Annotated in this window: 46 protein-coding genes and 1 pseudogene; 33 read left to right on the top strand and 14 right to left on the bottom strand. The window is 40.6% G+C overall.

Annotated elements, in window-relative coordinates:
* The 3 genes and pseudogenes from FXV91_RS17045 to FXV91_RS17035 form a co-directional block, all read right to left on the bottom strand.
* Positions 1–852, bottom strand: a pseudogene (locus FXV91_RS17045) (IS66 family transposase); the annotation flags it as partial.
* A gap of 1,584 nt (positions 853–2,436) precedes the next feature.
* On the bottom strand, positions 2,437–3,240 hold the full coding sequence (locus FXV91_RS17040) for a 2-amino-3,7-dideoxy-D-threo-hept-6-ulosonate synthase (RefSeq protein WP_229391878.1): 804 nt from the start codon (positions 3,238–3,240) through the stop codon (positions 2,437–2,439).
* A gap of 97 nt (positions 3,241–3,337) precedes the next feature.
* A complete protein-coding gene (locus FXV91_RS17035; RefSeq protein ID WP_229391877.1) occupies positions 3,338–3,853 on the bottom strand; it encodes a deoxyuridine 5'-triphosphate nucleotidohydrolase in 516 nt (171 codons plus the stop codon).
* Positions 3,854–4,741: 888 nt separating this feature from the next.
* Between FXV91_RS17035 and FXV91_RS17030 the strand changes: the two genes are divergently transcribed.
* The 3 genes from FXV91_RS17030 (at position 4,742) to FXV91_RS17020 (ending at position 9,111) form a co-directional block, all read left to right on the top strand.
* On the top strand, positions 4,742–6,868 hold the full coding sequence (locus tag FXV91_RS17030; protein ID WP_229391876.1) for a DUF2341 domain-containing protein: 2,127 nt from the start codon (positions 4,742–4,744) through the stop codon (positions 6,866–6,868).
* Between the two features lie 659 nt (positions 6,869–7,527).
* Positions 7,528–8,292, top strand: a complete 765-nt coding sequence (locus FXV91_RS17025) for a hypothetical protein (RefSeq protein ID WP_229391875.1) — start codon at positions 7,528–7,530, stop codon at positions 8,290–8,292.
* Positions 8,293–8,487: 195 nt separating this feature from the next.
* Positions 8,488–9,111: a flavodoxin family protein gene (locus FXV91_RS17020; protein WP_229391874.1), complete on the top strand. Its 624-nt coding sequence runs from the start codon at positions 8,488–8,490 to the stop codon at positions 9,109–9,111.
* 50 nt (positions 9,112–9,161) lie between these two features.
* Here the strand turns inward: FXV91_RS17020 and FXV91_RS17015 are convergent, their stop codons facing one another.
* Complete coding sequence (locus FXV91_RS17015) at positions 9,162–9,683, bottom strand: N-acetyltransferase (RefSeq protein WP_229391873.1); 522 nt, start codon at positions 9,681–9,683, stop codon at positions 9,162–9,164.
* Positions 9,684–9,783: 100 nt separating this feature from the next.
* Between FXV91_RS17015 and FXV91_RS17010 the strand changes: the two genes are divergently transcribed.
* Positions 9,784–10,758 (top strand): TIGR03885 family FMN-dependent LLM class oxidoreductase, encoded by a 975-nt coding sequence (locus FXV91_RS17010; protein WP_229391872.1) that lies wholly within the window; start codon positions 9,784–9,786, stop codon positions 10,756–10,758.
* A 360-nt stretch (positions 10,759–11,118) separates the two neighbouring features.
* Positions 11,119–13,188, top strand: a complete 2,070-nt coding sequence (locus tag FXV91_RS17005; protein ID WP_229391871.1) for a glycogen debranching N-terminal domain-containing protein — start codon at positions 11,119–11,121, stop codon at positions 13,186–13,188.
* A 148-nt stretch (positions 13,189–13,336) separates the two neighbouring features.
* On the opposite strand, the gene FXV91_RS17000 is transcribed toward FXV91_RS17005, so the two are convergent.
* Positions 13,337–13,504 (bottom strand): hypothetical protein, encoded by a 168-nt coding sequence (locus FXV91_RS17000; RefSeq protein ID WP_229391870.1) that lies wholly within the window; start codon positions 13,502–13,504, stop codon positions 13,337–13,339.
* A 249-nt stretch (positions 13,505–13,753) separates the two neighbouring features.
* Here FXV91_RS17000 and FXV91_RS16995 point away from each other — a divergent pair, with 249 nt between their 5' ends.
* Positions 13,754–14,965 carry an ABC transporter permease gene (locus FXV91_RS16995; RefSeq protein ID WP_229391869.1) on the top strand — a complete coding sequence of 404 codons (1,212 nt, stop codon included), beginning with the start codon at positions 13,754–13,756 and terminating at the stop codon, positions 14,963–14,965.
* Positions 14,966–15,003: 38 nt separating this feature from the next.
* Here FXV91_RS16995 and FXV91_RS16990 read toward each other — a convergent pair whose 3' ends face one another.
* Complete coding sequence (locus tag FXV91_RS16990; RefSeq protein ID WP_229391868.1) at positions 15,004–15,450, bottom strand: hypothetical protein; 447 nt, start codon at positions 15,448–15,450, stop codon at positions 15,004–15,006.
* 200 nt (positions 15,451–15,650) lie between these two features.
* Between FXV91_RS16990 and msrB the strand changes: the two genes are divergently transcribed.
* Both msrB and FXV91_RS16980 read left to right on the top strand, forming a co-directional pair.
* Positions 15,651–16,073: a peptide-methionine (R)-S-oxide reductase MsrB gene (gene msrB / locus FXV91_RS16985; RefSeq protein WP_229391883.1), complete on the top strand. Its 423-nt coding sequence runs from the start codon at positions 15,651–15,653 to the stop codon at positions 16,071–16,073.
* Between the two features lie 535 nt (positions 16,074–16,608).
* A complete protein-coding gene (locus FXV91_RS16980) occupies positions 16,609–17,268 on the top strand; it encodes an HAD family phosphatase (RefSeq protein ID WP_229391867.1) in 660 nt (219 codons plus the stop codon).
* Between the two features lie 105 nt (positions 17,269–17,373).
* Here FXV91_RS16980 and FXV91_RS16975 read toward each other — a convergent pair whose 3' ends face one another.
* Entirely contained in the window at positions 17,374–18,513 is a 1,140-nt protein-coding gene (locus FXV91_RS16975; protein ID WP_229391866.1) for a glycosyltransferase, read from the bottom strand.
* Between the two features lie 367 nt (positions 18,514–18,880).
* Here FXV91_RS16975 and FXV91_RS16970 point away from each other — a divergent pair, with 367 nt between their 5' ends.
* Complete coding sequence (locus FXV91_RS16970) at positions 18,881–19,669, top strand: DUF429 domain-containing protein (protein ID WP_229391865.1); 789 nt, start codon at positions 18,881–18,883, stop codon at positions 19,667–19,669.
* Positions 19,670–19,745: 76 nt separating this feature from the next.
* Here the strand turns inward: FXV91_RS16970 and mtaB are convergent, their stop codons facing one another.
* Together mtaB and mtaC are read right to left on the bottom strand one after the other, a co-directional pair.
* Positions 19,746–21,131 carry a methanol--corrinoid protein co-methyltransferase MtaB gene (gene mtaB / locus FXV91_RS16965; protein ID WP_229391864.1) on the bottom strand — a complete coding sequence of 462 codons (1,386 nt, stop codon included), beginning with the start codon at positions 21,129–21,131 and terminating at the stop codon, positions 19,746–19,748.
* Positions 21,132–21,141: 10 nt separating this feature from the next.
* Positions 21,142–21,918 carry a methanol--corrinoid protein MtaC gene (gene mtaC / locus FXV91_RS16960; RefSeq protein ID WP_229391863.1) on the bottom strand — a complete coding sequence of 259 codons (777 nt, stop codon included), beginning with the start codon at positions 21,916–21,918 and terminating at the stop codon, positions 21,142–21,144.
* Between the two features lie 901 nt (positions 21,919–22,819).
* On the opposite strand from mtaC, the gene FXV91_RS16955 reads away from it, so the two are divergent.
* The 3 genes from FXV91_RS16955 (at position 22,820) to FXV91_RS16945 (ending at position 25,473) form a co-directional block, all read left to right on the top strand.
* Positions 22,820–23,674, top strand: a complete 855-nt coding sequence (locus tag FXV91_RS16955) for a winged helix-turn-helix domain-containing protein (RefSeq protein ID WP_229391862.1) — start codon at positions 22,820–22,822, stop codon at positions 23,672–23,674.
* 291 nt (positions 23,675–23,965) lie between these two features.
* Positions 23,966–24,757 (top strand): winged helix-turn-helix domain-containing protein, encoded by a 792-nt coding sequence (locus tag FXV91_RS16950; RefSeq protein ID WP_229391861.1) that lies wholly within the window; start codon positions 23,966–23,968, stop codon positions 24,755–24,757.
* 239 nt (positions 24,758–24,996) lie between these two features.
* On the top strand, positions 24,997–25,473 hold the full coding sequence (locus FXV91_RS16945) for a DNA-deoxyinosine glycosylase (RefSeq protein WP_229391860.1): 477 nt from the start codon (positions 24,997–24,999) through the stop codon (positions 25,471–25,473).
* Positions 25,474–25,568: 95 nt separating this feature from the next.
* Here FXV91_RS16945 and FXV91_RS16940 read toward each other — a convergent pair whose 3' ends face one another.
* From FXV91_RS16940 to FXV91_RS16925, 4 genes are all read right to left on the bottom strand, one after another.
* Complete coding sequence (locus tag FXV91_RS16940) at positions 25,569–25,748, bottom strand: 4Fe-4S binding protein (RefSeq protein WP_229391859.1); 180 nt, start codon at positions 25,746–25,748, stop codon at positions 25,569–25,571.
* 259 nt (positions 25,749–26,007) lie between these two features.
* Positions 26,008–27,966: an SWIM zinc finger domain-containing protein gene (locus FXV91_RS16935; protein WP_229391858.1), complete on the bottom strand. Its 1,959-nt coding sequence runs from the start codon at positions 27,964–27,966 to the stop codon at positions 26,008–26,010.
* Positions 27,967–28,003: 37 nt separating this feature from the next.
* Positions 28,004–29,524 carry an FAD-dependent oxidoreductase gene (locus FXV91_RS16930; RefSeq protein ID WP_229391857.1) on the bottom strand — a complete coding sequence of 507 codons (1,521 nt, stop codon included), beginning with the start codon at positions 29,522–29,524 and terminating at the stop codon, positions 28,004–28,006.
* A 123-nt stretch (positions 29,525–29,647) separates the two neighbouring features.
* Positions 29,648–31,192: an FAD-dependent oxidoreductase gene (locus FXV91_RS16925; RefSeq protein ID WP_229391856.1), complete on the bottom strand. Its 1,545-nt coding sequence runs from the start codon at positions 31,190–31,192 to the stop codon at positions 29,648–29,650.
* Between the two features lie 388 nt (positions 31,193–31,580).
* Here FXV91_RS16925 and FXV91_RS16920 point away from each other — a divergent pair, with 388 nt between their 5' ends.
* Positions 31,581–32,765, top strand: a complete 1,185-nt coding sequence (locus FXV91_RS16920; protein WP_229391855.1) for an AAA family ATPase — start codon at positions 31,581–31,583, stop codon at positions 32,763–32,765.
* A gap of 636 nt (positions 32,766–33,401) precedes the next feature.
* On the top strand, positions 33,402–35,417 hold the full coding sequence (locus tag FXV91_RS16915; protein ID WP_229391854.1) for a PAS domain S-box protein: 2,016 nt from the start codon (positions 33,402–33,404) through the stop codon (positions 35,415–35,417).
* A gap of 178 nt (positions 35,418–35,595) precedes the next feature.
* Here the strand turns inward: FXV91_RS16915 and FXV91_RS16910 are convergent, their stop codons facing one another.
* The gene (locus FXV91_RS16910) at positions 35,596–36,066 is read right to left on the bottom strand and encodes a hypothetical protein (RefSeq protein WP_229391853.1); all 471 of its coding nucleotides are present in this window, start codon (positions 36,064–36,066) and stop codon (positions 35,596–35,598) included.
* 702 nt (positions 36,067–36,768) lie between these two features.
* On the opposite strand from FXV91_RS16910, the gene FXV91_RS16905 reads away from it, so the two are divergent.
* From FXV91_RS16905 to FXV91_RS16815, 19 genes are all read left to right on the top strand, one after another.
* Positions 36,769–38,766 (top strand): methyl-accepting chemotaxis protein, encoded by a 1,998-nt coding sequence (locus FXV91_RS16905; protein ID WP_229391852.1) that lies wholly within the window; start codon positions 36,769–36,771, stop codon positions 38,764–38,766.
* 88 nt (positions 38,767–38,854) lie between these two features.
* The gene (locus FXV91_RS16900) at positions 38,855–39,334 is read left to right on the top strand and encodes a chemotaxis protein CheW (RefSeq protein ID WP_229391851.1); all 480 of its coding nucleotides are present in this window, start codon (positions 38,855–38,857) and stop codon (positions 39,332–39,334) included.
* On the top strand, positions 39,331–40,131 hold the full coding sequence (locus FXV91_RS16895) for a CheF family chemotaxis protein (RefSeq protein WP_229391850.1): 801 nt from the start codon (positions 39,331–39,333) through the stop codon (positions 40,129–40,131). Before FXV91_RS16900 ends, FXV91_RS16895 begins: the two co-directional genes overlap by 4 nt.
* Before the next feature lie 17 nt (positions 40,132–40,148).
* Positions 40,149–40,511: a response regulator gene (locus FXV91_RS16890; protein ID WP_229391849.1), complete on the top strand. Its 363-nt coding sequence runs from the start codon at positions 40,149–40,151 to the stop codon at positions 40,509–40,511.
* A 13-nt stretch (positions 40,512–40,524) separates the two neighbouring features.
* Entirely contained in the window at positions 40,525–41,577 is a 1,053-nt protein-coding gene (locus tag FXV91_RS16885) for a chemotaxis response regulator protein-glutamate methylesterase (protein WP_229391848.1), read from the top strand.
* Entirely contained in the window at positions 41,567–44,341 is a 2,775-nt protein-coding gene (locus tag FXV91_RS16880) for a chemotaxis protein CheA (protein WP_229391847.1), read from the top strand. The genes FXV91_RS16885 and FXV91_RS16880 overlap by 11 nt, the downstream gene beginning before the upstream one ends.
* The gene (locus tag FXV91_RS16875) at positions 44,334–44,936 is read left to right on the top strand and encodes a chemotaxis protein CheC (protein ID WP_229391846.1); all 603 of its coding nucleotides are present in this window, start codon (positions 44,334–44,336) and stop codon (positions 44,934–44,936) included. Before FXV91_RS16880 ends, FXV91_RS16875 begins: the two co-directional genes overlap by 8 nt.
* The gene (locus FXV91_RS16870; protein WP_229391845.1) at positions 44,933–45,595 is read left to right on the top strand and encodes a chemotaxis protein CheD; all 663 of its coding nucleotides are present in this window, start codon (positions 44,933–44,935) and stop codon (positions 45,593–45,595) included. The genes FXV91_RS16875 and FXV91_RS16870 overlap by 4 nt, the downstream gene beginning before the upstream one ends.
* Complete coding sequence (locus tag FXV91_RS16865; protein WP_229391844.1) at positions 45,586–46,398, top strand: protein-glutamate O-methyltransferase CheR; 813 nt, start codon at positions 45,586–45,588, stop codon at positions 46,396–46,398. Before FXV91_RS16870 ends, FXV91_RS16865 begins: the two co-directional genes overlap by 10 nt.
* An 873-nt stretch (positions 46,399–47,271) precedes the next feature.
* The gene (locus FXV91_RS16860) at positions 47,272–47,931 is read left to right on the top strand and encodes an archaellin/type IV pilin N-terminal domain-containing protein (RefSeq protein WP_229391843.1); all 660 of its coding nucleotides are present in this window, start codon (positions 47,272–47,274) and stop codon (positions 47,929–47,931) included.
* A gap of 11 nt (positions 47,932–47,942) precedes the next feature.
* The gene (locus tag FXV91_RS16855) at positions 47,943–48,542 is read left to right on the top strand and encodes an archaellin/type IV pilin N-terminal domain-containing protein (protein WP_229391842.1); all 600 of its coding nucleotides are present in this window, start codon (positions 47,943–47,945) and stop codon (positions 48,540–48,542) included.
* A 75-nt stretch (positions 48,543–48,617) separates the two neighbouring features.
* Complete coding sequence (locus tag FXV91_RS16850) at positions 48,618–49,319, top strand: hypothetical protein (RefSeq protein WP_229391841.1); 702 nt, start codon at positions 48,618–48,620, stop codon at positions 49,317–49,319.
* On the top strand, positions 49,301–49,780 hold the full coding sequence (locus tag FXV91_RS16845; RefSeq protein ID WP_229391840.1) for a flagellin: 480 nt from the start codon (positions 49,301–49,303) through the stop codon (positions 49,778–49,780). The genes FXV91_RS16850 and FXV91_RS16845 overlap by 19 nt, the downstream gene beginning before the upstream one ends.
* A 4-nt stretch (positions 49,781–49,784) precedes the next feature.
* The gene (locus FXV91_RS16840; RefSeq protein ID WP_229391839.1) at positions 49,785–50,258 is read left to right on the top strand and encodes a flagellar protein FlaF; all 474 of its coding nucleotides are present in this window, start codon (positions 49,785–49,787) and stop codon (positions 50,256–50,258) included.
* Between the two features lies 1 nt (position 50,259).
* Complete coding sequence (locus FXV91_RS16835) at positions 50,260–50,976, top strand: ATPase domain-containing protein (protein ID WP_229391838.1); 717 nt, start codon at positions 50,260–50,262, stop codon at positions 50,974–50,976.
* 36 nt (positions 50,977–51,012) lie between these two features.
* On the top strand, positions 51,013–52,857 hold the full coding sequence (locus FXV91_RS16830; protein WP_229391837.1) for a type II/IV secretion system ATPase subunit: 1,845 nt from the start codon (positions 51,013–51,015) through the stop codon (positions 52,855–52,857).
* 12 nt (positions 52,858–52,869) lie between these two features.
* Positions 52,870–54,495, top strand: a complete 1,626-nt coding sequence (flaJ, locus tag FXV91_RS16825; protein ID WP_229391836.1) for an archaellar assembly protein FlaJ — start codon at positions 52,870–52,872, stop codon at positions 54,493–54,495.
* 2 nt (positions 54,496–54,497) lie between these two features.
* A complete protein-coding gene (locus FXV91_RS16820) occupies positions 54,498–55,466 on the top strand; it encodes a hypothetical protein (RefSeq protein ID WP_229391835.1) in 969 nt (322 codons plus the stop codon).
* A 175-nt stretch (positions 55,467–55,641) separates the two neighbouring features.
* Positions 55,642–55,821 carry a hypothetical protein gene (locus FXV91_RS16815; protein WP_229391834.1) on the top strand — a complete coding sequence of 60 codons (180 nt, stop codon included), beginning with the start codon at positions 55,642–55,644 and terminating at the stop codon, positions 55,819–55,821.
* The last annotated feature ends 136 nt before the right edge of the window (positions 55,822–55,957 follow it).

The raw sequence follows: 55,957 nt of genomic DNA, 5'->3' as shown, positions 1-55,957 counted from the left end.
AACTGCTACTCCCTTAAACTCCAGAAGAATTCCCATAGCATTTATTGCCTCTGCTCCTCTTTTTGAGTGAGGAAAATAACATGTGTATTTATCATTAGAAGCTACATGAAGCCAGTGCCTTTTTCCTTCGATCTTCATACCAGTTTCATCAAAATGGACAACAGGAGAAATCATTAATTTCTCCCGAATAACGCTTTCRAATTCCTCTAWATTCTGAAAACATTCTCTTTCTGCTCGAATTATCGTAGCAGGACAGATTTTTATTCCCATAATATCCTCAAAAAATTCAGAAATCCTTTCATAGGGGATAAAATGGTGATTTTTACAGTAAATAGCTGAAGCTAAAATATTTGGACCATACTGAACTGGATATTTTACTGATTCAGGAAAAACAGCTTTATTTATTCTTCCACAGTAAGGACAGGTCTTAATCTGACTTTTGTGTTCTGTAACAATTAGATTTACAGGAGGAATATCAAAGATCTGTCTTTTCTCATGGGCTTCAACTTCAACATTCTCAAGAGTATGGCCACATTCTTTGCAGCAACTCAAAGAATGTTCTATTACCTACTCAGGATCATCAACCATATCAAGAGTTGTCCCTGGGTGACCATCTTGACCTCCAGGTTTCTTCCCGCTCTTTTTACGGAGACTCTTAGGATTAGGTTTCTCCTTGACAAAAAAATCAGTAGAAGGAGGACGACTGCTGTTACGACTATTTTGGTTTAAACGAGACTCTAAGGCTATCAACCTTTCAGTAAGTTCTTTAATTTGAGTTTCAAGACTCACAATGTAAGCAATAACTTCAGGGTTTGAAGCACACAAAGCAAGAATCTCTTCACGTGTAAGCATGATAACGAAACAAAATAGAATTCAATTTATATCCAATTTTTCCTCGAAAAGAGGAAAAATTGTAGCCTTTAAAAGGCTGCCTGAATAGTTACGAAATTTTTTACTATTAATATTTCTTTTTAATTTATATCTTTTTATTTTTCCCTATATATTTTTAATCATTTTCTTGATTTTATCTCTATGAAATTGAACCCTATTTTCTCTTTTTTTGTATTGATTTACGGCATCGAAGTTCTTCCTCACAGCTGTATTTATAGGATATTCATGCTTTGTGCTAGCCTATTTTATTTTATTTTTTTTATTTATTTTATTTATTTTACTTTTTTACCGTAGCTTTGTACATTCCTTATTTAGTCAATTTTATTGCTTTGCCCAGTTAGCTATCCTTTATTTACCCGCTTTATCTTATCCGGCTCTTTGCTATCCGGTATTAATTTCATTGTCCTGCTCATGCTTTTCAAATGGATTTGAAATTTATCTCTTCTCAATCCTCTCCATAGATGTCAATCTAATATTTTTGCTCTTGCTGGTACAAATCCACAAACACTTTTATTTCCACTGGAATCTATATGTAAACAGAGTTTTCTTTGACTGGTATATACAGGAATATATCTTCAATCTGCAATCTTTCAATGGATTGGGACTTTATTCTGAAAAGAAGTTAAGACTTTTAGGGGACGATCATCTACCTATTTTGATTAAGAGCCTATCCGAAAAGTGGTTACCTGCTATAACTTTTACAATATGCAATATGCAAAACCGGAACGGATACTCTGACATTATAGACCTATTGTGACTTTTCAACATGCATTACTGACTTTTCGGATAGGCTCTAAGGCACAAGTATGGTCAATAAGTTCTCAATTCTATTTAAGAGTCTATCTAATATAATCTCGTATATGCATTTAGTACTGTAATTCTAAAGTATGTTCGCAATCCTGGCTTTTGAATAGACTCATAGATCAATGAATTTCCCGCTAAACAAGATATTTGTTTTGATATCAATGCATTAGCATGATCCCGAAAATGCCTCCAATATAGTTCCATTTATTATTACTCAAGATTGTGATATTAAAGGAATAGAAAAATAAAGGAATAGAAAAATAAAGGAATAGAAAATTAAAGGAATAGAAGAATAAAGGAATAGAAGAATAAAGGAATAGAAAAGTAAAGGAATAGAAAAGCAAAGGAAAAGATAAGCAAAAAAGCATTGGAAACTACTATCAGGTTAGGGACACCTGAATGTATTCTGAACTTAAAATTAAAATTCTGCTTAAGTATTATTTTTTTCTAAAACTTAGTTGAAGTCAGACGTCAACCCCTAAGTTTTGTTCTTCATGTTTCTAAAGGATTATTTCTTCTAAAAATGGCTCCTTCACCATTTCCAATGGAAAAGGTGATGGGAAATTTCCTGAAAAGTAAATTTCCCGCTCTGTCAGTCTGAAACTGAAGCCTTAATTAAGTCCATTATTTTTTTAAGTTATTATTTAGCCTTTAACTTACTTAGCTTATTCACCTAACTTATTTGCTTAACTTATTCACTTAACTTATTCACTTAACTTACTCTCTTTAAGTTTCCGGGTTTCAGGCATTTTTACCCAGTTTTGTCACCTCTTCGGCAGTCATACCTTCGTGGACGATTTTTGCAATTCTCCGCACAAGACCTGTAGGGTCTTCTGCCTGGAATACGTTTCTTCCTATCGCAACACCACGACCGCCTGATTCAAGGGAACCTTCAATCATTTCCAGCAGTTCTTTTTCCGAGCCCATCTTGGGGCCGCCTGCGATAATTACAGGTACAGGACATCCATTGACAACTTCTTTGAAAGTTTCCGGACTTCCTGTATAGTTTGTTTTGACAATATCTGCCCCGAGCTCAGCTCCGATCCTTGCTGCATGCTTTACTACGTCTACATCGTATTCGGAACGGACCTTCTTTCCGCGCGGATACATCATTGCAAGGAGAGGAATTCCCCATTCATCGCATTTTCCTGCAACATATCCAAGCCCCTGCAGCATCTCAAATTCATCTTCAGCTCCTATGTTAATGTGAACAGATACAGCGTCAGCTCCTACTTTTATGGCTTCTTCCACAGTAGTTACAAGAACTTTATGGTTAGGATCAAGGGCAAGCGATGTTGAGGCTGAAAGGTGGATTATCAGGCCCACATCATGCCCGTATCCTCTATGTCCGTGTTTGGCAAGCCCCATATGCCCCAGTACGGCATTTGCTCCGCCCTCGGCAACTCTATTTACAGCGTCCTGAAGGTTTGTAAGCCCTGAGATGGGACCTGCACCTACTCCATGGTCCATGGGGATAATAATGGCATTACCTGTATTTCTGTTGAAAATACGCTCCATCCTAACGGATTTTCCTATAGTACTCATAGGCTGTGATATACAGATCAGGTAATATATACTTTATCTATATATTTTCAAAAGATACCTCTCTCCGGACTTCAAAATACATTCTTTTTTCCATAATTCACTTTGTATTTTCGTTCTGGTAGATTCCGGAATATCCTTTTTCTACTTCGCTGTTAAGGGTATAGAAAAGGAGCTGCATAATTCTGGCGTTTTTCTTCAACCTGAAACCCGCTGAATTATAGACTACAAGCATAGATTCGCTGCGCCCACTATAACCAGCATCCCATACTGCAGTCTCAAGGGTTGCCCCACAGCGAATAAGACTTGATCTGGGCTTTGCAATTGCAGCCAGGTTCCTGGGAATATTTACAATTTCATTAAATATTACTTTATAAATCCCCTGGGGAAGGTGAACCCAGCCGTCGCTCCCGAACTCAAGAAGCTCTGCATCGGGAACCTTTCTTTCTGAGTTGTCAAAGTCGACAGCTCCAACACCTTCTATTGTTTTTATCTCTTTCAGGGTAAGCTCAAGCCCGTTTGGCTGGATCTGGGTTTCGATATCAACTGCGTTTTCAAGCAAAGGAGGGTTTGCCCGTATAAGTTTTCTCAGTTCATTGCTGGATAAAAGAGTCATTGGAAACTGTAATTGTAAAGAGTCTTTATTACAGTTTCGGACTCTCTATTTTCTCTACGTATACTTTTTATTTTTCTGTTTTTTAAAATAGCAATTTACTTACTTCTATAGCAATTTTCTCATTTCTTCAACAATTTTCTTATTTCTTTAAAATTTTCTTATTTCTTTAACAATTTTCTTATTTCTTTAACAATTTTCTTATTTCTTTAACAATTTTCTTATTTCTTTAACAATTTTCTCCTCACTTTAACAATTTTTCTCACTTTTACAGTAATTTCTCATTACCACGTCTGCATTTTACTGGTGTACCAGCAATATTTTTTCAACTGAGAAATTGATTAGATTTTTTTGAACTTGAGCTCTTTTCTCTTTTCCTTCATTTTTATCCAAGTTGCTATTATATTATAATTATTATTTTGAACATGTACTTATGAAAAGCTTTATTGTTTGTGGGTTAATAAGTAGGTAAAGTGAACTGTCCGCTAAATCTAAAGATTTGCGGTTTCCTGCTTCACAGATTACCCTCGGCATCTCTACAGGCTTGAAATCGGGCAGTCTCTGCCCTACTATGTCTCCGTTTTCATCTCGATTCGGCTTTACGTGGTTTCGAGCAAGAAAAAAACATATTCACGGCCCGTGATCCTGAGGGTTGATATACACTTTACTGGCTTTCTGGTTTTGAAAACCAGCAACTAATAGAGTATTGAATCGAATGTATGTGATAATTACTATTAGCAAAAAATTAGGAGAAAGTTATCATTAATACCTCTGGGCTAAAGACCCACAGGTTTCACACTTTTTCCTCTAAATTATATCTATAATTTTGATAATGTCTGAATAGTATTTTTTATCGTCTTTGATAAAAGAGCTTAAAAGAGGCTGCTAAAAATGAAAAAGAGACTGCTCACGTATGGGATTGTTTCTATTTTTTTCCTGGTTTTGATCACAGGCTTTGCTCTGGCTACAGCGAATGATCTAGGGGCTCTATCTACAATAAATGATACGGGAACCTATTCCCAGAAGATAGTAATTACTGAAAATTCCGGAAAAAATCTGACCGGCTATCAGGTTCCTATCAACCTGAATTATTCTAACTTTAATTTTTCACAGGCGAAAACAGATGGATCTGATCTTCGTTTCTTTTCCGGAGGAAAAATACTCAGTTATTGGATTGAGACCTGGGATGCAGAAGCTGAAGAAGCTCTCATCTGGGTCAGGATTCCTTTCCTGTCTGCAAACGGAAATAGTACGCTTCTTATGAAGTACGGAAATCCGGCGGCTACGGCAGTGAGTAATGGAGGCAAGACCTTCGAATTTTTCGATGATTTTGAGGGAGATAAACTCCAGGGGCTTGTATGGAACTCCGAAAGCGCAGGTGGAGGTCTCGTTGAAGTCAAAAGCGGCATATGTAAAGTGTCAGCTCCTAAGGTTCATGCTTATGATTCTTCTCTGATCTACAGCAAAGATAGTTTTGACATTAATTCCATGTTCGTTGTCAAAAGAATGAAAGTTACCACAGGAACAGATGAGAGAGGTCCTCTGCTTAGGCAGGGTTTTATAGATCAGATAAGCAGCAGGAAAAATGAAATTAAGCACGAGACCGAATTTGCTAATGAGAGCCGTGTGCGCTGGGAGACATCTTACAGGAAGGAAAGGCATAATTCCTTTGACCTGACCAATGTCCGCGTTTCTGAAGGGGAATGGTATACGTCGGGAGTTGCCTGGTACGAAGAAAACGATACGCGTAAGGTGTCCTGGTTTAAGAATGGAATTCGGGATACAAAGATGGATTACGCTTCAAATGATTATATTACAACCCTCCCGATGCATGTTTACCTTTATGCAGCCTCTTATTCCGACGCCTCGAAGAACACAGGCTATATGGCTGTAGACTATGCTTTTGTCCGCAAATTTGTTGAATCCGAGCCAACTGTCAAGTTCATGTCGGATCAGATTAAAACTGAAATCTCTACAGAAAATTCCACTTCCGACTCTGATTCTATTTCCGATTCTGATTCCACTTCCGACTCTGAAGTCATCTCCGACTCTGAAGCCACTCCTGAGATTGAAACTCCTATCCCTGAGGTTTCAGTTACAGAGGAAACCCCTGAAATACCAGTACAGATACAGGAAAACCAGAGTGGAAATGAGACTAAAGCCCCGGAAATTCTGTTTCCCAGGTACAGTGTCAATGTTTCCGGAGTTAAGCTCTCTTCTCCATACAGATTCGATTTTCCTGTACTGGTAAAAGATCTTGAATCTTCAAGAATCGACACTATCTTCCTGAGCATGAATGGTGAAGATGTCTGGCAGTATGAACGCTTTGTAAAAATGGCTCATCAGGAAGGAATGACAGTGCATGCAGTACTTTTTGAAGATCTCAACTGCACAGCAGAAGGGGCTATGAACACCTCCCGTTCTTCCTTGAACGCTATCATTGACTATAATGAAAAGTCACTTGCACCTTTTGATGGAATCAATATCTACGTGACAGCTTCTAATGATTCCTACTCCGAAAATGATTGCATGGACTATGTAACCCTTTTTGTGTCTGCCCGGGAAAAAGCCGGAGATAAATTGTCCATTTCGGCAAGTCTTCCACCCGGATATGCTGCATCAAATATTGAAAAAATTGCCCCTTCAGTAGACTTCTTTATTATCAGGGCTTATGACCGTGAAACTAAAAACCTTAACTCTGGATCGGTTATTGTTGACGCTGTTGCACTCGAGATGGGTGAAATAAGAGGTGTAAACTCAAAAGGAATTATAGAAATTTCCGTAGAAGAAGGTTTCGAAGACAAATATTCAATACAGGATCTCTTTGCTACCATGGCAGAATATTATGCTGAAGACTCAGCTTTTGTGGGAGTTTCAATTTCCAATTATGATACCTACAAAGACCTGCCTGTGAAAGCTGAGCCCAAAGAACAGAAAGCATTACCAGGATTTGAAACACTTTCCGTACTGTTTGTAGGGCTTGGAGCATTTGCTTTTCTTAAGGCGAAGAAAAAGTGAAACAAAATCAGGAGATCGAAACCTGGTAAAAAATGATGTAAAAATAAAGAATAAAGCGAAAAAAGAGTAAGAGAAACAAGCGTAAAGAAATCTGTCCCCTTTTTTCCCTTTTTCTTTTTTCCTTTTTCTTCTTCCCTTTTTCTTCTTCCCTTTTTTTAGATTTTTTCCTTTATACCTTTTTATATTAACCAGTATTTACGTCATTTAGATTCTTTCATTGCGCGACGTGTTTGATCATTTCAAATTTAAAACTGATGTACTGTTGCTAAAACAGGTATTTTAAAATTTTGATATTAAGACAGGGCTTTAAATATTCTGGATTAATCCGGTTGATATTGACTTGAGACTGAGCTGATTATTATTCAATAATTAATATTTTTCAATATATTGATATATATAATATCTAATAATATTATATTTCAATAATTCTTGCCTTCTTACACTGCTGGGCAGGAAATATTTTCAAATCAAGTATTTGTTGGGTTTGTAGGTGGGAACATCCTGCCAAACAAAAGGGGACAAAAAATACCTGTAAACAAAACCATTTCTTAATAGAAAACTGCGGCTGTTGTAGCTGTTGTCTGGACAGGGCAGGAATCCGATCTGGATAGTGGTTTTGTAAGTTTCACATTAACCTAAATGGAGTAGGGGGAATAGTTTTGACTAAGTATCGAAAGTTCGGAGTGCTTATTTTAAGCCTGATGATACTGTCTGTGTTTGCAGCGGTAAGTGTGACTGCTTTATCTGAAGAAAATGATTCGATTGGAGACGTGCCCGACCTGCCGCTCATACTGCATGGCGGGCTGGACGTAAACGGAGAGCCTGTTTCTGAAGGCTCTGAGATTCTTGCATATTATGAAGGAGAGCTAATCGCAAAAAGCACCGTAGGAGAAGATGGTAAATATAACTTGAACCTGAATCTCACTCCTGAGAATTATTCTAATATTGAGAACATGGAGCTTTATATCAACGGCGATCAAGCCAGTTTTGAGATCCCTGCTTCTCAGATGGAGACAATTGGGGACAAAATGCCTGGCTCGATTGCTGAAGTTGACATAGCATCCTCTACTTCCTCCAGTGAAGGAGCCCCAAGTTCAGGTAGCAGTAATGATGCAAAAGGTGAAGCCAGGGTCGTGAAAAAAGACACTGCCGGATCTGAAGCCCCTGAAGAGGCTGACGATTATTCTGATGCAGGTGTTAATGATGAAGAGGAAGATGGAATTGTCCATGCACAAGGCCCTGTCTCTCAAGAAGGTGATGAGGAAAGTGAAAATGTTGAGGATGCTGAAGGGGCAGAGGGTATTGAAGGTGCTGAAGGTGCTGAAGGCGCTGAAGGTGCTGAAGATGCGGGTCATTCAACAGTCTTCACAGCATTGGTTTTTATTGCAGCTCTTTTTGGTGCATTCATGGTAGCTAGAAGGTGACCAGCAAGCCAGCTAACAGACTAACCGGTAAAACTAAATCAGCAGAATTATTTTTCTCTTTTTCTTTTTATCTTTATTTACTTTTCCTGGCTATTCTATACAAACTGGCTTACTTTTTTCTATAAGAGAAACGTATTTATTCTGATCAGACGTTTATACCTTTGTGTAAAATGTTTTATATCGTGTATTTAAAATTTGAATGGGGGTTCTAACATTAAAGTTCTCGGATTGGTGGGTAGTCCTAAAGTTGATGGTAATACCTCAAAACTTGTAAATGCATTTCTTGAGGGAGCAGCGGAAAAAGGGGCAGAAACTGTAATCTATAACCTTGCTTCTCTTGACATCAAAGGCTGTGATGCCTGCGGCAGATGCCAGGAGCATGGCTGCTGCGTTATAGATGATGATATGCAAAAACTTTATCGAGAAATTCAGGAAGCAGATGCTGTTGTACTCGGCTCTCCTGTATATATGTGGCAGATGACAGCCCAGACAAAACTACTTATTGACCGCATGACCGCTTTCTTAAGGCCGAATTTCTCGAGCAGGCTTGACCATAAAAAACTAATTCTTGTCTTTACTCAGGGAATTCCTGACAGAGATGCCTTTAAACCGTATTTCGAATATACAGCAGGTCTTCTTTACTATCTGGGCTTTGATGTCCTGGATACAATTGTTGCAGCAGGCACGGATAAACTTGAAGTTACATTCAGGCCACAGTTGCTGGAGAAAGCTAGGGATTTCGGGAACTTGATATCGGTTTCGCACCTTCCGGGCCCGGAGTATAGAAGAGCCGAATCAAGCCTGACACCGTCTCTCTAAGTTTTCCTGTTTCCTTTTTCTTCCATTTTTTTTCTTTTTTAAATCGTTTTTTAAACGTCAAGGAACTCATCTGGATACTCTACAACCCCGCCGGCGCCTTCGAGCGCTCCTTTCTTCAATTCCAGCGCCATGAAAGCCTCAGCCGGCGCGCCGAAAGGATCTTTTATTCCCCACTTCCCTGTCGGCTCAAATCCGAATTTCGGATAATACTCAGGATGCCCGAGGACTATGACCGAATCGTATCCTATTTTTCCGCAGGCTTTGAGCCCTTCTCTTATAAGTTCGCCTCCGATGCCCTGTTTCTGAAACTCAGGAATGACTGCGACCGGAGCAAGCGAGATGGTCTCTTTTTCTTTTCCTTCCGCAGATTTGATTTTTATCGGGAAAAACAGGATATGGCCCACGATTTTTCCGTCAGCTTCAGCTACAAGCGAAAGTTCGGGAACAAATTCCGGGTTTTTCCTGAGGTTTTCAACGAGTTTTCCTTCAGCAGGCTGCCCGAAGGCAAGGTCGTTTACTTCGGTTATTGCCGGGTAGTCGGAAGGGGTTTCAGGGCGAATTTTAAGGGGCATCTCTAAATCTTCCTGTGTATTTTTATGGCGCTTAAAAGAGTGCAGATAATTATACTCTGAATAGTTACCTATATCAGTAATAAGCAATAAGGATATTTTTATGGTGGGGTTCTCGTATCATGTTTCTCATGAGCAGTTTAAGCCTCGTGAGCTTTTAAATTGGGCTCAATTAGCTGAAAAAGCCGGATTTACCGGAGCTTTATCTTCGGATCATTTTAAACCCTGGAGTTGTAAGCAGGCTGAACAGGGTGGAAATGGTTTTGCATGGTCCTGGCTGGGAGCAGCTATGCAAGCTACATCACTTGAATTTGGAGTTGTAAATGCTCCCGGACAAAGGTATCATCCTGCAATTATTGCACAGGCTGCAGCAACTTTAGCTGAAATGTTTCCTGGGAGGTTCTGGATGGCGCTTGGAAGTGGTCAGGCTTTAAATGAGCGAATAACCGGAGATTTATATCCGACCAAATTTGAAAGAAATGAAAGGCTACAGGAATGCGTAGATGTAATTAAATCATTGTTTGCAGGAGAGTCAGTGACTTATTACGGGTCCTATATAACTGTAGAAGAAGCAAAGCTGTACGTTCAACCTGAAACTGCACCACAAATTTTTGGTGCGGCTCTCACTCCCGAGACTGCAAAATGGGTAGGTAGCTGGGCAGATGGAATGGTAACAGTATCCCAGCCTTATGAAAAACTTCGGAAAATGGTGGATGCTTTTCATGCAGGCGGCGGGGAAGGCAAACCCATGTATCTGCAGGTTCACCTTTCATATTCCAATACTGATGAAAAAGCTCGCAAAGGGGCTTATGAACAATGGAAAAACAATACTATTGAAAGTATTGTTGAAGAAGAGATCTATACTCCTGAACAGTTTGATGCAGCTGCAAAGTACATAAGACCCGATGACCTGGATGACCATATCAGGATTTCTTCCGAGCCGAAAAATCATATAGACTGGATTCGAAAAGATATCGAGCTTGGCTTCAGTAATATTATTCTGCATAATGCCAATGTTGAACAGGAGAGATTTATTAAGGATTTTGGAGAGAAAGTTCTTCCTGTACTTAAAAAATAATCCATATCATAATTGCGGCAGAATAATCAGCCATACTCCCCAGTTTTCTCGTCCTGGCAGGTTTTTTACGCCATCTAAAAAAGAGCCTCCCGTAACAACGGCATATCTTCCGATTTCTCTTGCTATAAGACCTTTAAGCAGGATAGAGATGATGAATAGCTAAAATTCAGCAAATCAATAAAGAAAAAAATTCTGGAAAAATCATAGACAATAAATGAAAGCATAATAAACTGAAAGAATTATTCAGGTTTGTGATTCAGATGACCCTGGTGCTGATCATCTCTTTTACCAGAATTCCGTTTTGCTGTTCACTATATATTACATTATTCAAAACGATTAAGGTTGTAAGGAGACAGAACTATGAGCTATCAAACAAAATCTGAAATACGAATCGTCAACGGAGAAACATTCATTATCTCAGATTCTGTTGGGAATATACATCAGGAGAGTACTGGTAATCTTGGTTTTTTTTTCAGGGATACACGATTTTTATCGGAACTAATTTTGAAAATAAATGATCAGGATTTAACTATACTTGGTGCAAAAGAGGTGAACTATTTTTGGTCAACCCATTATGCTACTCTCCCATTTGAATCGATATTTGAGGCTCATCCTATTACGATTATTAGAAAACGTGCAGCAGGTAATGGAGCAAGGGAAGAAATTATAATTCATAATTATAAAACTGAACCTGTGGATTTAACTTTATCAATAAAGCTTGATGCTGACTTTGTAGATATAATAGAGTTAAAAAGGGCACAAAACCCGAAAGGAAGGCCTGTTATTGAGATTAATTCAACAGAAAATCAGCATATTTTCGTATATCAGGTTGATGGAATATGCAGGAAAACTATAATTCAATGTGAATCCGGAGCAGAAATCGAAAATAGAAAGGTAAATTTTAAAATCAATATTCCTGCAAAAGATGTCTGGAAAACCTGCCTGACAATTCGGCCTGTTTGGGAAGATAAAGTTAAAGAACCAGAATATTTATGTGAAGATCTTGATAAAAATAAACCAGTTATACATAAACCTCTGCAACAATGGAAAAATCAGGTCCCAAGGTTAACCGGACATTGCAGCATATTATCGAAGACATATGAACATAGTTTAATGGATTTAGCTGCACTCAGGTTTTACATAGACTCGGAAAATAAACCTGTAATTGCAGCAGGCATGCCGTGGTATATGGCCTTATTCGGCCGTGATAGTTTAATTACAGCTTATCAATGCTGTTTTATTGCTCCGGATATTGCGTTTACTACATTAAGAAATCTAGCAAGGCTTCAGGGAAAAGAATATAATGATTTTAGAGATGAAGAGCCCGGAAAAATCCTTCATGAACTGAGGTTTGGAGAGAAAACCCTATTGGGAGAAAAACCGTACAGCCCGTATTTCGGAACTGCTGATTCCTGCCAGTTATTCCTTATTCTGCTCCATGAAGCGTTTAAGTGGACGGGTAACAGAGAATTAGTTAATGAGCTTAAGGAGCCAGCGTTAAAAGCCCTTGACTGGATTGACAATTACGGAGATATGGATGGGGACGGGTACATAGAATATCAAAAAAGATCAAAAGAAGGACTTGGTAATCACTGCTGGAAAGATTCAGGGACAAGTATGATCTTCAGTGATGCAAGTCTTGCCGAAGCCCCTATAGCTACGGTTGAGTTCCAGGGATATGTTTATGATGCAAAGCTAAGGCTTGCTGAACTGGCAGAAGAAGTCTGGAATGATTCCGCCCTTGCAGAAAAACTGAGGAATCAGGCTAAAGAGTTAAAACGGCACTTTAATAAGGATTTCTGGATTGAAGATAGAGGAGGCTATTTTGCTCTTGGACTGGATAAAAACAAGAAAAAAATTGATTCTATGACCTCAAATATGGGACATCTTCTCTGGAGCGGAATCGTAAATGATGATAAGGCTAATATTATTGTTAGACAATTAATGAGCAGTCACCTTTATAGTGGCTGGGGAATTCGCACATTATCTGTTCAGGATAGAGGATACAATCCTATAGAATATCACAATGGAACGGTATGGCCTCATGATAATAGTTTAATTGCAGAGGGACTCATAAAGTACGGATATAAAGATGAAGCAAATCAAATAATAATAAATCTGTTAGAAGCATCTCAATATTTCGATAACAGATTTCCTGAGGTATTTGCAGGTTACCAGAGAACTGAAGTTGATTTTCCCGTACCCTATCCGACTTCATCCTCACCGCAGGCATGGGCTGCCGGTGCAAGCGTATTATTTTTACGGATTATTTTAGGACTGGAACCCGACCATAAAAACCAGAATATAATAATAAATCCATATCTCCCTGCAGCGATTGAGGATATTTGCGTGGAAAACGTTAGGCTGTTCAATAAAAATTTTTCAATATATGTGCGAAAAGGCCATTCAAAAGTTGAATTATCAGACTAATAGCCATGGATTAACCAGTTTTGATCCTGTTAATGTACAATTCCCAATAGACACATAGTTTCCGAGCAAGCATGTAATTCCTGAATAATCATTTAATCTTGAATAATCATTCAATTCCTGAATAATCATTTAATTCCTGAATAATCATTCAATTCTTGAATAAGCCGTAAATTACAGTATCAGGGAACAGATTAACAAGAAGGGTGATTTCGAGAAGAACCGCTATAAGCCTCCCGATGCCATTGCAAAGTTCACCTTCATAATAGCTAATTCTGTTGTTAAGAATCCTGTAAGTACCATTAATGTTAATTGACAATAATATAGCCTCCAACCTCTTTAGAGATTACAGGTATAAGACAGTCGGCTTTATGGACACTTTCAGGGAATAAATTCAAAATTCTTTTCTTAAAATTCTCTTTATCAGAGTATATTCTTCCTTCTTCCTTAGCAGAATTTATATGCTTGATGTATTCATCTAAATAAAGTTTAAGCAAATGAGTTTTGATCTTTAATTCTTAGTTTTATCCGTACCGCTGAAACCCGGTTCAAAACGGAGTCCCTATTCATGATCCCCTTTTTCAATGCAGGAAAAATAGCTCTTGGAAGCATTAAAAGTGCAAAAATGCGTTCAACCCTTACAGTGCTTGGAATCGTTATCGGAGTTGCGGCTGTGATTGCAAATGTGTCCCTTGGGGCAAGTTTCAACCAGCATTTTACAAATGAAGTGTCCAACCTCGGCTCAAATTTCATTTATATTCAGGGGATGCAGCCCAAGCTCTTTTACGACAACCAGCTGAAGATAATTGAAAATACACCCGGAATTTCGGGAGTTTCGCCTTTGAAGTCGCAAACTGCTGAAGTTACGTACATGTCCGAGACCAAAAATGTCATGGTAAGCGGGGTGGGAAAAGAGTACGATGGGGTTGCAAACACCCAGCTGCGGGAAGGCACCTTTATTAACGACAATGATGGGTATGTTGCAGTTATCGGTCATGATATTGCAGACGAGAAATTCGGCAGGAATATCTCAGCCCGAAACTCCATAGACATAACCTTCAGGATAGGGGAAGACGAGAAAATTACAAAGACCTTCAAGGTCAAGGGAATAATTGAGAACCCGGAAAATACCATGGTTCAGGCGTATGATGACAACGAAGCTGTCCTGATCCCTGTTGACGTTATGAATGAGATTCTTGGTGAAAATGACTACGGAGGGGCTTTTGCAATGGCTGATGACCCTGCAGCTATTCAGGATATCTCGGATGAGGTGGACAGGCGCCTTGCGCGAAGCTTCGGGATTTCAGAGAGGGATCTTGGGGACAAAGATTCAAGGCCCTACATGCTCATAAACCAGGCTGAGATTTTAGAGCAGACTGACATGATGGCAGCTGCACTCAGTTCTTTCCTGACAGCAGTTGCCCTGATTTCTCTTCTGGTAGGTTCAATAGGGATCATGAACATTATGCTCGTAAGCGTGACCGAAAGGACAAGGGAGATAGGAGTGCTCAAGTCCCTTGGGTTCACAGGCTTTGATATCCTTTTCCTTTTCATGATCGAGTCAATCATGCTTGGAGTTTTCGGAGGCATTCTCGGAAGTGCTGTTGGAATTGCAGGCGCATACAGTGTAGAAAGCCTCCTTAATCTGCCTGTGGTCTTCCCGATAAGCCTGATAGCTGCTGGATTTATCGTTGCGGTCGCTGTCGGTTTTGTTTCTGGCGTCTACCCTGCACGAAAAGCCGCGAAAATGAAACCCGTGGACTCATTAAGGTACGAATAAGACTGCTGGAACCCATTCCGAATGGAATTTCCGGATTATTAAAAAAAGAGCTTGAAAACTATCAGGATCAGAACAAAAAGCCCAAGTCCCAGCTGGAGAAGAACCTTTCCCCGTTCAAAAGGATCTCTCCGGGCTTTCACCACCCCGTAGCTCAGCTGTCCCAGTCCGGGTCCGACAGGGAATACAAGAGGCCAGGCGTAAGCCCAGCTTTCCCAGTTTCCAGTTCCATACTGGTAAAAAAGGAGCAGGCCAAACATGTTAAGAGTCCAGCCAAGGGAAGCAATCCATTCTCCAATACGACTTTCTGTTTCCAGGGAAGTGGCAAAAAGAAACATTCCTGAGACAACGATATAAAATGGGAGAGTAAACTTTCCCAGGTGGATCTGCATGGAAACTACCAGGGCAAATACCGCCGCAAGAAGAAGAAACACAAGGGCAGCTGTTATTATGCTGTGGTCTTTTCTTTTCTCCCAGTTTTCCTCCATGACGCCCTCAGAATAAAGAGTTCTTATTCTTGCAATTTATTCCTATTGAATATTATATATTCTTCTTTATAATTATTTGGCACGCGATGCTCTAATAGCACTCAATACTCCACCTTGAGGGAAAGTCAAAATTTACTCTGACCCGAAGGATAATAATATTTCCTGCATAATTCAATTATACACATAAAGGGGGTTTATGACTGGAAAAGAATAAAATTGAGAAGTCCGAAGAAGAGTGGAAAAAAGTTCTCACTCCCGAGCAATATCAAGTCTTGAGGCAGAAAGGCACGGAAAGGCCCTTTTCCGGCAACCTTTATTATAACAAAGAAAAAGGGGTCTATACCTGTGCTGCCTGCGGGCAGGAACTCTTTTCTTCCGATACCAAATTCGAGTCCGGCACCGGGTGGCCAAGTTTTTCTGATGTGATTTCCAGTGACAAAGTCAGGCTTCAGGAGGATACCAGCCATTTTATGAACAGGATCGAAGTGGTCTGTTCTCGCTGCGGAAGCCACCTTGGGCATGTTTTTGAAGACGGGCCCGGGCCAACTGGAAAACGTTACTGCATCAATTCCGTTTCTCTTGGTTTCAATAAGGAAGAAAAAACAGGAGGGGAAAAAGAGTAAAAAAGTGAAATCCGAAGGCATATGGAGAAGATAAAGTTTGTCTAAAGGTTTTCTGATCAAGCTGTAAAACCCTAAAGCATACACAGAATCCGGAGTTCAGGGAAGTTTCAGATTAGTCCCGATCAGATTAGTCCCAGATCAGATTAGTCCCAGATCAGGAAAAGGGTTAGATCAAGGAGGTCCTGGTAAGTTTGAACTTCACGAAAAAGCAGGCTGAAATTGGGGGATTTTTAGTTTTTCTGTTCCTCTATCTTATTTTTTTCAATCTTTTTTTCCGATTTGAAGGATCCGGATATCCTATTTACGCTCCCGGAACTCTTATATTTGCTTTTTTCGGGTACTGGCTGGGCGGATATTTTTATGATAAGTATCTGAGATGAAAATTTCGGTAGGGGTAAAAGGGGAGGGAGAAAAAAGGAAATGACTTTCTGAACCTCGTTAAAGTTTATTGAGGCCTGGACATCTCTCTATATCAATTTTAGTAAGTTCAATTTTTCATAATATTTATCACAAATCATAACAATCTATTGAATATATGTTAAAAGCAATCATTTTCGATGTGGATGGGGTTCTTGTGGACTCCATGCGTTTCCAGGCCGACGCATGGGCAAAAGCTTTTCAGGATGTCGGTATTACCATAAGCAGGGAAGATATCTACGAGCTCGAAGGTTCAAATGATAAAAGATTGATCAAATCGATTTTCGAAAAATCCGAAAAAGAGCCTGAGCCCGAGTACTTTGAGGAGCTGCCTGAAAGAAAGCGCGAGGCTCTGGAATTCGATAGCATAAAACCCTTTGAAGGCATTCCGGACTGCCTCGATGAGTTGAAACGGCATTTCAAGCTTGCCATGGTTTCAGGGTCAAACCGCAAGACAGTCGGAAAAATAGTAGACAAATTTTTCCCAGGCTATTTTGACGTAATTATTAACGGGAGTGATCTGGAGCGCGGGAAGCCTGATCCTGACCCTTATCTCAAAGCGCTTGAGATGCTTGACCTGACAAAAAACGAATGCATTGTAATTGAAAATGCACCTCTTGGCATTACGGCTGCCAAAAGGGCGGGGCTTTACTGCGTTGCAGTTGCAAGCATGCTTGAACCGGAGAAGGTGCAGCACGCAGATCTCGTACTCGAAGACCATGCTGCCCTGCTCGACTACCTTAAAAGCCTCATATCTGAGGAATCGCAAGCGAAATAAGCTTCGGATTTTTCTGATAACCCTAGCCTGCATAACCTGCAGGAATTTTACAGTGGCACTCAAAAGGACACTGAAAGGACACTGAAAGGATACTGAAGAAGTTTTTCAGGAAGCCTTTTTTCCAATTTCTTTTTCCAGCATTTCCCTGATAGCTTTTGGGCCGTCCAGCTCAGTTGCAAGCCGCTGCAGCCTTTCTACTTTATTTCTGTACTCCTCATCTTCAAGGACCTCACGTATGCATTCGAGGATGACCTTGGGTGGGGTGGAGTAACTGAGCATTCTTCCGTAGCCTTCCTCTTCAATTACTGCAGCATTATTCTCCTGTTCGTTATGCCCTTCGTCCGGGAAAGAGAGGACAGGAACCCCGAAGCTTAAAGCTTCCATGATCGTGCTGTGCCCGCCAGGAACTATTACGGCATCCGAACTCCTGATATACGGGTAAGTATCTTCTACAAACCTGAGAAGCTGAACATTTTTCGGAATGTCTCTGAACTTTGAAGGATCAAGGTTAGGGCCTGAAATGAGTGTATAGTTAATTCCGGGATCAAGCATAGCAGTTGTGAGCACATTCCTGAAAATTGGCTCCCTGTATCCGAAGCCTCCAATAAGGGAAACGACATGAGGTTTTTCCAGAGGGATTCTGTCTACGTCTTCATATTTTTCCCTTAAAAGCGGGCCGCTATAAAATAGCTTTTCCCGGAGTTTGGGAGCAAAATCCAGATTTTTCTTGCAGACTGTGTAGGGCAGGGGATAATCCGGAATAATTATTTTATCGGTTTTCTCAAAGACCCCTTCGTAGAACTTTTTTGTCAGCCCTCCGAGAATCCTGATTGGAACTCCCCGGTCCTTGAAAAACTCTTCCATATTTGACTGGTTGATAATAAGATACACAGGAATCTTAAGGACCATAGCAGCAAGAGCCCCCAGGTAATAGCTGTCCGAAACCACCACACCCGGTTCAAAGTCCCTGATAAGCTTCAGGACCTTCGGGCCTCCGAGAAGCTGGGCGTTTTTGAGAGTTGCTTCGATAGACCCTGTCAAATCAAGACTTCCTGCCTTCCCAACCAGTTTTATTTCCGAGGGTATTTCCTGTGCCGTATACCCTGTCTTTTCGACCAGGTCCTTCGAGTAACCGTAAGCTCCGAATCCGATCTCATGCCCCGCAGCAAGAAGTTCTTTTCCCAGCGCAAGACAACGGCTGGTATGCCCAAGCCCTTCCCCGCATATAAAAATCATTATTTTCATCCTTTATCACTCATTTTTAGGATGTGTTTATTTCTATTTGCTTTTTACCCCGGACCTTAACTCCGTTTCCTTTGAGTTTTTCTTTTCCAGATCAGGGTTTCCCGCTTATATGTACATGGGAGCTGAAATGTCTCTGGTCTTCAGGATCGAAAAAAAATAGTTTTAATTTGTATAAGTCGTTTAATTGCTTAAGACATTTTAGAGTATTTCATTTAAGCCAATTTTGTTTATTTCTTTTATTTTTCTGTGTTCTTTACTGTTATTCAGCCTTTGGTTACAATTTCTCATTAATTCCTGTTCTCTTGTTCTTTCAAGAAATCATCTCAAATCACTAAAACTATATTGTTTTGTCCCGTTTGTTATTTTTATGTTTTTTACAGGTATCGACCTTGCCTGGTCTGAAAAAAACCTCAGTGGCGTTGCGGTGTTCGAAGGAAACGAAGAAACTATTCAGTTCCGCTGTGCTAATATTCTATGTGCTGACTCAGAAATTTTGGACTTTATCGAAGGCTCCGTGGGCGAAAAACCTGCTTTAATCGCAATCGATGCACCTCTTATCGTTCCTAATGAGGATGGGAGGAGAATTGCGGATGCTCAGATCTGTGACTTTTTTGGGAAATACAATGCAGGTGCGTATCCCGCTTCAAGAAAACTCTTTTTGCAATGGGGAAAAACTATCCGGGGAGAAGAACTTAGTCGAAAGCTTGAATCCTTGGGTTTTAAACAGGACCCATATTTTACCAAAAATGATAAAGGGTCAAGGAAGTTCTTTGAAGTCTATCCTCATCCTGCAATGGTTGTTATCTTCAATCTACGAGAAATAATCCGTTACAAAAAGAAGAAAGGACGCCCTTATGAAACTGTCTGGGATGAGTTCCAACGTTACCAGAAATGCCTGAAAAAGCTGGAGACCGATTTCCCCGAATTACGTCTCTCATCAGAACTCATTGAAAAAAATATAATTGGCTTGAAAGGTAAGGCTCTAAAAAATATTGAAGATCAATTGGATGCGGTTTTTTGCGCATATATTGCTTATTATGCGTGGACTTACCGAGAAAAATGCGCTGTTTTTGGAAACCTTGATGAAGGATATATTCTCTCACCGATTTTTCCTGAAATGCAGTTCAGGCTGCAGAGGAACCAGAAAAGAACATAAAAAGTGGGGATAAAAGTGCATTACGCAAAGTTAGAAAAATGAAGTTAAGAAAAAAAAGAAAAAGAGAACTGGGGGCTTAGAAGCCGTAGTTCTCTGGAAGGAAGACTTTAACTTCGCTCTTGTACTTTGTAAGGCAGTCGTCCATGAACGTGTCCATGTCGTCTGTGAGGGAGTCCAGGGATGCCTTTGCGTCTGCGAGTGCTTTGGTTTCGAACCTGGAGAGCTCGAGCTTGCCTGCAGCGCCTTCGCTGACGATGTCGCAGCATGCAATTGCAGCGTTCTTTGCTCTGAGGTAGATGTTGTCTCCGTCCTTAACAATTGCCTGGCCGACTCTGTATGCGTTGTCGTATGCAAGCACGTAGGACTGGGGGTCTCTGTACCTGTCGGAGAGCATAAAGAGGTCTCTGAGAACTTTCTCGTTCTTGGTTTCAAGAGCGGTGTTCATGAGAGCGCAGTCGTATGCGAGGGTCTCGGACCAGCACTGAACAGTGGTACCACCGAATTCACCGTGGTATTCGACAGACTCGTTGGACCAGCAGTCACAGCACTGCATAATGAGGTTGCCCATTACGTCAGAGTGAGCGCAGGTGGAGGTCTTACCTTCCTGGGTCATTGGCATACCGGTGATGGCTTTGATAATGATGTTTTCATAGCCGCAGTCCTTACCCGGACCTTTTGCACCGCATTCGTATGCAACGAGGGACCTGGGTGCGGAAATTGCCCTTGCGAGGATTGCGAGGGTGTGGGCGAGGTTCTTGTCGAGCAGACCGCCTGCGATGAACATTGCGGTGTTTGCCTGGGCGCAGTCGGTGTCACCAGCTGCGACTGTGCCGGTCTTCTTTGCAATTGCTGCAATGTCGGACCAGATCATTTCCATGTCCATGGAGCCGAGGCAGCCGATTGCGTAGAGCATACCGGGGATGTCGTTTCTGAGAACTGCGTGGTCGAATACTTCCTTACCACCCATTGATTCAACGGAAAGAAGGTCAGCACCGGACTTGGCACACTGTTCAAATGCTTCGAGGAAGACGGAGTACTTGTCGCCTCTGAGCTGGAGGAAGTCTCTGTTCTCACGGATGTCACCGATTGTGTGGCGAAGTGCGCACTTTATGCCGTATTCATCGTGGTATTCTTCCATGATGGTTTTCTGGGCGTGTGCAACTTCTGCTCCCCAGGAGGGGTTGTTGGACATCTGCTGAACGTGTTCTGTTTCAAGGATAACTGCCGGGAAACCGACCTGGACCATTCTTGACATAATGTCGGTTGTGATCCTCTCGTATTCCTTTACGAGTTTTTCCTTGGATGCACCTGCTTCAGGTCTCGGGGCATAGTTAACTTCAGGAATTGTGTAGCCAGCACCGATCTCAAGGCCAAGGCCTGCTTTTACGGGGTGCTTGGATACGCCGAAGCTCATTTCGTCTGCGTTTGCATATGCCATCTTAGTGAATCTTGTTGCTGCCATTTCACTCACCTCAGTGCTTGTGGAATTTGTTTCTTAATGCTGCAATATCTGTGGTACCTGCAACGATTGCGTCAGCAATCTTGGGTGCGTCAGCTGCTTCTTCACCATACACACCGAGTGCATACTGGGACACAAAGTCCTGGTTAACTGCGCCGCCACCGCATGCGAATGGGATCTTTATTCCCTTCTCAAGGAGCTTGTCGTTAACTTCCTTGAATGCGTACATGGTGGTGGTCATGAGTGCAGTACCTGTGACCATGAGGGGCTTGTTTGCAACAACTGATGCAACAACTTCGTCAATAGGGACATCCCTTCCAAGGTCAACCACGTCATAGCCGTTTGCCCTGAGGAGAGCGGTAACAATGTTCTTTCCGATGTCGTGAACGTCACCTTCTGCGACGTGGCAGACAACGGTTCCCTTTGTTACAGGGGCAGTTTCGGAGTTTTCCTTACAGAATTCGATACCATTGAGCATGGCGTCAGCAGACATCATGACATTGGGAAGGAAAATTATACCTTCATCGTAGAGCTTGGTGACAACGCCCATACCGACCATGAGGGCATCGTCGATGAGGGTGATCGGGTCCTTGCCTGCATCCATTGCTGCCTGGAGACCCTCGACCACGTCATCTTCTTCTCCTTCGAAGATGGCTTTTGCAATCGGGTAAATAAGTTCGTCTTTAGGATAGAGCTCTTCTGCGGCGTCTTCAGGCGTCATTGCCTTTTCCAGAGCCACATTGTATCTTGTTAATACCTTTTTCAGACTTGCCTCTGTAAAGTCCAACATATTTCTAAACCTCCATTTAGATTAAATAAAAAGGTCCTTGCCACTCCGGATCTGTAGTTTTCCGGATTTATAAGGCGTGGGGAGGTTCCGGTTTTGCCTTTGTAAAGCTTTTTCTTTCTGTGGTAGTATTCTGAGATAAATCTGAAGTTTATTTAGTTTTGAAGGCATAAATTCAGATTTCTGCAATACATACCGGTAAAAGAATTTCTTTCTCCTGTTACCGGAACTTTTCCTTTTTTAGTGTATTTCATGCCTGCATGCTGACATGTCTTTACAGCTTAATTAGGGGAAATCATCACATATACCATAACCGACGGAAATTTTTTCCTGATTTTTACGGGGCAATATGGGTTCTAAATTTTTGAGGCTATTATTCGACTTTCTGGCTTCTGATTTTTTTGGTCCCTCTTTCCTGATAAAAGAGCTGCAAATTTTTGAGGCAAATATGGGGTATCCTCCTCAACATTTTTTACCACTCTTTTATTTTTGAACAATCTTATTTTTTTTGAACAATGACATTATTTAGATAAAGCCTGTCAAAAATTTCAATGTTCATATTTTCTTTTTTAGCTTATCATATTAGATTTATTTAGACACTGGAGAAGTCATTACCTTGCTGGACTCCGGCTAATGATATTGTTTCCCTCTTAAATTTGCCTCACTTCCTCACTTACAAAATCCTATTACTGAGACCATCTTACGTTTTAAATTATTCATCCAAACCCTTTTATATAAATGTACATATCGGTTACCTCCAGTACATGGCGCAAACTCTTCCTTTAACTAGGGTCTTACATGACCTGAACAGAACTCAAATTTTTATTCGCCCTTGTGCGAATCTGTTAGTACCGCGTAACGCAGATATCCTATATTTACAAAAAAAAGAGATAGAAGTGGTTTAATGCAACCTGAGTTAATAGATATAGTATTTCGTTCCCAGAAAAGAAGAGACCTTCTCTTACTCCTGGGAGAAGAACCCAGAACAATGGAAGACATTAAAATCCTCCTCGATGTTTCTCCCACAGCTATCTTACCCCAGATCAAAAGGCTTACAGACAGCAACCTGGTTATTCAAAAAAATGGCAGCTATGAACTGACAGATATGGGAGAGCAGGTATTCAAAAAAGTCAGGTCCCTTGTCGATGTTCTTACTCTTGTTGAAAAAAATGACTACTGGACCGAACACGACCTGGGCGGAATCCCGCAGTATCTTCTTGACAGGATAGGGGACCTTAAGGACTGCAATCTGGTTAAAGCCGATCCCAGCCAGATATTCGAACCCAGTACTGATCTTTTGAAATTCTTTTCCTCTTCCCTTTATCTCATGGTTTTTTCATCCTTCTACAGGCCTGAGTTCCTTCCCCTTTATTCAAAGCTCGGAAGGCTTGAGTCAGAGGTCTCCCTTATTTTTACGGAATCGGTACTCGAGAAATTCCTGTACAACTATGAACGAAAAATAAGGAAACTTTCAACAATGAAGAATACTGAACTGTCTGTCTGTAAGGATGGTGCAAAAATTGCCGAACTTATTGTTTCTGATCGCGGGATGATGGTCTCCCTCTTTGACAGCCAGGGCAGGTTCTATCACGAGTATATGTGCTGTTCCGAATCTCAGGCTATTTCCTGGGTAAGAGAGCTCTTTGATTTCTATAAATCAAGGGCATTAAAAGTTGAAGGTGAGAAGAGCATTGACAATTTTACATGCACGTCCGAAAACGGAGCTTTCTCAGAATCTCTATTGTTAAGCCTTCACTGATATACTGATATTTACTGATACACCAACATTTACTGACATACTGATAATACTATGTATCAACAGATTTAAGATAGGTTTGAGGTTTTAATCCGAAGTAACTGAAGCAATTAAGATTATCCGGAGTAGCTAAAATTGTTCGAGTAATTGAAGTTATTCGAGTAACTGGAATTGATCGAGTAACTAAAGTATTCTATTAGCTGGAAAATTGCTCTCCAATTCAAAATAACTCAGATAATCTTTATTAACGCCTTATTTAATCTCAAACTCTTTTCCGGAGGGAGGCTGAATCGAATGAGTATGGAACTGCAGTTAATAGATACGATTTTTTTTTCGGACAAAAGGAAAAATTTGCTTTTATTCCTGAAGAACGGACCAAAGACAATTGAAGAAATCAAGACCGAACTTGAAGTCAGTTCCAGCCCTATAATGGCTCAGATCCGCATTCTGATTAAAGACGGTCTGCTGGTACAGAAAGATGACAGTTACGAACTTTCTGTAAAAGGTAAACTTATAGTTCCCAAAATGGAACCCCTCCTCTCCACATTCCGGATCTTTGATGAAAACCATGATTACTGGGCAAGGCAGGACCTTCGCACCCTTCCTCCGCACCTGCTTGACCGGATCGGGGAGCTCGGCAAGTGCATGGAACTTGTGCCTGATAGAACTCATATTTTTGACTACCCTCCCGAAATAATGGATCCACTCTACAGGTCAAAAACTGTGATGGAAGTCTCTTCATTTTTCCGCCCCGGATATCCTGGACTCTATCTGGATCTTGCAAATAAGGGAATAGAAGTCTCTCTGGTTCTTGAAAGACCCATATACAGGAAGTTGGTCACTGATTACAGGCAGGAAGTAGAAGAATTTATAAACATGGGAAATACACAGATATTTATCTGCGACAATAAAATCGAACTTGCTTCCAGCCTTGTTACTGACCGCTTTATCTCGATATCCATGATATCTAAGGACGGAAGATACTACAACCATGAAATGGTAAGCTTTGAAAAAAGCGCCCTTGAATGGGGGAAGGAACTGTTCAACTATTACAGAGATCTGTCTGAGCAGATTACACAGATATGAGATATACTCAAGGCTTGAGATTTACAATACACAGATATACTCAAGGCTTGAGGTTTTACAAGCTTCTGAAGTTTTGCAAGCGCCTGAAGTTTTGCAAGTAACTGAAATTCTGCATGCTTTTTCAAGCCTTAGAGATTATGCAAATCTGAATAATCCATAAAGGCTTGAGCAGGTTATACAAATTTACTTTTTTTCAATACTAAAAATTAAAGTAGCCTTAAAACCCAGTTTTCTTTACCATGATAAAGCGAGGATTTCCTGCAGTCCTTGATGAAAACACTGAGATCCTTATTCTGGGCTCTCTTCCCGGCGACGAGTCAATAAGGAGGCAGCAGTACTACGGGCACCCTGGCAATGATTTCTGGAGGCTGGTCGGCCGCGCCATCGGAGAAAATCTTCAGGACATGGATTATGAAACAAGGCTTGAGACTTTGAAACGCAACCGAATAGGACTCTGGGATGTCTTTAAAGCCGGAAAAAGAGAAGGAAGCGAGGACTCAAAAATCAGGGAAGAAGAGGTAAACCAGTTTTCGATATTAAAAGAGATAGCTCCGGGGCTGAAGCTGGTCTGTTTTAACGGCAAAAAATCAGGAAAATACGAACCGCTTCTGAGAGCAATGGGCTATAAGACAAAAGTCCTGCCCTCTTCAAGTGGAATAAACCGAAGATCTGTAAAAATCAGGGAAGAGGAGTGGAAAGCCACTCTAAAGCAATAAAAACTATCCTTTTCAGCCCTCTCATTCTTTCCCCTCTTCGAGTAGTAGTTTTCGTTTAAGAACATACCTTAAACTGCGAATTCCAGTTCCCCGGATCATTCGGTCTTTATAGCACCTATAGGACAGGCTTCTTCACAGGCTCCGCAGTCCACACATTCGTCTTCATCCACAACAGCACAACTTTCATCCTCATCAATAGTAATTGCTTCTACAGGGCACTCTTCTGCGCAGGTCCCGCAGCCTGTACATTCTTCTTTGTTGATTTTAGGTGGCATTGGTTTCAACTCCTTATTTCATTTTTTGTCTACCGTATTTGGATCCGTATTTGGATCCGTATTTTGAAGCGAAGTTAGAGCTCAGGATACAGGTATCTCACCAAACTCTATTTTTATTTATCTCTTTTTTATATAAAAATTTGTTTTTGTCTTTCCCAATTCTACTTTTCTTTCCCATTCTTCATTTCCTGACGATCATTTTTCCTATTCTCCGATCTCTCACTCTCAATTTCTCACTTGCTGACGACCCATTCTCTCCTTACTCACTAATGATCCTGTCTTCTCCAAGCATGTCCAGAATCTCAAGCAGCCTTCTTTTGCGTCTGTTTGCTTCCTTTATCCCTGACAGATAGGTTTCCCAGTCTTCTTTTTTCCCTCTGGTTTCGAGTGTTTCCTTTATCTTTCGGAGGTATGTGGACGCCTCTTCATATGAGCTTACTTTCGTTTCGGAAATCAACCTCTCTACAAGTTTTTTCCATATCTCAAGCGCAATTTCCGGATGTTTCTCTTTCACTGCGTTTGCAACTTCACTTTCAGAGATCGAATGCCAGTACCTTTCAGCTTCCTCTCCGCCTGTTTTAAGCTCTTTATACCAGTGAACCACTTCTTCTGGGTCTTCTTCCTGAATTGCTACTTTTATTAAAAGGTCAAGGGCAGGAGCCTTGATTTTCTGTATTGAGTCTGGCTCCAGAAGCCCTGTTTTCGGGAGAATACCGGGAAGAATTGAAATTTCTTCTTTACCTGAGATTTCTTCTTTATTTTTTACCTGGCCGGCTTTAGCCTGAACGACTGGCAGCTCTCCTGTTTTCAGGTATCTGAGTGCAGCCTCCCGGACTTCCTGCCATTTTCCTGAATTTCTGGCTGCTTCCCGCATGCCAAGATAACGAGCCATATCAGGAGCCCTGAAAAACTCTTCTGCTTCAAGGGCGGCTGCAAAAAGCCAGTTTCCTTCTTCTTCTCTGGTCTCAAGCAGGATCTGCCAGAGCTGGCGGGCGATCCCGGGCTGGTATTCCCTTGTTTCTTTGATTCCCCTGTAAATCCATTCTTCTGCTTTCTTCTTTTGTCCGGAGTCAAGCAGCACATTGACAAGCCGGGCATAATTGCCTGTTTTTTCGGCTTCGCGTTCACAGATCGGGATTATCTCTTCAGAAAGCCCGGCTTTTAGAAGGGCATCAATCAGCCTGTCAACGGCGTAATCCCTCTGCCAGGAGGAGCTATAGAGGGTATCTTCTGCCCGATCAGCTTCCTGCAATTTAACTTTCAGGGCTTCTGCAAAACGTTTCCATTCTTCGGGAGTGAAACCTTCTTCCCAGAAAGTGGTTTCATCAAGAATATTGTAGTTATCTCTTAACTCGATTTCAAACATATAGAGCATTTTTTCATGAGCAGGGAGGGAAGATCGGGACAGAGCTTCAAACACCACATCCATGCAGAAGGATATTTTTGTTCCTATATCCCCTTCTTTATCGTATTCTGCTATTCCTTCGTATCTGTCCATGAGCTCTTTTCCGATATCAAGCAGCTCATCAGGATGTCCCGCATCAAGCAGGCTTTCCAGCCTGACCTGCACGTCTAAAAAATCTGGTACATCACTTTCATAACCCGGATAGTCAGGGTGACCTGCTTCTTCCAGGAGCTCGTCAAGTTCGGAGTAAACTCCTTCGATAATTCCTTCCACGCTTTCTGCTGCAAGGTTCTGCCGGTCTGTGAGGTACCTGCCAAGCACGGTATCTTTCTCTGCAAACGCCACCAGTACCTCGATCAGTTCCGGTTTTGTCAGCTGTCCCAGGTATTCACGGAGAGCCCGGGTTGAGGATTCCTCACCTTTGCCAGCGCCTGCGGTTTCAGCTTCCGTATACCCCTGCCTGGCTCTCTCAATGAGTGTATCTCCCTCGGAAATAACGGGAATTTCCTCTCCCTGCTCTGTCAGTTCCAAATATTCAAGCACGGCTGCAACCCCATGCTTACAGTCGTGCCCTACAGGGCAGGTACAGATTGAGCTCAAGTTTCCGTTTTCCATGAAAATTTCTGTGAAATATTCTTTTGTTCCTTCTACCCGGGCTACGAGGCTGCCTTCCTGTGTTCGCTTAAGCTCTTTTACCCGCTCGTCTTCCTGGTACTTTATCCCCTTTGCAGTCGCCTTTCCTCCTGCCCAGTCCTGCAGGTCACTCCACCTTAATTCTTTAAAGGGATCAGAATTTTCACTTTTTAATTGCATAAACTATCATTTCGACTACGTAATATAAAAATAGGAATTACGAACCTTTTCTTATGTACGAATATGGTTTTTCGTCCTGCCCCCTTACTTTCTTCTCAAGGAGCCCGTATACTGCAGGGCTCTGAATAACTTCTCCTCGAGCATTATAGCGGGAACCATGGCAGTGGCAGTCCCAGGTTTTCTCAGCATCATTCCAGGAGACAAAACAGCCCATGTGCCTGCAGGCTGGATTGAGAGTATAGAGTAAGCCCTGCTGGTCCCTGTATACTGCTACTTTCTCCTCTTCCCCTTTCTCAATAATAGTCCCCTGCCCCGGTTCAATTCCGGATACATTTTCCATAGAAAACTGAGGTCCCTGTCCGGATCTTGAAGGGTCGTATATTTCAGTCCATGGGTTATTCCTTCCAAGGATCGTATCCATGAGAATCATTGCTGCAGCAGTGCCTGCAGTCATGCCCCATTTCTTAAAGCCGGTTGCCAGATACAGGTGCTCACTTTCCGGGGTAAGCCTGCCTATAAGCGGAATTTTATCTTCAGATATAACATCCTCGGTCAACCAGTGGTAGTCAATGGAGCGTACTTTATAGATTGACCTTACCCAGTCTTCAAGGTGCCTGTAGTGCTCATGCGTGGGGTTTCCATTTCCGGTAGGATGCCCATCCCCAACTACCAGTACCATTTCGCCTCTTTCCGTGGGCTGCGAGCGCAGAGACCTTACAGGTTTCTCAGCGTTAATGAACATCCCATCAGGGAATGGCTCTTCAATATATGTTCCGAGCACGTATGACATCGATTGTTTCAGCTTTTTGAATAACTCTCCGGGCTTATCAATAATAGGGAAATTTGTTGCCTGGATTACGTTTTCTGCAATTACGGTTCCTTTGTCCGTTTTTACAACAGCAGGGTCCCCTCCTTCGATTCCGAGAGCCCTGGTCTTCTCAAAGATATGGCAGCCATTTCCCGGAATCTCTTTTGCAAGGGCACATAGGTATTTTCTGGGATGAAACTGTGCCTGATGGCTGAACCGGACTGAACCGTAGGTTTTAAAAGGAAGTGGCAGATCTCCTTCGAATGAAGCTGGAAGGCCCAGGCTCCGGGCTGCTCGAACTTCGTCCAGGATCTTTTGTGCAGAATCCTCAGAGCCTGCATACACATAAGCGGGTTTGTGAGAAAAGTCGCAGTCAATGTCCCATGAACGGACTATATATTCAATCTTATCGATTGCTGCCTGATTGGAGTCAGCGTACTGTTTTGCCTGCCCTCTCCCAAATTCCGATATAAGACGGTCATAGATAAGGCTGTGCTGGGAGGTTATTTTTGCAGTTGTGTTCCCGGTTGTCCCTGTGATGATTCTGTCTGCTTCGATAACTGCAACAGATACTCCGGCTTCCTTTAAAAGAAAGGCTGAGGTAATTCCAGCTACTCCTCCTCCAATTATTGCCACATCAACCCTGATATCTCCCGGAAGAGCAGGATAATTGGATTCCGGGGTGGTTGCCACCCAGTAAGATTTCGCCTTTCCAGGCAGAGTATAATTAGTTTCATTCTGATCCGGCATCGCTATTCCCTCTTCATTTATTTCGTAGATAGAGTATCACCAACCTGAATTTCCTTATAGAACCGATTACCTTCTGGTTGGCTGTTCTCTGCCTCGGAACTTTCTAGTTTATTGTCCAATACCTCATTTCTTAACTTTCTTTTCCGAAAGCCCGTAAACGGCAGGACTGTGAATGACCTCTCCTGTTGCGTTATAACGAGAACCGTGACAGGGACAATCCCATGTCCTTTCCGCATCGTTCCAAGAAACGATACATCCCATGTGCTTGCAGGAGGGGTCAAGAGTATGAAGCGTCCCATTCTGGTCTCTGTAGGCTGCCACTCTTTCGCCTTCTATTTTGACAATCGCACCTCCCCCCGGCGCAATATCTGATGCCTCTTTATGAGTGGGGAGTATACGGTCACCCACAAGACCTTTGGTAGCCTCAATAGCCTGTGAAATCAAAGTCTTTGCCGACTCTACCGGTTTGAAACGTGAGGGGTCATAAACCTCTTCCCAGGGGTTTGACCTCCCGAGGATCATATCCGTAATGATCATTGCTGCAACCGTACCTGTGGTCATGCCCCATTTTTTGAATCCCGTTGCAAGGAATATGTTATCATTATCTGAAGTTAACCTGCCAATATAGGGAACATGGTCAACGCTTATGGTATCCTGGGTAGACCAGCGGTAATCGACGGAATCAACAGAATAGATGGACCTTACCCATTTCTCAAGATTTTGATAGTGAACAGTTTCGTTTTCTTCTTCACCTGTTCGGTGTCCCTCCCCGGTTACAAGGACAAGTTCTCCTCCATCGGTACGCTGCGAGCGCAGGGATCTGGCAGGCTCTTCGGCATTTATGAACATTCCGTCAGGGAAAGGATCCCGAATTCGAATGCCAAGCACGTATGAACGGGACTGGTAAAGGCGCTGGAAAAACATCCCGGGCTTGTCATGAATCGGATAATGCGTTGCCTGGATAACCTTCTGTGCTGTCACGGTTCCTTTATCCGTTGTTACGGTTGTGGGATTTTCCCCTTCTATCTTCAATGCCCTTGTCTTCTCAAAGATATGGCATCCATCCCCATGAATCTCCCCTGTCAGTGCATTGAGGTACTTTGTGGGATGGAACTGCGCCTGATTGCTGAAACGGACTGCGCCATATGTCTCAAAGGGCAGGGGTAGTTTCTCTTCAAAAGAAGCCGGAAGCCCGAGTTGTCGGGCTGCCTGCACCTCTTTTTGAATTTTCCCGGTCGAATCTCCAGAGCCTGCATAAACATAGGCAGGCTTACGGACAAAGTCACAGTCTATCTGCCTCGAGTTTACTATAGAATCTATCTTCTCTATGGCTGCCTGATTGGATTCTGCGTACTGCTGTGCCTGCCTTTTTCCGAACTTTGAGATCAGGCGGTCATAGATCAGGTGGTGCTGGGATGTAACTTTGGCTGTAGTGTGCCCTGTAACTCCTCTCAGGATATGACCTGCTTCAATCACTGCAATTGACGAAAACCCTGCTTCTTTTAACAGGTAAGCCGTAGTGAGTCCAACTATTCCCCCCCCAATTATCGCAATGTCAACGTGAATGTCCCCGTGAAGTGCAGGATAATTGGACTCAGGTGTAGTTGCCAGCCAGTATGATTCTGCCCTGCCGGGCAGGATATAATCGAATTCCTTCTGGTTTGCCATAGCTTTCACCAATATTAATTTTCAGGGTTCCCTCTTCCTTGAGCCTTTTCTTATTGACTAACTCTAAAGGCAGTCTCCAGGAGCTCGCTCAAATCAGTACGGCATCCCCATTCACAACTCTCCCCCGTACATATTCTCGAGCATGTCCTCGAGTAAATATTATAAATTTATCTAACTAAATATTATAAAAATCAATAGTAATATTAACTCAGGTATTCTTCGTTTAAGCAGAATTAACCAAAAAGATTGGAATTTCAGGATTATCTGTCTCTGGACAGGTTAGCTCAAGCCATGCCTGTTGACAGAGATTACCATACCTGTTGACAGAGATTATCATACCTGTTGATAGGGATTGATCTATGTTTCAAAATTAGCTATGGGGCATCATATGAGGTATTTAGTATTTTTGAGAGGAATACCCGGATCCGGCAAATCAACTTTCGTTAAAGAAAACAGGATCGAGCCCTATACAATTTCCTCAGACCAGGTCAGGCTTCTTTTAAAGCCTCCGGTACTCTCCGTTACCGGACAAACCACAATCTCCCAGAAAATCAACCGCAGAGTCTGGGGGCTTATTTACTCGCTTATTAAATGCCGTATGGAAGAGGGGGAATTCACAATCCTTGATGCGACCAATGCGGGAAATGCAGATCTGGCAAAGTACAGGCAGCTCGTCAAAGCTTACAGGTATAAAGCGTTCTGTGTTGATTTTTCGGATGTGCCTCTTGAGGTTGCAAAAGAAAGAAACATGAAAAGGCCTGCATACGAGGTTGTGCCGGAGGCTGTAATTGAAGATATGCACTCTATAATAAGCAGGCAGAGTGTGCCGTCATTTGTTTCGGTAATAAAGCCTTACGAATTCCATGAGAAACTGCAGTACAGAGTCACTGACTTTTCTCACTACAGAACAATTCATCACATCGGAGATATAAACGGCAGTTATACAGCGCTGATGAAATACCTGGCATGCGGACTGAACGACAGCGACCTGTATATTTTCCTTGGAGATTACGCAGGTGACGGGGCTGAAAATGCCAGGGTCATTAAGTTCCTGATCTCAGTCATGTGCAGAGATAATGTGGTCCTGCTCGAAGGGGATAATGAAAAGTGCCTTTGCAATCCGACTGGTGAAGAACAAACCCATATCTCAGAGTTTGGAGATACCTTATACCTCCTGCCAGAACTCGATCAGGCAGGAATTACAAAGAATGACGCCCTTGAATTATACCGGAAAACGGTACCTTGCATTTATTATAAATTCCATACAAAACATGTGCTTGTAACGCACGGAGGGCTGAGCAGCCTTCCTGAAAACCTGGTCTTCATAGGGACCGAACAAATGATTAAAGGTGTGGGTGAGCCTGAAGATGCATCTCTGATTGCTGAGAGTTTTAATAAAAACACGGGTGAGAATACATTTCAAATTCACAGCCACAGGAATCCTGAAAACCTCCCGGTTGAAAATGGCAGAACGTTCAATTTATGCGATGAAAACCAGAACGGAAAATCCCTTCGAGTCCTTACTCTTAATAATGAAGGGTTTCATGATCATTATATTCGGAAAGAAAATTAGTCGAGTTACAGGCTCACTTAGTCTAGTTCAGGTTCACTTAGTTTAGTTACAGGCTCACTTAGTCTAGTTCAGGTTCACTTAGTTTAGTTACAGGCCCGCATTCCGAAAGTTACAGGTTCAATATTCTGCTACAGGTTCAATATTCTGAACCTGCTGGATTGAGTAATGTTTTCTCAAATTTATAAAGTAGCTTCTGTTCATTTAAGCAAAAAAATTCTAATGAGTTCAGTACCCTGTACCTACATCTTACTCAATATATTCAAACATTTTTATGTCCCCTGCCAGGTAGGTCGAGAGTTTTAAGCCTTCTGATAATGTATCGAAGGCTTGAAGATTGCCCCGGCGGATTTCTTCATTCATGTATTTTCTTTAGCTGATTAAAAATAAGTATTATTAGTGCCTTTAATAAATCATACTATTGAATCTTTCTTTAGGCTATCTGATCTAATAATCTTCAATTTATATAAAACGTGGAAATTTATAGCCTGTAGAGGCTTATGAAGTTTTCTTTAATCGCAGGTTTATATTATGACTATCAGGATAAGGTAGGCTATCTGAATATTAAACATGGGCATTAAACCTGAATATTAATTATCTTTTAAGTGTTTATGGTCGGTGGGAGATAGAGGAACAAAAATGAGAAAAGGCTGTCATGGATTCGACAAGCAGGAGAATAAAAGCACTGTAAATATTAAAAGCACGCCTAAATTCTGCAGTCAGGTTTATGGAAATCACAGATTCGAGAATATGCTGCAGGAAAATTTCTTTTTTAATAGAGTTCTCAATGTAATGGTAAATCCTGTTGTATGTAAGGATAAAAACGGCATGTACCTTTTCGTAAACAGGGCTTTTGAAAAACTTGTTGGGCTCCCGGCCAAAGAAATTATAGGATGCATCAGGCCCGAGATAGCCAAAAAGATTTATGAAAAAGCTCAGAAAATAACTGCTATAAAAGAAGGATATTTCGAAGGCTATTTCCAGCAATCCTTTGACGAATGGGACCGCATTGATATGGAATCCCTCGCTTCTGAAGGTGCCAGGACCTTTGAGCAGGAAATAGAATGTGCAGATGGAATAAAAAGGGTTTTTCTTGTAAACCTTTCTGCTTTCAATGATAAAAATGAGGAAATTCAAGGACTGGTTACTGTTCTGCAGGACATTACCGAACTTAGAAAATCGGAAAACGCCCTTGAAAAAGATGATGAAAAATATAGAATTGTTACAGAGCAGACCGGACAGCTAGTTTACGATTTTGATTTAACAACGGATGAGGGCAGCTGGTCTGGTGCCATAGAAAAAGTTACGGGGTATTGTAAAGAAGAATTCCAGAATATGGGCAGAGATGCCTGGGTCAAAAATATCCACCCCGCTGACAGGGACCCTGTGATAAAAGAATTTATGGAAACCAGGAAGAATGGGAAAAGCTACCGGGTAGAGTTCAGGATCAGAAAAAAAGACGGATCATACATCTATCTGGAAAACAATGGTATTTACCTTACGGATAAATCAGGTAAGCCTGTCAGATCTCTCGGTGCAATGAAAGATATCACTGAAAGGAAAATCGCTGAAGAGAAGATCCAGGAAAGTGAGGATAAGTACCGTTCTTTTGTGCATAATCTTAAAGGAATCGCTTTCCAGTTTGACAGGGACTTTAAACTAAAATTCATGCATGGCGCTGTTGAGGAAATAACCGGATATAGCGAAGAGGAACTGGTCTCTTCAAGACTATGGACAAAACTTATCGAACCTGAAGATCTCCCTGTCTTTCTTGAAGAAGAGACTAAAGCAAAGCAATGTCTGGATATTAACTGTCAGGGAGAGATCAACTACAGGATCAGGTGCAGGGACGGGAAAATAAAATGGGTGCATGAGACTTATCGGAAAGTCCCGGGCAAAGACGGAAAGCAGGACGTATATAATGGTCTAATATACGACATCACTGAGAAAAAAGAAGCTGAAGAAACCCTTTCAAAGGCTGAGATGGCTCGAAAAAAAGAAGTTCACCACAGGATAAAAAACAACCTGCAGGTAATTTCATCTCTGCTTGACCTCCAGGCTGATAATCTGGACGATGAACAGGTAAAAGAAATCCTCAGAGAAAGCCAGAACCGAATAATGTCAATTGCTCTTATCCATAAAGAGCTTTACAGGGACAGGGGAACGAATGATGCGAATTTCTCTACCTACCTTCGGGAACTGGCTGAAAATCTTCTGGAAACTTACAAAATTGGTGATTCCAGAGTCATTCTGTACGTGGATCTCGAAGAAAATGTTCTCCTTGATATCGACACTGCAGTCCCGCTGGGCATTATCATCAATGAGATCTTTTCCAACTCCTTGAAGTACGCTTTTCCGGATAGAAAACCCGGAGAGATTCGTATCAGCCTTGTAAGGAAAAATCCAGGAAAGTTTGAGAGTAATTCCCTGCATGAAAGAAAAAACAAAGGTCTGGAAGGAGATACCAGGTTTATTCTTACCATCTCTGATAATGGAGTGGGTATTCCCGAAACTTTCAATATCGAAAAATCTGACAGCCTGGGGCTTCAACTCATACATGTCCTTATAGACCAGCTGGATGGAAAGGTCAAGCTTAACAGGGACAATGGGACAGAGTTCATCATCGAATTTACTGCGCAGGACTACAGTAAATGACTTTAAGATCAGGACTTTAAGAACCTGAAATTTAAACAGTTTCTATTATTTTTTCCCTCTTTATTTCTTCCCTCCTTGTTTTTCCCTCTCAATTTCTTTCCCCCTTTGTTTTTCCCTCTTTATCTTCCCTTTCTTCATTTCTTTCTGCCTGATTTGTCTCTTTCAGCTGTCCCCAGGATTACTTCCTTAATTTCAGATTCATAATCGAATCTATCTGCCCATTTACCTTCTCTACATAATCAATTGTAATCTCCTCAGGACTCACCAGCTTAATTGTAAAATCTTCCCGAAATTTTTTGCCGTCCTTGAGCCCGTCATATTCCCCTTTCAGCGTATTTTCGTCAGACCAGGCAGCCGTATGGTCATGTGTTTCTGCCATATTGGTGATGCTATAGATATGCAGTCTTCCAGTCTCCTTATCGAAGCCAAATAAGTTGTCCAGCTCATAGGTACCAAGTTCTTTCACTTCAAACTTATTTGATGACTTCAGGCCCCAGCCACCTGCAGCTGTGCCAAAATTCCATTCCCCTTTCAGTCTCATCACGCTGCCCCCGGTTTTAATAGTTCCTTCCACACTCCATTCTCCCAGAAACACATGGAGCTTCTTCATCTCAGCAGGAACAGGATACATTTCACTTATAGTAGGCATAAAATATACTCCCCCTATCTCCTACTATGCTTTCAGGTAATTATGTAATTTTTGTCCTGCTTGATACTCACGGATCAGTAATATGCAGGTCTCTCGGTTTTTCTCTTCAGTTCCGGGATTGATTTTTGCGCCAGAATTCATGATGAGATAGCTCAATCTTCTAAATTGCCAGGATTTCTTTGTAATCAGAATCTCTACTGGTTATCCAAGGGAATTTAAAGAATACTCGGGACCAGAGGAAAACAACTCAGTGAACTCTCTCAATTCCTGTACGTTTCGAATTTTGATTTTGCACTGTATACCTATCTGGCGATAGTAAATACTACTTATAAAAGAAATGTGATTGTCAAAAAAGTAATTAACTTATTAGAAAAAGTAATACATTTAGCTGAATGCTTTTTAGTGTTATTATAAGATCAGAATTATTATAAGAACAGTATTATAATAAGGTCGGAATTATTATAAGGTCGGAATGAGCCTGTATACAATATAAGTAATTAGAATAAGTATACAGATTGCTAATACCTTTGATTCGGTATCAAGTTGAAACATACTTAGAATAGGCTCTCTTTCTATAAATATTTACTCAGTCTATGTTCTTAATGGAGGGTTAAAGATTTCCTGTACTTCCCCTATACACTTAAATACTCCTTGCATTTATAATCATAGTTATTATATATCTAAATAGGGACTAGATTGCTTATGGCTTTAGTAGATGCCGATTTAAAACAGATGGAGTCGGTAGACTCCGGTAAAAAATTTGTTGAAGGTATAGGCCTGGCAGCAAAAGAGATAAGCTGGATAATAGATAATCTTCCAGTAACTGTTTTCAGAATCTCGAATGACTCTTCGTGGCCTATACGTTACATAAATAAAAATGTGGAAGAACTCACCGGTTATTCTACAACGGATTTTATTTCTCAAAGGTTATCCTGGTCAGATATTGTTTTTCCGGAGGACGTTACTGTAATCGATAAGGTTATAGAGACAGCGGTAAGAAACAGAACCCCTTATCAGGTTGAATATAGAATCAAAAAATCCGATGGCGAGACAGTATTCATTCAGGAGCAGGCTAGCCTGGTGAACGATGATCACGGAAACATGGCTTATATTGACGGTACATTTCTGGATGTAACTCTGCAGGTTAAACGACGAGAAGAATCTCAAAGGGTAATTGTCAGCAGTATACCTGCTCCGTCACTTGCACTTTACGTAGATTCTTCTGGAAAAATAAAATACATTAATGATTACTTTGCGAAAGTCTGTAAGTTTAAAAATATGGACGAAGCAGTCGGAAAATCCCCTTCCGAATTACTGGAGACAAATTCCAAAAAAACGCTTGCTGAGAAAGTGATGGAAACCGGAGAAGGTGTTTACAATCTTGAAAAGTCATTCAAATTTAAGGCTTTAGATAAACCACTCTTCACAGTCCTCTCAGCTGTGCCAATAACAGATGAGAATGGCGTTATTGCTGGGAGCCTCACTGTCATAACTGACATGACCGAGATGAAAGACAGAGAAAAAGAAGTAAAGGATCTTTTAAATTATACTAATAGCTGTCTGAAGGAGCTTGGCGGAGGCATCAGGCAAATCAGTGAGGGGGACCTTGACGCTCATCTGGAAAAGATCAAGGACGATGATTTTGGTGACACCTTTGACGAGTTCAACAGGCTTGTTATTAACCTGAAATCAGTTATTGAGGATATCCTTGCAGACATGCTCACAACCCTTGAAGAAGCCCGGCAATCGGAAGAAGCYGTCGGCCAGATGAATACCGGCATGCAACAGATTTCAACTGCAGCAGAACAGATCGCAACCGGCTCGGAGAACCTTTCGAGGCATGCAGGCACAGCAGCTTCTGACATAAAAGCTTCCGAAGAAATTTTCAAAAAGCTCAGCGAATCTTCCACCAAATCTTCCAGCTACGCTTCCCAGGCAGGCAAAACAAGCGAAGAAGCCCAGGATCTCAACAACATGGCTCTGGAAGGAGTGGAACAGTTTGTTGCAGAAATTTTCAAACTCGGAAACATAGTTCACTCTCTGGATGATGCTGTCAACAACATAGGTGCTGTTACAGGGAAAATCAAATCTATTGCTGACCAGACCAACCTTCTCGCATTGAATGCTGCCATTGAAGCCGCAAGAGCCGGTGAATACGGCAGGGGATTTGCCGTTGTTGCCGATGAGGTCCGAAAACTTGCTGCCGATTCAAGGAAAAGTACTGATGAAATAAATGAGATTGTTACAAACGTCCAGAAAGAGACCAAGAAAGTGACCGAAGCTATTAATGCAGCGGATGTCCAGGCTAAAACCGGAAGCAAAAACATTAAACAGGCTTTGAATAAGAGCCACGAAATTGCCACTGCCGTTGCCACCATAAACTCCATGCTTATTGAACTGGACAGGCTTGCAGATGAAGGTCTGGCCAAGATTGAAAATATTGAGAAAAGTATCAGTGAAACCGCATCCACAGCTGAAGAAAATGCAGCAAGCAGTGAAGAAACCTCTGCTGCTATCGAAGAACAGACAGCTGCCATGCAGCAGGTAAGCACTTCGGTACARAATGTCAGCGAGCTTGCCCAGAAAACAGTTGACATTCTTCTGGAAAATTTCAATGTTTCGGGAGAAAAGAAAAACAATCAACCCTCTTCTGGAAAGCCACAGCATTTCGATAGGAAGAAGAGTTCTAGAATATACTGAATGTCGAATTCAGAGCTGTTTGATTTCAGGGCTAACGGAATGTTGCGGTTAGTATTCTGCACTTTTATCAGCCTTCAGGTGATCTAAAATGAGTTATCATAGTCAGATTGTAAATGTGGATAATACTATTCAGGTAATTGTTTTCAGTCTTGGAGAGGAAAGATATGGAGTTGAAATTTCCCAGGTGAAGGAAATTATCCTGCCAACTCAAATCACCAGAATTCCAAATGTACCTGGCTTTGTAGAGGGAGTCTTAAACCTCAGAGGGCAGATAGCAGCCATTATCAACCTCAGGAAAAGACTTGGCAAAGAAGCTAAGAAAAACGATGAAAATACTCGGATTATTGTTGTTGAATACAATAACGCCACGATAGGAATGATGGTTGACAGTGTCAGTGAAGTAAAATACCTATCTTCCCAGAATATCGAGGAGATACCCAGGTTCTTGGCTTTAAGAGACGATTCAAGGTTTTTAAAGGGAGTGGGGAAACTTGAGAACGGGCTTCTTACACTGATGGACCTTAAAGAGTTGTTCAGTGAAGAAGAGCTGAAGGAGATAAAGGGATGACCGATAAAATCCACCTTCGAGCTCCTGTTAAAACTTACGATGGCGGATGGGTGGATGTAGGACTTGTAGTGACCGACAGCAGTCTTATTATAGGCAAGAGAAGCATCCCTCTCGGGGAAATAGAAGATCTGGAAGATATTGATGTAGAGGGCGTTAATTGCATCCAGATTAAAAAAGAGGGAAAATTCATACTTAAACTTCCTCCAAATCTTCATCACCAGGTTTTCAAATTTATTGCATTTAATCTCAAAGCAGACAAGTTTGCAGTGTTTTTCCTGTCATCTGCTACTGTTGGCGGCGTTGTTTCATCGAATGCACAATGGGAAAAAGGGTATTTCAGTGTAACAGATGAAGGATTCTGGTTTTTGTCCTCTAAAAACCAGAAGAGAATTCCAATTGAAAATCTCGGGTCTGTTAAAACCGATCTTAGAGATGTAGGTGGGAAACAGAGAAAGGTTCTTGTCCTTTCTCATGTTGAAAAAAGTAATGTAGTAACAAGCCTGGTTCTCTGTCCGGAAAGCACGCTGGAAATGCTTGAAAGCTATCTTCAGCGACTTTTTGAAAAACATAAACCAGCGATTAAACTGTCTGAAGACGAGATGCAAATTCTCACTCTAATTTATTCTGGATTGGATTTTGCATCAATTGAAAATATTATTGGAATATCAACTGACGGACTTAACAGTTATTATGACCGTCTTGTCGATGCCGGGTTGGCTAAAGTTGTAAAAATCAGAAAAGAAATTGAATTGACCCCTCACGGGGTAAGTATGGTTGATAAAATATCTAAAAGATAATTTTTAGGGGGATAAATATGGCAAAAGTATTGATCGTTGACGACACAGCTTTTATGAGAAAACTTTTAAAAAACATCCTTTTCGGTGCCGGATTTGATATCGCAGGGGAAGCCGAAAACGGAAAGCAAGCTGTGGAAATGTATAGAGGGCTCAAACCGGATGTTGTTACAATGGATGTTGTCATGCCAGAGATGACAGGAATTGACGCATTAAAGCAAATAAAGTCCATTGATAAAGACGCTAAAGTTGTGATGTGTACTGCCATCGGGCAGGAGAATATAGTAAAGACAGCCATAAAACTGGGGGCAAGAGGCTACATTATAAAACCTTTCCAGGCTCCTAAAGTCATCGAAGAGATTAAGAAAGTAATCGGTGAATGAATTTCGGGGTAGTATGATCCGTACTCTTATTGTTGACGATTCTGCCTTCATGCGGATGGCAATAAGAAGCATGCTTGCCAGCAGCCCGGATATAAAGATAGTCGGAGATGCGTGTAATGGAAAAGAAGCTGTAGAAAAGTCAAAAGCATTACACCCTGATATTATTGTAATGGACGTTAACATGCCAGTTATGGATGGGCTGACTGCTGTTAAAACCATTATGAATACGGATCCGGTTCCCATCATCATGTTTAGCACTCTGACTACCGAGGGCTCAAAAGAGGCATTAGAAGCTTTGCATCTCGGGGCAATAGATTTTGTTACAAAATCCGAATCCCACCATGAAGTAAGTAAAGTAGAGAGCGAAATTATTGAAAAAATAAAAAATATCCACAGATCAAACCCGAACATCTTAAGATTACTTAATATGAAGAAATTTAAAGGAGAGGTCGTCAGGGGAAAATGGAAATGTTCCGGGGATTTTGGAATTCTGATTGGCTCATCTACAGGTGGCCCTTCATCTCTTGAACAGGTGATACCCAGGCTACCCGGAGATTTGCCTGCCCCGGTTTTTGTTGTCCAGCACATGCCTGAAGGTAATTTTTGCAGGCAGCTGGCAGAAAGATTGAATTTTCTGTCGGAACTGGAAATAAAGGAAGCCAAAAATAATGAAAAAGTAAAGGCAGGTGTTGTTTATGTGGCACCGGGCGGCTACCACATGACCGTTAGAAAGGCTCTGGATGTCACAAGAATAAAGCTCATTAAAAGCCAGCCGGTCCATGCTGTAATGCCCGCGGTTGATGTAACGGCTGAAAGTATGTTAGAAGTGTATGGAAAAAATATAGTTGCTTCTATCCTTACAGGTATGGGAAATGATGGTGCTTCCGGATTTAAAAAAATACGAGATACAGGTGGCTCCACAATTGCGTGCAGTGAAGACACCTGTGTTATTTTTGGGATGCCAAGAGCTGCAATAGAAGCTGGAGCTATTGATGTTGTGAAACCCATTTTTGAGATCCCTGAAGAAATTGTGAGCAGGTTGGAGGTGAAATGCAATGGAAAGTGATATGGCAGCCTATAAAAGCGATTTCCTTCAGGAAATATACGAGTGTCTCGATGTATTTAATCAATCTTTTGTGGATCTGGAAAATGGAGACGCTGCTGCAATTGATGAAATCTTCAGAATAACCCATACAATAAAAGGAATGGCTGGATTTCTCGGATATACATCACTTGAACATCTGTGCCATAGCATGGAAGAGGTCCTGTGCGGCATAAAAAATGGGGACATAGAGATAGATGGTGAACTGGTTGACATTCTGCTTTCGACAGTTGACCGAATCATGGACATTGTTAAACAAATAGAAAACGCAGATAATGATAGTGTAAAAATAGATGACCTTCTGGAAGCTTTTGAAAGTTACGAAAAAACGAAGGATAGTGGACAGGAGCCTCTTTGTATACTACCATTGGAAAATAAGGTCTTATCTCCTAAAATAGTATCCATGAAGCAATCAGAAGAAAATACTTCTACAAACTCTGAATGCCCTGAAAAAAAAGAAAATAAGAAAGCCTGCGATCCGAATGACTGCAATCTTGTTCTGGATATAATTCTTGCTAATGACTGTGTCATGAAAGGTTTGAGAGCAGCGTTAATCATAGAATCTCTCAAAGATATAAGTAAATTAGCTAAAACAGAGCCAGATGAAAATGAGATGGATAAAAACTTTGATGGTCACTTTAAAGTATTCCTTTCAGGGGAAAGCGATGAGGTTGAAGGGCTAATGGATAGAATTTCAGAAATTGAACAATTTAATATTTCTGAAATTAAACCCTTTAATATTGACTGTAATGACGAAACTAAATGTGATTATTCTTTCTCTGATAATAAATTTAATAATTCTGCCTCATATGACAAATTTAATAGTTCTGTCTTATATGACAAATTTAATAATTCTGTCTCAGAGGAATCTCAACCAGATGCCCCCTCAGCTCCAGCTATGATGTCAGAAACAGCTGTTTCATCCACAAACAAATTAGATACATTTCACTCCTGTATATACAGTCTGGCAGCAAGACTGCGTTGCATTTTAAGCAGAATAAGTAAATCAATAAACTGTTTCAAAATAACCGAATCTGCTGGAGTACTTCTAAAGAAAAAATGCAAGGGCTCTTCTCCTGACGGACCTAATTCACAGGAAATTCATGTTTTAGAAAACGACTCTGAAATAAATTCTGCAATTCCTGATCAAGAGTCAAAACTGGATGAAAACCGGATCTCAGAGCAAAGTTCTAAAAAATCTCTTGATGAAAGTATTCCTGGTAAGAGTATTCCTGACCAGGGTATTCCTGGTAAGAGTATTCCTGACCAGGGTATTCCTGATAAGGATATTCCTGATAAGGATATTCCTGATAAAGGTATTTCTGATAAAGGTATTTCTGATAAAGGTATTTCTAATAAAGGTATTTCTGATGAGAGTATTCCTGATAAAAGTATTTTCGATCAAGAGCTTCGATTAGATAAAATCCAATCTCTGGTAGAGGACTCTGAAGATCTCCGTATTCAGGGATTAAAGACACAGGAGGTCCCTGAAATCGGAGAATTGGAAAAAGGCCCAATCAATCACTTCTCTGAATCGGTAACATCCTCAAAAGAACCGCTGGAAACAAAAAGACAGGAAACTATCCGTGTCAGGACCTCCAATCTTGATAATATAATGAATCTTGTTGGTGAGCTTGTTATAAACAAAGGACGTTTGCTTCAGATCTCTCAGGAATATAACTTGCCTGAACTGGAAGAAGCAACCGGGACTCTGGATAAATCAATCTCAAGCCTGCAGGATGAAGTTATGAGAATAAGGATGGTAAAAATTGAGAGAGTATTCAGTAAGTTTCCACGTATGGTAAGGGATTTAAGTAGAAAATTCAACAAAAATATCGAGTTTGAAATTGAAGGGCAGGATACGGAACTGGACAGGACGATTTTAGATGAAATTAGTGATCCTCTGGTTCACCTGGTGAGAAATGCCGTTGACCACGGTGTAGAATATCCTGATGAGCGGAAAAAAGCCGGAAAAAGTGAAGTGGGACACATAAAACTTTCCGCCAGAAGAGAGAAAAACAACGTAATAATTGAGATTGAAGATGACGGTAAAGGCATAGATGTTGAAGTATTAAAAAAGAAAGCTGTTGAGAAGGGCTTATTATCATCATTTGATGTAGAAAACCTCAGTGAAGAAGAAATTCGGATGATCATTTTTGCTCCGGGTTTTTCGACAAAGGATTCCCCAACAGAGATATCTGGCAGGGGTGTGGGCATGGATGCGGTAAAAACTGCTGTTGAAAAACTGGGAGGAAAGGTCAGGGTATATTCAAAGAAAGGAGAGTTTGCCAGAATCCGAATTGATCTGCCTCCTACAGTTGCTATAATAAAATCTCTTTTAGTGGAGGTCGGGTCCGAGACGTACGCGATCCCGATTGCTAACGTTGTGAAAGCTTTGAGTGTTGATAGCAGTGATTATAAGCTCGTTAAAGAAACTCCTGTGCTTTATATTCGGGATAAGCTGATACCAACTGTAGGGCTGAAAGAACTTTTCAATGTAGAATGTGATAAATTAGATAAAGAAATCGCCATAATTGTTGAAAAAGAAAATGAGGAAATTGGCCTCATAGTTGATTCGATTATAGACCAGCAAGAAATTGTCATTAAACCACTGGGAACCACTTTCTCAAATTCAAAAGGATTTATCGGTGCCACAATTCTGGGTGATGGGCGTGTAATACCGATTATAGATGTTTCAATGCTTATAAAGGGTGATATTGATGACTGATTTGGAAAATCTTAGTGAAGTGGAACTGGATGTTTTAAAGGAACTCGGGAATATCGGGACCGGGCATGCTGCAACATCTCTCTCTAAATTACTTAACAAGGACGTCTTCCTCTCAGTTCCGAAGGTTAAGATCGGAGAAATAAAAAATCTCTCCAGTGAATTCATTGGCGAGGTTGTTGCAGGGGTAATCATAGCACTGCAGGACCTCGAAGAAAAAAGGTCCGGATATCTATATATTATGTTCCCCGAAAAGTCGGCAAGAAAAATTGCAGGCGATTTATTCGGTCTGGAAGAGCTGGATGAGGAAATGTATGCGTCCACAATTATGGAGGTCGGGAACATTTTATCCTCTTCTTTTTGTGATGCATCAGCTGATTTTATGGACATTATATTACTCCCGTCCCCTCCGAATTTCGCAGTAGACGTACCTACGGCAGTCATTGATTCGGTAGTTTCGCAAATGGCCAGGAAAAGCGATCATATAATTCTATTTGAGACCTCTCTCAGCTCTGATTCGGATATAGAGATTTATTTGGCTATGCTTCCGGAACCCTGTCTGCTTGATGATATGATGAAAATCCTGGGACAGCTATGAGTAGCAGTATTTTATTCGTCTCGAATGAACGTGGGAAAGTGATTTTTTTAACCAGCAGGGATGTACTGGTGAAATCTTTTTGTTCACTTTCAAATACCTGCTCATTTCAGGATTCTTGCCGGTCATGTGATATGGTTGATGCTGCAAAAAGTCACCTGATGGGCACCAGATCAAATTTGAACATTAAAAACCTGGACGGAGAACTATCTGCCGGGATAGGAGAATACAAGATCGGGAAAAATGTCCTCTTAAAAGTAATGGGTCTGGGCTCCTGTATTGGCGTTATTCTTTCCGATGTTTCAACAGGCCTATGCGGAATAGCGCACGTGCTGCTCCCGGGGGCTTCAAATAACGGCGAAACCAAGTATGCAGAAACAGCCATAGAAAAAATGTTTGAAGATATGGTAAAAATGGGGGCAAGGAAAAACAGGATTACTGCAAAGTTTGCAGGAGGAGCCCAGGTTTTTAAGCATATGAACCTGGACATTCTCAAAATTGGCGATAGAAATGCAATATCCGTTGAAGAAACTCTGATTAAAAGAAATATCCCGATTCTTGCAAAAGATGTGGGTGGGGAAGTCGGCAGGAATGTTATTTTTAATCCGGCAGACGGCAGCATGATTGTCAAATATACTAAAGGGGAAGTACTGTGGTTGTAAATATTGACGATGACTTTAACTTTCTTGTACGAAAAATTTCGAAATCATCGGGTATTATTCTGACCGGGTACAGGGATACTTATCTTAGAAGAAGAATCGACCTGAGGATGAAAATTGTAGGTGCAGATAACTATGCAACTTATTCCGGGCTTCTGGAAAAAAATCAAAGCGAGATGAAAGAGGTTATAAATTCCCTTACGGTAAACGTTACAGAGTTTATGCGGGATAAAACTCCGTTTATGTTTTTCCGGGAAGAAATATTGCCTGATATAATGGAAAGGAAAAAAAAGTCCAGAAGCAATATAGTCAGGTTCTGGAGTGCAGCCTGCTCTTATGGAGAGGAACCCTATTCAATTGGCATCTGCTCAAAAGAAGTTCTGCCGGAAGACTGGAGCGTCTCCATCTATGCAACGGACATTGACGAAAAGTGCCTGAAAGGAGCTTCCCGGGGAATCTACAGTAAAGAGCAACTAAAAAATATGGACCCTTCCATTACACGCAAGTATTTCGAGCCTGCAGGGGAAGACTTCAAAGTTAAAAGCATCCGGAAGCTATTGATCAGATTTCAGAGACATGACCTTACCAGTGAACCTCCGATTTCAAAACATTTTGATGCCATATTCTGCAGAAACGTTATGATCTATTTTAACGAGAATCAAAAAATAAAAATGTTAAATGATTTCTATAATTCTCTTTCAGATGGCGGTTATCTAATTGTTGGCAAGTCCGAAACTTTACCCGTTGAAATAAGGGAACTGTTTACTCCTGTCAGTGTGAAAGAGAAAGTTTTCAAAAAAGTATAACTTGCTGGTTATCTTAAACTGGTTTCTTATTTTTAAAGCCGTAAAGATAAGCCATCGATTTTAGAAGGTTATTTATTTATTTATTTATTTATTTATTTATTTATTTACTTATTTATTTATTTATTTATTTTCTCGAATTAAAATGAAATTTTGGAGTAATTTTTTTACTTGTCTGAATTTTTTTATCTATTTGAATAAGATCTTTTTTCTTCTTTTTTGTTGAAACTTTTTACTTTATATATGCCTTCAAAATGGCATTGAATGTATTTTATGAAGAATATATACTGAATATGTGAGCTTCTATGCACAAATGTCTGCCGATTTATATTTTTCACCTTTCTGACTATATATTGAAGCACTTTATATTTTATTGGTAACAGTGAATAGCTATCTCTAGAATTTGTAATAATATTCTTTTATTTATCTTTGGTTATAGTATTTTCGTCTATATGTCGCGGCAATAACGGAAAAAAAGAATCAATTGCCTCTCTAAATGCTCAAAGAAGAGATTATTTTTATATTAATAATTAGTTTTCTGAAAACTTTATAATTTTTTTGACTAAATACTTACTAAATTATATTATAACCAATTTCTCTATTTTTGTTCGCATTAATACTAAATATTGGAATTTTTTTTCTACATTGAAACCTTACTTGTACTAAAAAACAATATCAATCAATCTATATGATGTCTCAAATATTCTCTAAATAATATCTGCAATCCTATGTTTTGCAGATCAAAATCTTTTCAAAGTCTCTCTTTATTACTTAAATTTTATATAAAGTTAACCCTCTAACAGCCGAAACATTTATAATATTAACTGATATTCTATTTACTGTTATAATAGTCACACTATATTAAGGTGATTTATAATGTGGAATCGATTAATTAAAGATGAAAAAGGGTTTACGGGGCTTGAAGCAGCAATCGTGCTGGTAGCCTTCGTCGTCGTAGCTGCAGTTTTCAGCTACGTCATGTTGGGAGCTGGGTTCTATACTACTCAGAAAAGCCAGGAAGTCGTACACACAGGTGTAACGCAGGCAAGCAGCAGCATTGCACCTTCAGGAGATATAATCGTTAAAGGAGCTGCAGCCAGTAAGGCAAGTCAGATTACATTTTATGTAACGAACACTGCCGGCGGAACAGCTGTAGACCTGGATAAGACAATTCTTACCTATACAGATGACGATGATTTTGTAACAAAGGAATATGTTGCCGATAATAGTCCAGCTGATCCACTTCCTGATATTAAAGGGCCTGTAGCTGCCATTCCTGCAGATTGGACAATTACAAATGGATGGGTGTATCAGACTGTGATTGCCACCAATGAGGATAATTTGCTTGAAAAAGGTGAAAAGTATAAGGTAGTAATAGATTTGACTCAACTCATTTCGACTAGTACTGAGAAGACTTTACCTACTGTAAATGAACAATTCAAGATTGAGTTAAAGCCCCCAGAGGGCGCAGTTCTAACTCTTTCAAGAACATTGCCTGCTGCACTTATCGCGGACAACTATTATCCGGTTTACTGAGGTGATCTGTAATGTGGAACAAATTTGTAAAAGATGAAAAAGGGTTCACTGGACTTGAAGCAGCAATTGTCCTGGTGGCCTTTGTGGTCGTGGCTGCAGTCTTCAGCTACGTCATGCTCGGAGCAGGTTTCTATACAACCCAGAAAAGTCAGGAAGTTGTGCATACAGGTGTACAGCAGGCGAGCAGCAGTGTTGAATTAAGTGGAGATTTGATTGCTAAAGCTGACGATCCCGACACTCCTACTAAAATTGATACTCTCACTTTGTGCTTGCAACTCACTTCAGGCGGTTCATCCGTAGATATGGCTAAAACTCTTATAGTTGTTTCCGCTCCGGATATCCCACCAACTGAATTGATACTTGGTGATGCTCCTGCTACTTTAAGCACCTTTGCTATAACAGGCCAGTATAACGCTAATACTGATGATCTTATAGACAAAGCTGAAAAATTCGATATAACAGTTGATCTTGATGCTGTGGCTGCTGCAGCTACTGCATCTATAGGACCTAACGATGAGTTCCAGCTTGAAATCAAGCCACCTCAGGGCGCTTCCTATACCATTCACAGGCAGGCACCTCCATCGATTAGTGCAATTATGACACTCGTCTAAAATTGAAGTGATAATGGACACTCTTCTGAGTGCCATTGTCTTTTATTTTTTTGAAAATGCTATAGCTTTGGTGATATGATGAGTGGGGAATCCTTTGACCAGTCAATAATTGATAAAATTGTGGCTACAGCTGAAAGCGATACTATAGAATCCAAAGTTGCAAATCTTGAAGAAGAGGTAACTGAGATCAAAGGCTCTATAAAAAATCTCCTTATGGACATAAGGGAAACGATGGGGGTCCTTGAAAATCCTTTCCAGAATATTCAGGGTATTGCTAATATTTCCGGGGCCATAATAAATCCCAGACCTGCTGATGATGGTAAGAAAGAAGAGCCAAAAAAAGAAGAAATAATAGAAGACGAACCTGATGATGAAGATCTGGAAATGGAGCAGATTCCAAAAAATCCTTTTGAAGATATGAGGCAGGCTGTTAAGAAACTGCCTAAAAGGAATGATTCAAAACTTATTGATCCCCTGTCCTTTTACAGGACTATTGTCTGGAGCAAGGACATGGTGGGGAAATATGACCATGATGCCATAAAGGAATTAATTGAAGTATTCTCTCTCCTGGGATATATTCCCGGTGATATTAAGGAAATTATTCTTAGAGTCATTGAGATCCTTGCCAAAAACAACAATCTTGATGACGCAGTAATGGACCTGTACAGACTTTATCATATACTTAATCCGGATGATCTGTCTCTTGACTCAAAGGTACTGGATTATGTCTTGAATGAAAATGATACGGTGAAGAACGCATGGCAAAGGAAGTCATAACTTCAGCAATACTCGTAATAGTGAGTGTTATAGCTGCAGTGACTTTTGTTAATGCCATACTTCCTTCTGTATATGGTCTATCAGAATCTTATAGCTCCGTTGCACGTAATATGGAAGATCAGTTCAAAACAGATATCGATATCATATTTATTTACCCTGATGGAAACACCAGTACTGTTTACGTCTGGATAAAAAACGTAGGGTCATCAAATGTGCCCCTTTCACAGCTACAATATTGTGACATCTTCATTCTTTCTTCTTCAAACTACTGGAATCCTGGATTTGAATCCGCTTCAAATCCATCCTGGGAATACACTCTTGAAAATGGGGACGGGGACACCTGGAATCGTGGAGAAACTATTAAGGCAGCAATAGAGCTTGATGCCCTGCCGAGTGACATTTATAAAATTACCTTTTTCCTTTACAATGGGGTATCAACATCAGACACGTTCTCGGTGTGATATTATGGGCCTTGATACAATAATCGTCGCGTTCTTTGTGATCGGAACGATTCTGGTTGTTGCAGGTACTATTACAATGGGGGCTAATAATCTTGTAGAATCTTCTTATAACGGATACGTTTCAGCCCATCAAACAATGATGGATAGGCTTCAAACCAGTATTGAAATACAGAATATGCGGTTTAACGTTTCAACTAATCATACCAGCTTCACAGTTGCAAATACAGGTGAAACCAAATTAAGTAACTTCGGACTATGGGATGTTATCCTGGTGAAAGAGGGTCAGGTGTCTTATTTGAATGAATCTCAGTACGATATAACCTATAATAATGATCTTCTAAACCCCCGTATTCTGGACCCTCATGAAAGCATTAACATTGAATTATTACTTGAGCTTGAATCCAATGACAGTTTTATTGTAAAAATTATCACGGAAAACGGTATCGTCTCTTCCGCAGAACATGTGGCAGGTGAATAAAATGGGACAAACAGAGGATAAAAAAGGCATTATTTCAAGTGGCAATGATGAAATCGATAAAAAATTAGGTGAGGGCATCCCGTTAGGTTCTCTTGTGCTCATTGAAGGCGAAAACGATACCGGGAAGAGTGTATTCTGCCAGCAAATGGTGTATGGCGGATTGAATCAGCTTTACAGGATAGCCTATTATTCAACCGAGAATACCGTTAAGAGCATGCTGGCTCAAATGGAAAGTCTGAGCCTCGATATCTCGGATTTTTACAGCTGGGGCTATTTCACGATTTTTCCGGTTCATCTCGAAGGTGTCGAATGGACTTCCGATCAAATGAAAGGAACCCTGCACCTTGTTACAAATCATATTAAAAGTATTAAAGAAAAAGTAATTATAATTGATTCCCTCACAATGTTTACGACTTACTCTGATGAGGATAATATACTTGAATTCCTCACAAGTTTGAAAAATTTGTGTGACAAAGGGTACACAATCTTCATCACTTTGCATCAACACGCTTTCAAAGAGGACACACTTGTCAGAATACGGTCTTCATGTGATTGTCATCTATTTCTGAGAAAAGAACAGCTCACTGACCGCTACATCAGTGTTATGGAAGTTTCAAAAATAAGAGGGGCTAAGAAAAGCACAGGCAATATAGTGAGTTTTGAAGTCCAGCCTGGATTCGGCTTAAAGATAATTCCAATATCACAGGCCAGAGTATAAAATAATTTAAAACAACTAACTGCGCATGGGGTTGACATGGATAGTATTGAAGAAAAGCTGAGTCTTGAAGATGGCCGTGCACTTAATGCAGGGGTATATACCAATTTTCCGTTTAAACCAAAAAAATATGATGGGCATGACCATTCAAACCTTAAAACATGCAACCTTTACAAGCTCCTCCCTCCGGAAATGAAAAAAGAGGTTGAAAGCAACCTTCATCTTCTGGAATACCTTCATATCCTGCCCATAGACACAATGGGTATACCCAGATATGTTCCCAAGCTGGAATCAAAACACGGCGATATAGAGGACCCCAATCTGATCTACAAGGTCAACGACCAGATCTATGTGCACATTTATCCAAACAAAAACGACATAAGGGATTTCTATATTCCTATTGAGCCCATACTTCTAACCGGAGTTGGGCGGCTCATTAAAGAAATAGAAATAAAACTTGTAGATCATCTTACAGGGATTGAGTTTGATCCTGAAAATCTGGATGAAAAAGAAAGGATACTGAAAGAATCTCTGGATGCTATTTGCATAATAGGCAATAAAAAGCAGGTTAACAATTCTACTTCCGGTGTCAAAAAACTATTAGGGTCCAGATTATTTCCATCTAAGGATGATCCTGATAAAAATCGTATGTACATGACAAAAGAACAGTATGATGCGCTGAAATATTCAGTTCTCAGGGACAAAATCGGAGTTGGGTTTCTTGACCCCTATATACATGACAATCACATTGAAGATATTACATGCAATGGTCTGGGGCCGATTTTTATTGAACATAAGGTGTTCAAGGGTCTGAGAAGTGTTATTGAATTTAATGACAATGACGCACTTAACCAGTATATCATCAGGCTTGCAGAAAGGATCGGAAAGCCCATAACTTTCAAGAACCCCATAGTGGACTCCACACTCCCGGACGGGTCAAGAATTAATATTGTTTTTGGTGACGATATCAGTAAAAACGGGAGTAATTTCACCATACGAAAATTCGCTGACATTCCGTTCAGTATCCTTCAGGTTATAAAAGGTGGAACCCTGGATTACAGGATGGCAGCTTACCTGTGGATCCTGATCTCCGAAGGAATGAGCGGTTTTATCTGCGGCGAAACCGCAAGTGGAAAAACAACTACATTGAATGGTATTACCGCATTTATAAATCCTGATTCCAAACTGGTTTCAATTGAAGATACACCTGAATTGCAGATTCCTCATAAAAACTGGACCAGAGAAACGACAAGAGGAAGTACAAGGGGTGGAGGAATAGGGGAAGGCAGCGGTTCGGATGTTACAATGTTCGACCTCCTCAAAGCAGCATTGAGGCAGAGGCCAAATTACATCCTCGTAGGAGAGATCCGAGGCGTTGAAGGAAATGTAGCATTCCAGGCAATGCAGACCGGACACCCTGTCATGTCAACCTTCCACGCTGCAAACGTAGAAAAATTGATCCAGAGACTTACAGCTGACCCTATAAACATTCCTAAAACGTATGTGGATAACCTTAACTTTGTCATAATCCAATCTGCGGTCCGGAGACCGGATGGTAAACTTGTGAGAAGAGTCCTCAGTATAAATGAGGTTCTCGGATACAATCCGGATAAAGGTGGAATTTCATTCATTGAAGCCTTTTCCTGGGACCCTGTTACTGACTCGTTTATTTTCAGTGCTATGGGAAGTTCATACATCCTTGAAAATAAAATCGCTACAAGGCTTGGAATTCCTGGCAAGAAAAAGAAAGCAATTTACGATGAAATTGAAAAAAGAGCAAAAATACTGGAGAGATTAAGCAATGAAGGAATTGTGAATTATTACGACTTTTTCAATACGGTCGCAAAGATTACAAAACATGGCATGCTGAGGATTCAATTCTAAATGGTGATCTGGATGGAAGTCTCTGAAACAAAAAACGTTTTAACTAAAAGGTCTAATTCGAACTCCATTTTAGACTGGTTTTCTCGTAAACTCAGAAGTTACCAGAAAGAACTCTATATGAGTAATGATTTGCTTTTTTCTCTTACTTATATGGCGTCAATCTCAACTGCCAACCTGACAAGAGACAAAATATTCACAAGTATATCTGATAAGAAAGAATATTGTCCAAGTAAATACTTTGGTCAAATTAGAGAACTGGCCCAGAACTGGCACTATGATTACGCCAATGCATGTGAACTCATATCCACAAAAGTAAGTCACGAAAGAATGCGGGAACTTCTTAACAGGTTATCAAACGCTATAGCTGCAGGAGAACCTGATAATGAATTTCTCACCAAAGAATGGAAATTGTTTAAGACCAAAAGAAAAGACGAGTTCGAAAGAGAACTTGAAACCACCAAAGAATGGTCAAACGCTTACACAGCATTGCTTGTCTCTACATCCCTTGTAGCTATAATTATATTACTTTCAGTAATTTTATACAATATTGGTGACCCGGCGGATACGCTTTATTCCACAATGTTTATTATATTTTTTATGGCTTTTCTTGGGGTAGGATTACTCTTTTCATCTTCTCCTAAAGATTCTAAAGTCCACGATTTAAGCATAAAATCAAAAGAGCAGGCATACATCCATAAGTGGATGCCTCTTACACTTGTTCTATCCGCTCTGGCTGTTATAATATTTACCATTATACCGGCTTTTATCGGTTCATTTGATTTTTTCATTGATATTAAAGGAGTCGGAATGATTCTTGCAGGAGTTATTATGTTGCCTGTTGGAATTGCGGCAAATAGAGATATTGATAAAATTAACAAAAGGGATGAATGTTATACAACTTTTATAAGTAGCTTAGGATCTATTGTAAGTGGTTCCGGTCTGACAGTTCCGAAAGCGCTTATAAAGATCGATCCAAAAAACCTTGGCGAGCTTAAAGAAATGAGTCAGGAGCTCTATAAGAAACTGGCAGCCGGGCTGGACCCTACACTGTGCTGGGAGAGATTTGTCGGAGAGACGGGCAGCTATTTGATCTACAAATTTACAAATGTTTTTGTAGATGCTGTAAATTTCGGGGGTAATGCAGGAGTAGTAGGAGAGCTTGTGAGCTCTTCCAATCTTGAACTGGTTCTTCTAAGAATGAAAAGGGAACGCGTATCCAAAGGATTTACCAGTCTTGTTATACCTCTGCATGTAGCAATGGTTGCCCTTCTTCTTTTCATAGGGCAGATCCTGACAATCTTTTCTACTATCATATCGACCCTTTTTGCCCAGTTTGAGACTAATAACGGGGAACTTGGAGATCTTATGCCCAGCGGAATGGGTGGCATGAATTTAGGCATATTTGGCGGGGTTCCTGTCGAATTACTTGGCCAGTTTGTTGTAATAGTAATTATTATTCTAACTCTTGCTAACATATTAGCAATTGTTGCTGTAAAAGGGGGACCAATGTACTTAGCAGTCTATTACGGTATATCTATATTTATCCTCTCAGGGATACTGATGATTATAACTCCTCCTTTAGTGGAAATGGCCTTTTCATTCAATGGCGCACTTGATAATTTAGCAGCAGGTGTATAAATATGGATTTAAAAACCATATACGAAACAAATTTTACGGTCTTCATAGGTATTTTTGTAACTCTGGCTGTAATGGGAACAACAACTCTATACGATAGATATAAAAGTAAAGGCGGAGCCTCATTTAATTTTGAAGAGGCTAAGCTTTTTTCGGACCTGAACCAGAAAATAAAAACCTTAAGATCGGAGGGCTTGAAGCATTTTTCTGAGTACAGCAAAAAACTTGGCGGCATATCCCAGAAAAAATCCGGTTCAAGCCGGAAAAAATCCAGCGCAGTCCAGAAAAAATCCAATTCAATCCATAAGAACTCCAGCAAAAATAATCTTGAAAAAGTGGAAACAATATTCCTGAAAGTAAAAGATGCTATTCAGAAGCTTTTTGTTAACTTACGCAATAAAATTTCATCTCTTTCATCCACTTTATCTCGCAGGAATAAGCATGATAATGAAAAATTTGTTTCTTTATCTGATGAAGAAGAAACAGACTCAAAATTTGGCTTAACTAATAAAGTTAACAACCTTGATCAAGTAGTCGAATCCAAAAAAGACGAGTTAGATTTTGATGACGACCTTCTAACTAAAATGTCTACTGCAGGCACTTTAAAAACCAATGGTCTTGAAGCTAATATGGCAGAACCGTTTTTTGGTGAGATCTCTTCAGAAATCGATGTATCACTTGATAAGGATTCAATGTTTAATGAAAATGAATTTGAGATTAAAATTGAGGGACTGGACAATGAACCTGTTGAAGATAGTTTCTCGTTTAACGACAATTCTGCGGAGATAAAGTTTGGTGACGAAAGTGACAGCCTATTAGCTTCACTAAAGAATGATATCGTAGTTTCGAAAGAGAAAAGGATCAATTTCATGGATGATATGAAAGGGGAAGACCTGGATCTGAAACTGATGAAATCCGATCTTGAATGTGTTCTCAGGGATCTGAGAAAATATAGGCGAGGTTCAAAATCATAACTGATCAACAGTTTATCTATTCAAAACTATAACTGGTCAACAGTTTATCTATTCAAAATCATAATTTCTCGACTGTTTATGATAAGATGGTAAAAATTTACAGTACTTGAACTGAGATCCAAACTTAAAGAACAAAACTAAGTTGTACAATAACACACAAAGTGAGTGATGAAAAATGGTAGATGCAAAATATATCGGACTTATAGTTTTAGCAGTGTTTTCAGGATCAATGCTCGTATACACCTGGCTGTCCCTGTATAATAGATTTGATTCCGGTGTAATGTTTTATGCAGCACTTCTGATCTTATCTTTTTCTCTGATGCTGGTAAGAGGCAAAACATCGGTAACGAATTAAAAATATTTCTGAGGATTTCGAAATACCTGTACAATCAAACGCCATGTTGTAAATTCCATTGGAGACTTGCCAGAATTGCAGGTTAATTGAAATCTTCTACTTTTATATTTTTTTAATCTTTACTCTCAATCTCTTA

This window comes from Methanosarcina sp. DH2 (assembly GCF_020804225.1).
Taxonomy (GTDB): Archaea; Halobacteriota; Methanosarcinia; order Methanosarcinales; family Methanosarcinaceae; genus Methanosarcina.
Note: the sequence above shows the minus strand (reverse complement) of the source record. Positions and strands in the feature narration are given on the sequence as shown.

Coding starts and splice junctions, on each gene's coding strand:
- FXV91_RS17040 (WP_229391878.1), bottom strand. CDS start 3,240: ATGAGTACTATAGGAAAATCCGTTAGGATGGAGCGTATTTTCAACAGA.
- FXV91_RS17035 (WP_229391877.1), bottom strand. CDS start 3,853: ATGACTCTTTTATCCAGCAATGAACTGAGAAAACTTATACGGGCAAAC.
- FXV91_RS17030 (WP_229391876.1), top strand. CDS start 4,742: ATGAAAAAGAGACTGCTCACGTATGGGATTGTTTCTATTTTTTTCCTG.
- FXV91_RS17015 (WP_229391873.1), bottom strand. CDS start 9,683: ATGCCCCTTAAAATTCGCCCTGAAACCCCTTCCGACTACCCGGCAATA.
- FXV91_RS17010 (WP_229391872.1), top strand. CDS start 9,784: ATGGTGGGGTTCTCGTATCATGTTTCTCATGAGCAGTTTAAGCCTCGT.
- FXV91_RS17005 (WP_229391871.1), top strand. CDS start 11,119: ATGAGCTATCAAACAAAATCTGAAATACGAATCGTCAACGGAGAAACA.
- FXV91_RS16995 (WP_229391869.1), top strand. CDS start 13,754: ATGATCCCCTTTTTCAATGCAGGAAAAATAGCTCTTGGAAGCATTAAA.
- FXV91_RS16990 (WP_229391868.1), bottom strand. CDS start 15,450: ATGGAGGAAAACTGGGAGAAAAGAAAAGACCACAGCATAATAACAGCT.
- FXV91_RS16980 (WP_229391867.1), top strand. CDS start 16,609: ATGTTAAAAGCAATCATTTTCGATGTGGATGGGGTTCTTGTGGACTCC.
- FXV91_RS16975 (WP_229391866.1), bottom strand. CDS start 18,513: ATGAAAATAATGATTTTTATATGCGGGGAAGGGCTTGGGCATACCAGC.
- FXV91_RS16970 (WP_229391865.1), top strand. CDS start 18,881: ATGTTTTTTACAGGTATCGACCTTGCCTGGTCTGAAAAAAACCTCAGT.
- mtaB (WP_229391864.1), bottom strand. CDS start 21,131: ATGGCAGCAACAAGATTCACTAAGATGGCATATGCAAACGCAGACGAA.
- mtaC (WP_229391863.1), bottom strand. CDS start 21,918: ATGTTGGACTTTACAGAGGCAAGTCTGAAAAAGGTATTAACAAGATAC.
- FXV91_RS16955 (WP_229391862.1), top strand. CDS start 22,820: ATGCAACCTGAGTTAATAGATATAGTATTTCGTTCCCAGAAAAGAAGA.
- FXV91_RS16950 (WP_229391861.1), top strand. CDS start 23,966: ATGAGTATGGAACTGCAGTTAATAGATACGATTTTTTTTTCGGACAAA.
- FXV91_RS16945 (WP_229391860.1), top strand. CDS start 24,997: ATGATAAAGCGAGGATTTCCTGCAGTCCTTGATGAAAACACTGAGATC.
- FXV91_RS16940 (WP_229391859.1), bottom strand. CDS start 25,748: ATGCCACCTAAAATCAACAAAGAAGAATGTACAGGCTGCGGGACCTGC.
- FXV91_RS16935 (WP_229391858.1), bottom strand. CDS start 27,966: ATGCAATTAAAAAGTGAAAATTCTGATCCCTTTAAAGAATTAAGGTGG.
- FXV91_RS16930 (WP_229391857.1), bottom strand. CDS start 29,524: ATGCCGGATCAGAATGAAACTAATTATACTCTGCCTGGAAAGGCGAAA.
- FXV91_RS16925 (WP_229391856.1), bottom strand. CDS start 31,192: ATGGCAAACCAGAAGGAATTCGATTATATCCTGCCCGGCAGGGCAGAA.
- FXV91_RS16920 (WP_229391855.1), top strand. CDS start 31,581: ATGAGGTATTTAGTATTTTTGAGAGGAATACCCGGATCCGGCAAATCA.
- FXV91_RS16915 (WP_229391854.1), top strand. CDS start 33,402: ATGAGAAAAGGCTGTCATGGATTCGACAAGCAGGAGAATAAAAGCACT.
- FXV91_RS16910 (WP_229391853.1), bottom strand. CDS start 36,066: ATGCCTACTATAAGTGAAATGTATCCTGTTCCTGCTGAGATGAAGAAG.
- FXV91_RS16900 (WP_229391851.1), top strand. CDS start 38,855: ATGAGTTATCATAGTCAGATTGTAAATGTGGATAATACTATTCAGGTA.
- FXV91_RS16895 (WP_229391850.1), top strand. CDS start 39,331: ATGACCGATAAAATCCACCTTCGAGCTCCTGTTAAAACTTACGATGGC.
- FXV91_RS16890 (WP_229391849.1), top strand. CDS start 40,149: ATGGCAAAAGTATTGATCGTTGACGACACAGCTTTTATGAGAAAACTT.
- FXV91_RS16885 (WP_229391848.1), top strand. CDS start 40,525: ATGATCCGTACTCTTATTGTTGACGATTCTGCCTTCATGCGGATGGCA.
- FXV91_RS16880 (WP_229391847.1), top strand. CDS start 41,567: ATGGAAAGTGATATGGCAGCCTATAAAAGCGATTTCCTTCAGGAAATA.
- FXV91_RS16875 (WP_229391846.1), top strand. CDS start 44,334: ATGACTGATTTGGAAAATCTTAGTGAAGTGGAACTGGATGTTTTAAAG.
- FXV91_RS16870 (WP_229391845.1), top strand. CDS start 44,933: ATGAGTAGCAGTATTTTATTCGTCTCGAATGAACGTGGGAAAGTGATT.
- FXV91_RS16860 (WP_229391843.1), top strand. CDS start 47,272: ATGTGGAATCGATTAATTAAAGATGAAAAAGGGTTTACGGGGCTTGAA.
- FXV91_RS16855 (WP_229391842.1), top strand. CDS start 47,943: ATGTGGAACAAATTTGTAAAAGATGAAAAAGGGTTCACTGGACTTGAA.
- FXV91_RS16850 (WP_229391841.1), top strand. CDS start 48,618: ATGATGAGTGGGGAATCCTTTGACCAGTCAATAATTGATAAAATTGTG.
- FXV91_RS16845 (WP_229391840.1), top strand. CDS start 49,301: ATGGCAAAGGAAGTCATAACTTCAGCAATACTCGTAATAGTGAGTGTT.
- FXV91_RS16840 (WP_229391839.1), top strand. CDS start 49,785: ATGGGCCTTGATACAATAATCGTCGCGTTCTTTGTGATCGGAACGATT.
- FXV91_RS16835 (WP_229391838.1), top strand. CDS start 50,260: ATGGGACAAACAGAGGATAAAAAAGGCATTATTTCAAGTGGCAATGAT.
- FXV91_RS16830 (WP_229391837.1), top strand. CDS start 51,013: ATGGATAGTATTGAAGAAAAGCTGAGTCTTGAAGATGGCCGTGCACTT.
- flaJ (WP_229391836.1), top strand. CDS start 52,870: ATGGAAGTCTCTGAAACAAAAAACGTTTTAACTAAAAGGTCTAATTCG.
- FXV91_RS16820 (WP_229391835.1), top strand. CDS start 54,498: ATGGATTTAAAAACCATATACGAAACAAATTTTACGGTCTTCATAGGT.
- FXV91_RS16815 (WP_229391834.1), top strand. CDS start 55,642: ATGGTAGATGCAAAATATATCGGACTTATAGTTTTAGCAGTGTTTTCA.